The 56639-nt window shown below is 63.3% G+C and carries 49 protein-coding genes and 2 pseudogenes (1 of these 51 running past the window's edge); 25 read left to right on the top strand and 26 right to left on the bottom strand.

What is annotated here, in order from left to right; all coding sequences use genetic code 11:
• Both ACVOLZ_RS13640 and ACVOLZ_RS13635 read right to left on the bottom strand, forming a co-directional pair.
• On the bottom strand, window positions 1–1918 hold the 5' portion of the coding sequence (locus ACVOLZ_RS13640) for a TonB-dependent receptor (RefSeq protein WP_481516631.1). Its footprint begins 746 nt before the window's first position; the window shows 1918 of its 2664 coding nt (coding positions 1–1918); it begins with the start codon at window positions 1916–1918; the stop codon falls past the left edge of the window.
• A 93-nt stretch (window positions 1919–2011) separates the two neighbouring features.
• Window positions 2012–3031, bottom strand: a complete 1020-nt coding sequence (locus ACVOLZ_RS13635; protein WP_481516630.1) for a glucokinase family protein — start codon at window positions 3029–3031, stop codon at window positions 2012–2014.
• A gap of 368 nt (window positions 3032–3399) precedes the next feature.
• Here ACVOLZ_RS13635 and ACVOLZ_RS13630 point away from each other — a divergent pair, with 368 nt between their 5' ends.
• Genes ACVOLZ_RS13630 through ACVOLZ_RS13610 form a run of 5 tightly spaced genes read left to right on the top strand, consistent with a single transcriptional unit; the run spans window position 3400 to window position 9064 of the window.
• A complete protein-coding gene (locus ACVOLZ_RS13630) occupies window positions 3400–4689 on the top strand; it encodes a sugar MFS transporter (RefSeq protein WP_481516629.1) in 1290 nt (429 codons plus the stop codon).
• A gap of 43 nt (window positions 4690–4732) precedes the next feature.
• Window positions 4733–5809: a LacI family DNA-binding transcriptional regulator gene (locus ACVOLZ_RS13625; RefSeq protein ID WP_481516628.1), complete on the top strand. Its 1077-nt coding sequence runs from the start codon at window positions 4733–4735 to the stop codon at window positions 5807–5809.
• 6 nt (window positions 5810–5815) lie between these two features.
• The gene (locus ACVOLZ_RS13620) at window positions 5816–6844 is read left to right on the top strand and encodes an SIS domain-containing protein (protein WP_481516627.1); all 1029 of its coding nucleotides are present in this window, start codon (window positions 5816–5818) and stop codon (window positions 6842–6844) included.
• Complete coding sequence (gene nagA / locus ACVOLZ_RS13615; protein WP_481516626.1) at window positions 6844–7986, top strand: N-acetylglucosamine-6-phosphate deacetylase; 1143 nt, start codon at window positions 6844–6846, stop codon at window positions 7984–7986. Before ACVOLZ_RS13620 ends, nagA begins: the two co-directional genes overlap by 1 nt.
• A 10-nt stretch (window positions 7987–7996) precedes the next feature.
• Entirely contained in the window at window positions 7997–9064 is a 1068-nt protein-coding gene (locus ACVOLZ_RS13610) for an acyltransferase family protein (RefSeq protein ID WP_481516625.1), read from the top strand.
• A 165-nt stretch (window positions 9065–9229) separates the two neighbouring features.
• On the opposite strand, the gene ACVOLZ_RS13605 is transcribed toward ACVOLZ_RS13610, so the two are convergent.
• Window positions 9230–10450, bottom strand: coding sequence for a multifunctional CCA addition/repair protein (locus ACVOLZ_RS13605; RefSeq protein ID WP_481516624.1), 1221 nt, complete (start codon window positions 10448–10450; stop codon window positions 9230–9232).
• A 354-nt stretch (window positions 10451–10804) separates the two neighbouring features.
• A complete protein-coding gene (locus ACVOLZ_RS13600) occupies window positions 10805–12751 on the bottom strand; it encodes a transglycosylase SLT domain-containing protein (protein ID WP_481516623.1) in 1947 nt (648 codons plus the stop codon).
• 178 nt (window positions 12752–12929) lie between these two features.
• On the opposite strand from ACVOLZ_RS13600, the gene ACVOLZ_RS13595 reads away from it, so the two are divergent.
• Together ACVOLZ_RS13595 and ACVOLZ_RS13590 are read left to right on the top strand one after the other, a co-directional pair.
• A complete protein-coding gene (locus tag ACVOLZ_RS13595) occupies window positions 12930–13340 on the top strand; it encodes an ExbD/TolR family protein (RefSeq protein WP_481516622.1) in 411 nt (136 codons plus the stop codon).
• Window positions 13341–13501: 161 nt separating this feature from the next.
• Window positions 13502–14377: an EamA family transporter gene (locus tag ACVOLZ_RS13590; RefSeq protein WP_481516621.1), complete on the top strand. Its 876-nt coding sequence runs from the start codon at window positions 13502–13504 to the stop codon at window positions 14375–14377.
• A gap of 8 nt (window positions 14378–14385) precedes the next feature.
• On the opposite strand, the gene ACVOLZ_RS13585 is transcribed toward ACVOLZ_RS13590, so the two are convergent.
• From ACVOLZ_RS13585 to ACVOLZ_RS13570, 4 genes are all read right to left on the bottom strand, one after another.
• Window positions 14386–15123 carry an endonuclease/exonuclease/phosphatase family protein gene (locus ACVOLZ_RS13585; protein WP_481516634.1) on the bottom strand — a complete coding sequence of 246 codons (738 nt, stop codon included), beginning with the start codon at window positions 15121–15123 and terminating at the stop codon, window positions 14386–14388.
• A 71-nt stretch (window positions 15124–15194) separates the two neighbouring features.
• A complete protein-coding gene (locus tag ACVOLZ_RS13580; protein WP_481511774.1) occupies window positions 15195–16013 on the bottom strand; it encodes a thiol:disulfide interchange protein DsbA/DsbL in 819 nt (272 codons plus the stop codon).
• A 128-nt stretch (window positions 16014–16141) separates the two neighbouring features.
• Window positions 16142–16789, bottom strand: coding sequence for a thiol:disulfide interchange protein DsbA/DsbL (locus tag ACVOLZ_RS13575; protein WP_481516620.1), 648 nt, complete (start codon window positions 16787–16789; stop codon window positions 16142–16144).
• 94 nt (window positions 16790–16883) lie between these two features.
• Complete coding sequence (locus ACVOLZ_RS13570; RefSeq protein ID WP_481516619.1) at window positions 16884–17669, bottom strand: c-type cytochrome; 786 nt, start codon at window positions 17667–17669, stop codon at window positions 16884–16886.
• A 173-nt stretch (window positions 17670–17842) separates the two neighbouring features.
• Here ACVOLZ_RS13570 and yihA point away from each other — a divergent pair, with 173 nt between their 5' ends.
• On the top strand, window positions 17843–18484 hold the full coding sequence (gene yihA / locus ACVOLZ_RS13565) for a ribosome biogenesis GTP-binding protein YihA/YsxC (RefSeq protein WP_481516618.1): 642 nt from the start codon (window positions 17843–17845) through the stop codon (window positions 18482–18484).
• 348 nt (window positions 18485–18832) lie between these two features.
• On the opposite strand, the gene ACVOLZ_RS13560 is transcribed toward yihA, so the two are convergent.
• The 3 genes from ACVOLZ_RS13560 to ACVOLZ_RS13550 all read right to left on the bottom strand — a co-directional run bounded on the left by ACVOLZ_RS13560 (window position 18833) and on the right by ACVOLZ_RS13550 (window position 21437).
• The gene (locus tag ACVOLZ_RS13560) at window positions 18833–19801 is read right to left on the bottom strand and encodes an MBL fold metallo-hydrolase (RefSeq protein ID WP_481516617.1); all 969 of its coding nucleotides are present in this window, start codon (window positions 19799–19801) and stop codon (window positions 18833–18835) included.
• Window positions 19802–19901: 100 nt separating this feature from the next.
• Window positions 19902–20735: a helix-turn-helix transcriptional regulator gene (locus ACVOLZ_RS13555; protein ID WP_481516616.1), complete on the bottom strand. Its 834-nt coding sequence runs from the start codon at window positions 20733–20735 to the stop codon at window positions 19902–19904.
• 3 nt (window positions 20736–20738) lie between these two features.
• Entirely contained in the window at window positions 20739–21437 is a 699-nt protein-coding gene (locus ACVOLZ_RS13550) for a VIT1/CCC1 transporter family protein (RefSeq protein WP_481516615.1), read from the bottom strand.
• Window positions 21438–21640: 203 nt separating this feature from the next.
• On the opposite strand from ACVOLZ_RS13550, the gene ACVOLZ_RS13545 reads away from it, so the two are divergent.
• The 3 genes from ACVOLZ_RS13545 to ACVOLZ_RS13535 all read left to right on the top strand — a co-directional run bounded on the left by ACVOLZ_RS13545 (window position 21641) and on the right by ACVOLZ_RS13535 (window position 24419).
• The gene (locus ACVOLZ_RS13545) at window positions 21641–23005 is read left to right on the top strand and encodes a glutamate--cysteine ligase (RefSeq protein ID WP_481516614.1); all 1365 of its coding nucleotides are present in this window, start codon (window positions 21641–21643) and stop codon (window positions 23003–23005) included.
• Between the two features lie 246 nt (window positions 23006–23251).
• Window positions 23252–23890 carry a glutathione S-transferase family protein gene (locus ACVOLZ_RS13540; RefSeq protein WP_481516613.1) on the top strand — a complete coding sequence of 213 codons (639 nt, stop codon included), beginning with the start codon at window positions 23252–23254 and terminating at the stop codon, window positions 23888–23890.
• A 1-nt stretch (window position 23891) separates the two neighbouring features.
• A complete protein-coding gene (locus ACVOLZ_RS13535) occupies window positions 23892–24419 on the top strand; it encodes a DUF6265 family protein (protein ID WP_481516612.1) in 528 nt (175 codons plus the stop codon).
• Between the two features lie 65 nt (window positions 24420–24484).
• On the opposite strand, the gene ACVOLZ_RS13530 is transcribed toward ACVOLZ_RS13535, so the two are convergent.
• Window positions 24485–26170: a hypothetical protein gene (locus tag ACVOLZ_RS13530; RefSeq protein ID WP_481516611.1), complete on the bottom strand. Its 1686-nt coding sequence runs from the start codon at window positions 26168–26170 to the stop codon at window positions 24485–24487.
• Between the two features lie 291 nt (window positions 26171–26461).
• On the opposite strand from ACVOLZ_RS13530, the gene bla reads away from it, so the two are divergent.
• Window positions 26462–27343, top strand: coding sequence for a subclass B3 metallo-beta-lactamase (gene bla, locus ACVOLZ_RS13525; RefSeq protein WP_481516610.1), 882 nt, complete (start codon window positions 26462–26464; stop codon window positions 27341–27343).
• Between the two features lie 226 nt (window positions 27344–27569).
• On the opposite strand, the gene ACVOLZ_RS13520 is transcribed toward bla, so the two are convergent.
• Window positions 27570–28271, bottom strand: a complete 702-nt coding sequence (locus ACVOLZ_RS13520; protein ID WP_481511755.1) for a LytR/AlgR family response regulator transcription factor — start codon at window positions 28269–28271, stop codon at window positions 27570–27572.
• On the bottom strand, window positions 28259–29968 hold the full coding sequence (locus tag ACVOLZ_RS13515; RefSeq protein WP_481516609.1) for a histidine kinase: 1710 nt from the start codon (window positions 29966–29968) through the stop codon (window positions 28259–28261). Before ACVOLZ_RS13515 ends, ACVOLZ_RS13520 begins: the two co-directional genes overlap by 13 nt.
• Before the next feature lie 180 nt (window positions 29969–30148).
• Between ACVOLZ_RS13515 and ACVOLZ_RS13510 the strand changes: the two genes are divergently transcribed.
• Both ACVOLZ_RS13510 and ACVOLZ_RS13505 read left to right on the top strand, forming a co-directional pair.
• Window positions 30149–31735 (top strand): alpha/beta fold hydrolase, encoded by a 1587-nt coding sequence (locus ACVOLZ_RS13510; RefSeq protein WP_481516608.1) that lies wholly within the window; start codon window positions 30149–30151, stop codon window positions 31733–31735.
• Window positions 31736–31934: 199 nt separating this feature from the next.
• Entirely contained in the window at window positions 31935–33041 is a 1107-nt protein-coding gene (locus ACVOLZ_RS13505; RefSeq protein WP_481516607.1) for a serine hydrolase domain-containing protein, read from the top strand.
• A gap of 1267 nt (window positions 33042–34308) precedes the next feature.
• Here ACVOLZ_RS13505 and ACVOLZ_RS13500 read toward each other — a convergent pair.
• The 8 genes and pseudogenes from ACVOLZ_RS13500 to ACVOLZ_RS13465 all read right to left on the bottom strand — a co-directional run.
• A pseudogene (locus ACVOLZ_RS13500) lies at window positions 34309–34614 on the bottom strand (winged helix-turn-helix domain-containing protein); the annotation flags it as partial.
• 205 nt (window positions 34615–34819) lie between these two features.
• Entirely contained in the window at window positions 34820–35890 is a 1071-nt protein-coding gene (locus tag ACVOLZ_RS13495) for a serine hydrolase domain-containing protein (protein ID WP_481516606.1), read from the bottom strand.
• A gap of 99 nt (window positions 35891–35989) precedes the next feature.
• A complete protein-coding gene (locus tag ACVOLZ_RS13490; RefSeq protein WP_481516605.1) occupies window positions 35990–36535 on the bottom strand; it encodes a hypothetical protein in 546 nt (181 codons plus the stop codon).
• Window positions 36536–36918: 383 nt separating this feature from the next.
• On the bottom strand, window positions 36919–37305 hold the full coding sequence (locus tag ACVOLZ_RS13485; RefSeq protein ID WP_481516604.1) for a nuclear transport factor 2 family protein: 387 nt from the start codon (window positions 37303–37305) through the stop codon (window positions 36919–36921).
• 123 nt (window positions 37306–37428) lie between these two features.
• The gene (locus tag ACVOLZ_RS13480; protein WP_481516603.1) at window positions 37429–38328 is read right to left on the bottom strand and encodes a type 1 glutamine amidotransferase domain-containing protein; all 900 of its coding nucleotides are present in this window, start codon (window positions 38326–38328) and stop codon (window positions 37429–37431) included.
• A gap of 90 nt (window positions 38329–38418) precedes the next feature.
• Window positions 38419–39435 (bottom strand): AraC family transcriptional regulator, encoded by a 1017-nt coding sequence (locus ACVOLZ_RS13475; RefSeq protein WP_481516602.1) that lies wholly within the window; start codon window positions 39433–39435, stop codon window positions 38419–38421.
• 126 nt (window positions 39436–39561) lie between these two features.
• Window positions 39562–40761: an MFS transporter gene (locus ACVOLZ_RS13470; RefSeq protein WP_481516601.1), complete on the bottom strand. Its 1200-nt coding sequence runs from the start codon at window positions 40759–40761 to the stop codon at window positions 39562–39564.
• 33 nt (window positions 40762–40794) lie between these two features.
• Complete coding sequence (locus ACVOLZ_RS13465) at window positions 40795–42000, bottom strand: MFS transporter (RefSeq protein WP_481516600.1); 1206 nt, start codon at window positions 41998–42000, stop codon at window positions 40795–40797.
• A gap of 133 nt (window positions 42001–42133) precedes the next feature.
• Here ACVOLZ_RS13465 and ACVOLZ_RS13460 point away from each other — a divergent pair, with 133 nt between their 5' ends.
• From ACVOLZ_RS13460 to ACVOLZ_RS13425, 8 genes and pseudogenes are all read left to right on the top strand, one after another.
• The gene (locus ACVOLZ_RS13460) at window positions 42134–42718 is read left to right on the top strand and encodes a TetR/AcrR family transcriptional regulator (RefSeq protein WP_481516599.1); all 585 of its coding nucleotides are present in this window, start codon (window positions 42134–42136) and stop codon (window positions 42716–42718) included.
• Between the two features lie 708 nt (window positions 42719–43426).
• The gene (locus ACVOLZ_RS13455; protein WP_481516598.1) at window positions 43427–44845 is read left to right on the top strand and encodes a hypothetical protein; all 1419 of its coding nucleotides are present in this window, start codon (window positions 43427–43429) and stop codon (window positions 44843–44845) included.
• Window positions 44846–44873: 28 nt separating this feature from the next.
• Window positions 44874–45203, top strand: a complete 330-nt coding sequence (locus tag ACVOLZ_RS13450) for a hypothetical protein (protein WP_481516597.1) — start codon at window positions 44874–44876, stop codon at window positions 45201–45203.
• Between the two features lie 14 nt (window positions 45204–45217).
• A pseudogene (locus ACVOLZ_RS13445) lies at window positions 45218–45611 on the top strand (macro domain-containing protein).
• Between the two features lie 365 nt (window positions 45612–45976).
• A complete protein-coding gene (locus ACVOLZ_RS13440; protein WP_296251374.1) occupies window positions 45977–46252 on the top strand; it encodes a metal/formaldehyde-sensitive transcriptional repressor in 276 nt (91 codons plus the stop codon).
• A gap of 49 nt (window positions 46253–46301) precedes the next feature.
• Complete coding sequence (locus ACVOLZ_RS13435) at window positions 46302–47411, top strand: S-(hydroxymethyl)glutathione dehydrogenase/class III alcohol dehydrogenase (RefSeq protein ID WP_481516596.1); 1110 nt, start codon at window positions 46302–46304, stop codon at window positions 47409–47411.
• Between the two features lie 89 nt (window positions 47412–47500).
• Window positions 47501–48328 carry an S-formylglutathione hydrolase gene (gene fghA / locus ACVOLZ_RS13430; protein WP_481516595.1) on the top strand — a complete coding sequence of 276 codons (828 nt, stop codon included), beginning with the start codon at window positions 47501–47503 and terminating at the stop codon, window positions 48326–48328.
• Window positions 48329–48657: 329 nt separating this feature from the next.
• Window positions 48658–50076 (top strand): GGDEF domain-containing protein, encoded by a 1419-nt coding sequence (locus ACVOLZ_RS13425; RefSeq protein WP_481516594.1) that lies wholly within the window; start codon window positions 48658–48660, stop codon window positions 50074–50076.
• A gap of 137 nt (window positions 50077–50213) precedes the next feature.
• Here ACVOLZ_RS13425 and ACVOLZ_RS13420 read toward each other — a convergent pair whose 3' ends face one another.
• The 3 genes from ACVOLZ_RS13420 to ACVOLZ_RS13410 form a co-directional block, all read right to left on the bottom strand.
• Window positions 50214–50873 (bottom strand): Dph6-related ATP pyrophosphatase, encoded by a 660-nt coding sequence (locus ACVOLZ_RS13420; RefSeq protein WP_481516593.1) that lies wholly within the window; start codon window positions 50871–50873, stop codon window positions 50214–50216.
• Window positions 50874–50894: 21 nt separating this feature from the next.
• Complete coding sequence (locus tag ACVOLZ_RS13415; protein WP_481516592.1) at window positions 50895–51233, bottom strand: hypothetical protein; 339 nt, start codon at window positions 51231–51233, stop codon at window positions 50895–50897.
• A gap of 72 nt (window positions 51234–51305) precedes the next feature.
• The gene (locus ACVOLZ_RS13410) at window positions 51306–52250 is read right to left on the bottom strand and encodes a DegV family protein (RefSeq protein WP_481516591.1); all 945 of its coding nucleotides are present in this window, start codon (window positions 52248–52250) and stop codon (window positions 51306–51308) included.
• A 248-nt stretch (window positions 52251–52498) separates the two neighbouring features.
• Here ACVOLZ_RS13410 and ACVOLZ_RS13405 point away from each other — a divergent pair, with 248 nt between their 5' ends.
• Window positions 52499–53038 (top strand): DUF924 family protein, encoded by a 540-nt coding sequence (locus ACVOLZ_RS13405; protein ID WP_481516590.1) that lies wholly within the window; start codon window positions 52499–52501, stop codon window positions 53036–53038.
• Window positions 53039–53406: 368 nt separating this feature from the next.
• On the opposite strand, the gene grxD is transcribed toward ACVOLZ_RS13405, so the two are convergent.
• Window positions 53407–54333: a Grx4 family monothiol glutaredoxin gene (gene grxD / locus ACVOLZ_RS13400; protein WP_481516589.1), complete on the bottom strand. Its 927-nt coding sequence runs from the start codon at window positions 54331–54333 to the stop codon at window positions 53407–53409.
• A gap of 60 nt (window positions 54334–54393) precedes the next feature.
• Between grxD and ACVOLZ_RS13395 the strand changes: the two genes are divergently transcribed.
• A complete protein-coding gene (locus ACVOLZ_RS13395; RefSeq protein ID WP_481516633.1) occupies window positions 54394–55173 on the top strand; it encodes a polysaccharide deacetylase family protein in 780 nt (259 codons plus the stop codon).
• Window positions 55174–55214: 41 nt separating this feature from the next.
• A complete protein-coding gene (locus ACVOLZ_RS13390; RefSeq protein WP_481516588.1) occupies window positions 55215–56471 on the top strand; it encodes a DEAD/DEAH box helicase in 1257 nt (418 codons plus the stop codon).
• Window positions 56472–56639: the final 168 nt, after the last annotated feature.

Below are 56639 nucleotides of genomic sequence, written 5' to 3'. Positions count from 1 at the left end.
GGTTGTACGGTGCCCAGGCGATGACCTTGGCAGCCGAGGCGCGCAGCACCACATCGCCACCATTGTCATAGACCAGGTTGAGCGAGGGCAGCATGTTGCTCTTCTTGCTCTTGCTGGTCTGCCACCACTCGGCCGGCGCCGGCAGTACCGGCACGTTGTCGCCGTAGACATAGGCGCTGCTGTCGGTCTTGGTCTGAACCCAGCGTACGCCGACGTTACCGCGCAGGGCGCCGGTGGAGAAGTTCAGCTGCGTGTAGGCGGCAGTGGTCTTCTGTTCCAGTTCCCAGGTGTTGTTCAACAGGCTGGAGGCGTCGGAACGGGAGTAGTTCACCGGGCTGCCGTGAACCCAGCTGATCACGTTGCCCTGGCCGACCTGCGGGTGGTGGCTGGTGTTGCCGAACACGCCGCCCAGGCTGCCGAGCAGGTTGGTGTTGCCGATGGTGCCGACGTCAGCCAGGGTGCCGGTACGCACGCCGCCGTACACGCCAAGGCCGTAGTTCTCCGTGTGCTCGGTGCGACGCACGCCAACCAGCAACTGGTTGAAGATGCCGTCGAAGTTCTTGCTGAAATCCAGCTGCGCGTACTTGTCCTTGGCTTCGGAGCTGAACACGCCGTTGTTGCCGAAGATGTTGCCCCAGTTGGCCGGGTCGTAATACGCAGCCTGGTCGTCAGCCTGGAAGCCCTTGCGGTAGTCCCAGCTATACGCGCCGCTGTAGACCGGCTCGATCAGGTACTGGCTGATGTTCGGGTTCTCGGACTTGCTGGTGCCGATCTTGCCGCCCAGCTTCCAGCCATCACCGCGGTACTGCAGGTCCAGGTCCACGCCCTTGGTGGTCACTTCGGAGAAGCGCACCTGGTTGTCGTAGATGATGCCGGTGCCGCTGCCGGGATTGGCATTGGTGTGGCCGCCGGTGACGAAGCCGCCCGGGCCGGTCGGGTTGAAATAGTCGACGGCCTGCATGGACGAGTTGTTCTGCGTCATGAAGTTGTACATCGACTGGTTGTAGCTGTCGAAGTTCTCCTTGATGTACAGGCCGCTCAAGGTACCTTCGAACTGGTCGTTGGGCTTGAACTGCAGGTTCACCAGGGCGCTGTCGCGCTTGCGCTCCTGCTGGAAGTAGGCAACGTTGATTTCCTGCGCGACCTTGTCGGTCGGACGCAGCTCACCCTTGGCAATCTGGGCGGCAACGTTCGGATTGACCGCGGCGAAGTCGGCAACGGTGCTGTATCCGAAGATTTCGATGCCCTGGCGATCGACCTTTTCTTCGTGGCGCTGGGCGGCAACGTTGACGCCCCAGGTGGAATCGTCATTCTTCCAGCTGTAGAGCACCGAGATGTTCGGGCTGCCCTTCTTGGCCTGGTCGTTGTAGCTGTAGCCGACCGAGCCACTGACCGAATTGGCGTCCATGTCCAGCGGCTTGCGCGAATGCATCATCACCGTGCCGCCAAGGCTGCCTTCCGGCAGGCGGGCTTCGGATGACTTGATGATTTCCAGGCGACCCAGTACTTCCGGGGCCAGCATGGTGTAGTCGAAGCCACGGTTCGGCGATTCGCCATACAGCCAGATGGCCTGGGCAACCGGGTGGCCATCGATGAAGCTCAGGTTGAGGCTCGGGTCGGTGCCGTCGATGCTGACGCGCTCGCCCTGGCCGAAGCGGCGGTCGATGGTGACGCCCGGGATCAGCGCCATGGCTTCGGCGGCGTTGGTGTTCGGGAACTTGCCGATGTCTTCAGCGGTGATCGACTCGGAGACCGTGTCGTTGTTGCGCTTGCTGTCCAGCGATTTTTCAAGGCTGGCGCGGATGCCGGTGACGGTCACGGTATCCAGGTCGGTGGCGTTCTGCGGAGCTTCCTGCGCATGTGCGCTGAAGGCGAGGCAGCTGACGATGGCTGCCGAAAGAAGGGTCTTGCGATGCATGTTGTCTCTCCTCAACATCAAGATTGATTGGCACTGCGTGCCGCGTTACTGCAGGGTCCTGCTGGTGGATCTGTTGCTTATGCTGCTGAAGGCTTACGTGGCCGACTTTTCCAGATACCAACTGGCGGCGCCGATGACGCCCAGTTGCCCGTGCTCTACCAGTTTCACGGGAATGCTTTGCAGCGCCTTGCGCATCGGCCCCTTGTTGAGGAAGCGTTCGACGAAGGTGCTGTTCAAAAGAAATTGGCTGATCTTCGGCAGGATGCCGCCGGCCAGATAGACGCCGCCCTGCACGCCATAGAGCAGGGCCATGTCGCCGATGGTCGAGCCGAGGATTCCGCAGAACAGCTGCAGGGTTTCCACGGCCAGCGGGTCGCTGCCATCGCAGGCAGCGGCGCTGACGGCATCGGGCGTGGTGTGTGCCGGCGCGACGCCGCGCACAGCGCACAGTGCGTTGTACAGATTGAGCAGGCCGGGGCCGGACAGTGCCTGTTCGATGGAAACATGCGGGCGGTCCTGCAACATCTGCTGCAGCACGGCCATTTCCAGTTCGGTGGTGGCGGCCAGCGAGGCCTGGCCGGCTTCGGTAGCCAGGACCACGGAGCGGTTGCCGACCGGAATCCACACCGCGGCGCCCAAGCCGGTGCCCGGGCCGATCACCAGGGTCGGGCCACGCTCGGCTTCGGCTGGGCCGGTCAGCTGCAGCACCTGGCTGGCGCTGATGTGACCGGCGGCATGTGCGACGGCTTCAAAATCATTGACCAGATGCACGCCGGCAAAGCCGAGGTCATCGCGGATGCGATTGGAGGACAGCGGCCACGGCAGGTTGGCCGAGATCACCGTGCCGTCCGGCAACGCGTAGCCGGCGGTGGCGATCACGCAATGCTCGACCGGCGGGTTGTGGCTGGCGAAGTCGGACAGGATCGCGCTGAGGCTTGGATAGTCCGCGCAGCGGTACTTGCGATAGGACAGCACGTCGATGGCCGGGTCGTTGGCTGCGGCAGCCCGGATCAGGCCGACGCGGACGTGCGTGCCACCCACATCGGCGGCGAAGAAGGGCCGGGAGGCGGGGTCAAGGCGGGTGGTCTGCAGTGGGGGGACGACAGCTGTCACTCGGTTTCCCTATGGCGAGGCGGAGCGCCCGGAGGGGCACCATTGGGGGCGAGTCTGTAATCGTTCTGACAACGATGTCAACGAATAATTGAAACTTTCGATGTTGCGCTGCAGCGCGTCTGCGCAAACCCTGCAACGCCTGCATTTGTTGCATCCGATAGCGTGTAGTGGCTGAACTTGCAGGGTTTTACGGCGAAAGCCTGATCCTTCCGGGCTTGTAGGGCATTTCTGATGATTCATCGCAATAGCCCTGCGTTGTCGCGTTGTTGACAAACTTGTCCGCAGCAAACCATAAATGTGACAACGTTGTTCCCACGTAATCGCCGGACGGCCTCGATCCGTCTCCCGCATCCGCAGGAGCTTTGCCCATGTCTGCTGTTCCCGTCTCGACGCCGCGTACCAGCATGGCGTCGTCCATTGCCATCGTCGGCGTGTTGTTCTTCATCATCGGCTTCTGTACCTGGATCAACGGCCCGTTGATCACCTTTGTCCGCCTGGCCTTCGACGTAAACGAGGTGTCAGCGTTCCTGGTATTGATGGTGTTCTACCTGTCGTACTTCTTCCTGGCCTTGCCGGCGTCGTGGATTCTCGGCCGCACCGGCATGAAGAAGGGCCTGGCCCTGAGCCTGGCAGTGATGGCGGTTGGTGCGATGGGGTTCGGCGAGTTCGCCACCCAGCGCTGGTTCGGCGGCGCGCTGGCCGGTCTGTTCGTGATCGGCGGCGGCATGGCCTTGCTGCAGACCGCAGTCAATCCCTACATCAGCATCCTCGGCCCGATCGAAGGCGCTGCGCAGCGCATCGCGCTGATGGGTATCTGCAACAAGATTGCCGGCATCCTCGCGCCGGTGGTGATCGGCACCTTCGTGCTGCATGGCATCGGCGACCTGGAAAGCCAGGTACAAGCGGCCGACGCCGCGACCAAGGCCGACTTGCTCAATGCCTTCGCCGCCAAGATCCACACTCCCTATATGGTGATTGCCGGTGTGCTGCTGCTGGTTGCAGTGGGCGTGCTGTTCTCGCCGCTGCCGGAAGTGCAGCCGGACCAGGCCAATGCTGTTGCCAACGATGGCAAGGCCGCAAAGCGCAGCATCTTCCAGTTCCCGCACCTGTGGCTGGGCGTGATGTGTCTGTTCGTCTACGTCGGCGTGGAAGTGATGGCAGGTGATGCCATCGGTACCTACGGCAATGCCTTCGGCCTGCCGCTGGATCAGACCAAGCTGTTCACCTCCTACACCCTGTTCGCGATGCTGGTGGGCTATGTGATCGGCCTGTTGGTGATCCCGCGCTTCATCTCGCAGGAAAAGTACCTGGCGGTGTCGGCGGTGCTAGGTGTGGTGTTCACCCTGGGCGCGTACTTCACCCACGGCTATGTGTCGGTGGGCTTTGTTGCCGCGCTGGGCTTTGCCAACGCCATGATGTGGCCGGCGATCTTCCCGCTGGCGATCCGCGGCCTGGGCCGTTTCACCCAGATTGGTTCTGCCCTGCTGGTGATGGGTATTGCCGGTGGCGCGATCATTCCGCAGGCCTTTGCCCTGCTCAAGCATGCGTACCCGGAACACTTCCAGTTGGTGTTCGCCGCACTGATGATCCCCTGCTACCTGTACATCCTGTACTTCGGCACCGTAGGTCACAACGCGGGCAAGGCACGTGGCGCCTGAATCAAGCATCATGGCGGCAATCGAGCCAACGCGGGAACCGGTAATGCGTAGACCCACCATCAAGGATGTCGCCGAGCGGGCCAAGGTCTCATTGAAGACCGTATCGCGGGTGATCAATAACGAGCCTTCGGTGATGCAGGCCACCCGCGCGCGCGTACTGCGCGCGGTGGCCGAGCTGGACTATGAGCCCGATCCGTCCGCGCGCAACCTGCGCAGCAACACCACCTTCGTGATCGGGCTGGTGTACGACAACCCCAATCCGTACCACATCATCGGGGTACAGAACGGTGTGCTGTCGGCCTGCCGCGAGACCGGCTTTGGCCTGCAGATCCATCCCTGCGATTCGACCTCGCCGATGTTGGCCGAGGAATTGGCCGATTGGGTGCAGCGTTCGCGTCTGGCCGGCTTGGTGCTTACCGCGCCGATGTCCGAGCGCCCGGAACTGGTATCCGCGCTCAATGCACGCGGCATCAAGACCGTGCGCATCATCGCTGCCACAGAAGATCCGGGCGATGGCCCCTGCGTGTTCGTTGACGACCGCGATGCCGCCTACGAAATCACCGAGCACCTGATCCAGCTTGGCCACCAGCGCATCGGCTTCCTGTGGGGCGGCACCTCACATCGCTCCAGCGGCGAGCGTTATGCCGGCTACGAAGCGGCGCTGAAGGACTACGGCATTCCGCTGGACAAGCACCTGGTCATCCCGGGCGACTACACCTTTGATGATGGCTTCCGTGGAGCGCGCCGCCTGTTGGCGCTGCGTGAACCGCCTACCGCCATCTTCGGCTCCAACGACGAGATCGCCGCTGGCGTGTTGGCCGCAGCCAACTCGGCCGGTTTGAACGTGCCTTACGACCTGTCCATTGCCGGTTTCGAGGACAGCCCGTTCTCGCGCCAGTCGTGGCCGGCGCTGACCACCGCCAAGCAGGCTACCGGCGATATCGCCCGCCACGCGGCGCGTTTGCTGATCAGCCAGCTGCGTACCGATGCCTACGAAGACAGCCCGGCACAGCTGCAGAACCAGGGCTTCGTACCGCAGCTGGTGGTACGTGGTTCCACCGCACCGCTGCGCCAGCAGCCGGCGCGACCTCCTTCATCTCCCCCCGACCTCTCCGAGTAACGATCCATGGCACTGCCGAGTGAAACCGAAACCCTGATGTTCAACGAGGCCGCGGAAAGCGCCTCTGTCATCGCCGCCCAGTTCGCACGCAACCGCGACGTGGTGCAGGCCCTGGCCGCCGACCTGCGCCAGAACCCGCCACCGTTCGTTGTCACCTGCGCCCGTGGCAGTTCCGATCACGCGGCAACCTATGCCAAGTATCTGTTCGAGACCCAACTCGGGCTGGTCACCGCTTCGGCCTCGCCGTCGGTGGGCTCGGTCTATGAAGCGCCGCTGCAGCTGCGCGGCGCGCTGTATATCGTGATCTCGCAGTCCGGCAAGAGCCCGGATCTGCTGCGCAATGCCGAGGCCGCCAAGGCCGCCGGCGCGCGCGTGGTAGCGCTGGTCAATGTCGAGGATTCGCCGCTGGCATTGCTGGCCGAAACCGTCATTCCGCTGGGTGCTGGCGTCGAGCGCAGTGTCGCCGCGACCAAGAGCTACCTGGCCTCGCTGGCCGCGATCCTGCAGTTGGGCGCTTACTGGAAGAACGATCCGGCCCTGATCGCCGCACTGGATGCGTTGCCGGCGGCGATGTCCGAGGCATGGGCATGCGACTGGACGGCGGTGACCGACGGTCTGGTTGATGCGCACAATCTGTTCGTGCTCGGCCGCGGCCCCGGCCTGGCTGCAGCGCAGGAAGCCGCGCTGAAGTTCAAGGAAACCTGCGGCCTGCACGCCGAAGGCTATAGCTCGGCCGAAGTGAAGCACGGCCCGATGGCGCTGGTCGGCCGCGACTTCCCGGTACTTGCCTTTGCCCAGCCCGACGAAACCGGCGCCGGCACCCGTGCCGTGGCCGAAGAGTTCGCCGCACGCGGCGCGCAGGTGTGGCTGACCGGCGAGGGCGGCAACCTGCCGACCGCTGCTGCTCCGCATCCGTTGTGTGCACCGCTGCTCACCATCCAGAGTTTCTACCGCGCGATCAACGCGCTGGCGCTGCGCCGTGGCAACAACCCGGACCTGCCGCCGCACCTCAACAAGGTGACGGAAACGGTCTGATGAAAACCGCGCTGCGCAATGGCCGGGTACTTGCCGGCGAGAACTTCCGTGACGATGTCGCGGTATTGATCGAAGACGGCCGCATCACTGCGGTCGTCGCCAGCGATGACCCGGCGGTTGCCGCGGCTGATGCGCAGGTGGACCTGGGCGGCGGCTGGCTGCTGCCCGGTTTCATCGACGCCCAGGTCAATGGCGGCGGCGGTGCATTGTTCAACAACCAGACCGACGTCGATGCACTGCGCACGATGGTGGCCGGGCATCGCCGCTACGGCACCACCGGCATGTTGCCGACCTTGATCAGCGACGACGCCGAAGTGATGGCGCGCGCGGTGCAGGCGACCCGCGAGGCGATCGCCAGCAAGGTGCCGGGCGTGCTCGGCATCCATCTGGAAGGCCCGTATATCGCACCGGCGCGCAAGGGTACTCACGATGCCGGCAAGTTCCGCGTGCCGGATGCAGATGAAGTACGCATGGCGACGGCGCTGGATAACGGTGTCACCCTGATCACCTTGGCACCCGAGCGCGTGCCGGCGGCGACGATCCAGCAGATGGTTGCCAATGGCGCCATCGTTGCTGCCGGTCATACCGCTGGCACTTACGACGAGATCCGTGCGGGTCTGGATGCCGGCATCACCGGGTTCACCCATCTGTACAACGCGATGTCGCCGTTGCAGGGACGTGATCCCGGCGCGGTCGGCGCGGCGCTGGAAGATGCCGACAGCTGGTGCGGCGTGATCGTTGATGGCGTGCACGTACATCCGGCCAGCCTGCGCGTGGCGTTGGCGGCCAAGCCGCGCGGCAAGGTGTTCCTGGTTACCGATGCGATGCCGATGGTGGGCTCGGACAACCCGGCGTTCGAGCTGTATGGCGAAACCATCACCGCCGTGGATGGCGTGGTCCGCAATGCCGCTGGTGCTTTGGCTGGTTCGGCCTTGGACATGATCACCGCCGTGCGCAATACGGTTGGACTGCTTGGTTTGTCGTTGGCCGAGGCCTCTCGTATGGCATCGACGTATCCGGCGCGGTTCCTGGGCCTGGATGATCGCTACGGGCAGATTGCGGCCGGCTACCAGGCCGACTTCGTGCTGCTGGATACCGATCTGCAGGTACAGGGCACCTGGATTGCCGGTCAACGCGACTGAGTTTCGGCCAATGAACAACGCCATCCGTTATGCCTCGGTGGATGCCCTGCGCGGCATCACCGTGGCGGCCATGCTGCTGGTCAACAACCCCGGCAGCTGGAGTTACGTCTACGCGCCGCTGCGGCATTCGGAATGGAATGGCTGCACACCGACCGATCTGGTGTTTCCGTTCTTCCTGGTGATCGTCGGCGTGTCCATCGCGCTGGGCGTGGTGCCGCGAGTGGAGCAGGGCGCTGATCGTGGTGCGCTGACAAAGACGGTGCTGATCCGTGCCGCACGTATTCTGGGTTTGGGCCTGATGCTGCACTTTCTTGCCTGGTGGTGGCTGGATCTGCCGCACTACCGGCCATGGGGTGTGCTGCAACGCATTGGCCTGTGCTTTGCGCTTGCTGGCATGGCGGCGATCTGGTTGAAGCCGCGGCTGCAGTGGTTGTGCATCGGCGTGCTGTTGACCGGCTACGCCGCACTGCTGGTGGCCGGCGGTTCGCTGGAGCCCTGGCTCAACCTGAGCAGTCGCGTGGATACCGCATTGTTCGGAACGCTGCTGTATCAATACGACCCGGCCGCGGGTCATGGTCACGATCCGGAAGGCATGGTGTCCACGCTGGGCGCACTGGCCTCGACTTTGCTAGGTCTGCGCGCTGGTGCGTTGCTGCGGCAGCGCCCGTGGCGATTGCTGCCAGGGGCTGTGTTGTTGTTGCTGGCTGGCGGCCTGTGGGCGCAGTGGCTGCCCTTGAACAAGAACCTGTGGACATCGTCGTATGTGTTGTGGACCGGCGGGTTGGCGTTCGCGGGACTGTGGCTGGCGCACATCCTGATCGATTGCCGGCAATGGCCTGCCCTAGGCCGCCGCTTCGGCGTCAACGCAATCACCGCCTATGCCGGTTCGTCGGCAATGGTGTTGGCGATGATGGCCACCGGCAGCTGGAACTGGCTGTGGGAGCAGCTGTTCAACCGCTGGCTGACCCCTATGGGCGGCGCACAGTTCGCCTCGCTGGCGATGGCGTTGAGCTTTGTTGCTATCTGGTGGCTGCCGATGGCGTGGATGGATCGCCGCAAGATCTATCTGAAAATATGAGACTGCGGGTTGTAGGAGCCGCGTAAGCAGCGAGGCTGGTGATACATCGCCAACCGCAGCAAATGCAATTGCACAATCCAGCGGCGCCTTTCGCATCGTCAGCTTCGCGGCTTACGCCGCTCCTACAAACAGTCCCGCTCCCGGTTTTTTCGCGGTCTTAGGCAATCACCGCACCGCGCTGATCGCTCTGATGCGTGCCTTCTTCAATGCTTCGCCAATGGCTGGGCCTTGCAGGCCTTCAGTGGCGATATCACGCGCATTGATCGCCAGCGCCGCCGCGTGCATACGCTGCAGGGTTGCACGTTGCGGGTAGTCGCTGTCTTTGAAGCCAAGCCGGCCGCGTTTGTCGCATTCGCAGACCAGGGCCATCTGCGCGATGCGCTCGGGACGGCGGAAGCCATCGCAGCGTTGGATCAGTTCCAGCACGGTGGCATCGCGCAGTTCGTCGATGCGGTGCACGTTGAGGTGCTCGCGGCAGACCGCTTCTGCCAGTTGGCGATGATCGAGCGGAATCTTCAGGCGCTCGCAGAGCTGGGCCAGCGGCTTCAGTCCGCGCTGCTCATGCATGATGTGGCGCGGCAGTTCGTCGGTTGGGGTCAATGCCTTGCCCAGATCATGGGTGAGGGCGGCGAAACCGATCAGGTCATCACCCGGTGCCAGCAGTGCGGCCATGTCGCTGACCATCTCCTGGTGCACGCCAGTATCCACTTCCGGGTGGAATTCGGCGCGTTGCGGTACGCCGTACAGCGCGTCCACCTCTGGCAGGATCACTGCCAGCGCACCGGTATCGTGCAGGCAGCGCAGGAAGGCGGAAGGTTGTTTCATGGTGAGGCTGCGCCGTAGTTCCTGCCAGATACGTTCCGGTACCAAGGCATCGAGTTCACCGCTGGCTGCCATCTCGCGCATCAGCGCGGCGGTTTCAGGTGCCAGGGTGAAGCCTAACGGTGCGAAGCGGGCCATGAAGCGAGCCGCACGCAGAACCCGCAGCGGGTCCTCGACGAAGGCTGGGCCGACATGGCGCAGCACGCGTTGTTCGATGTCGCGAACGCCGCCCCAGGGATCGACCAGCTCACCGGTTTCCTCATCGCGGGCGATGGCATTGATGGTGAAGTCGCGGCGCTGCAGATCCTCTTCCAGCGACACCGACGGATCGGCATCGACCACAAAGCCGCGATAGCCACGCCCGGATTTGCGTTCAGTGCGTGCCAGTGCGTATTCCTCACCGGTCAGCGGATGCAGGAATACCGGGAAATCCTTGCCTACGGCCTTGAAACCGTCTGCTTCCATCTGCGCTTGAGTGGCACCGACCACCACCCAGTCACGGTCACCGGCCTGCAGGCCGAGCAGGGAATCGCGGACAGCGCCGCCGACGAGATAAGTCTTCATGCAGCCATGATAAGTCGGATGGCCGGTTGCGCATGTAGTGCCGAGCCATGCTCGGCAGGGGCCTTACTAGCGAAAAGCTGCCCTCACCCCAACCCCTCTCCCGCTTCGCAGGAGAGGGGCTAAAGCCGTAGTGCCGAGCCATGCTCGGCAGGGGCACTACCAGCAATGCATGCTGTTGTGGGAGCGGCGTAAGCCGCGAAGCTGACAATGCTGGAAGGCCTCAAAAGCCAACCCCTCCCCAACCCTCCCCTTCGCTGCGCGAAAGGGAGGGGGCAGAAACGGTAGTGCCGAGCCATGCTCGGCAGGGGCTGTACAGGGAAGGCCTCAGCCGAGCATGGCTCGGCACTACAGGTGTTACGGGGCTTGTTGGCAGCTGAAGGCTTTGCGCGCGCCCTGGGTCTTGCCGACCATGCGGTCGCTCAGGGTCAGAGCGTTGTTGTTGAGGCGCCAGTCGTAGATCACGCTGAAGGCCAGCACGCGCGCAACATACTCACGGGTTTCCTTGTAGCTGATGGTCTCGATCCAGAAATCCGGGTCGTAGTTCGGGCGTTGGCTCTGCCAACGTGCGGTCGGCGTGGGGCCGGCGTTGTAGGCGGCGATGGTGACGTAGGGCAGGCCGTTGTACTTGTCCATCAACTGGCGCAGGTAAGCGGTGCCGATGGCGATGTTGGTGTCCGAGTCGTACAGGCTGTCCGCACCGCCATAACCGCTCAGGCCGATGCTCTTGGCTACGCTGGCGCCGGTGGCGGGCAACACCTGCATCAGGCCCATGGCGTTGGCCGGTGAGCGTGCGTTCGGATTGAAGATGCTTTCGGCGCGGATCTCCGCAGCAATCCACGCCGGGTCCAATGCGTTGCGTGCAGCTTCGCGGCGGATCGTGTCGTCGTGGTGCAGCGGGAAGCGCAGGTTGTACAGGCGCATTTCCTGCGGGCCCTTCAACGCGAACACCGCGCGATCAAACCAGCCGTTGTTACTGGCTACTTCCACGGCGAGACGGCGCTGGCTGTCGTCGAAGCGCGACAGAGCTTCGGCCCATTCGCGCGCGGCCCAGCTCGGGCGTTCGATCTTGAACAACTCAATGGCGCGCACCAGTGCCGGGTCGCGGGCGACGGTGGTCTTCGCCGCTGCGCTGTCGCCAGGATTCCATGGGCACAGGTTGTAGGGCTGCTTGAGTTTGTCGGCAGCCAGGAAACCATGGAAGGTCGGTTCGCTGGCGGCTGCGCGGTACAGCGCGGTCGCGTCGGTGGGCTTACCGGTTTTTTCCAGCAGGCGGCCTTCGAACCAGCGCCAGCGCGAATCGTTGCGCTGGCTGGCCGGCATCTTGCGGATGGCGGTCAGTGCTGACGGCCAATCGCCGCGCGCCATCGCCTCGCGGGTGCGCCATTCGTGCAGGCGTTCGTCATAGGCCGATTCGGGCACGGCGGCCAGACGACGCGCCGAATCCGGCAGATAGGAAGCCACCGTCCACAACGCGATTTCGTACAGCACCTGGCCTTGCTGTGCGGGGCTCAAAGCAAGCGCCTGCGCGTATTGCGGCAGCTGCAGCTCGGCGGCACCCGGATCGGCCTTGGCCAGCTTCTGCAGACCGTCGACGGCGATGCGGCGACTGCGCTCGTTCTTCGGCCAGTTCAGGGCGCGCGCGTCGGGCTTGTCGACGAAGGCCGCGTAGTCATTGGCTTGGGCCAGCTCGGCGGCTGGCAGGCCACGTGCGGCGGCACGCATCACTGCCGGTTGCTGTGCATCGGCGGCAGCGTCAATGCGTTCCCAGCGCAGCGCTGGGGTCAGGCCGCCGCGGCTGGCGAGCACGGCAAACACCGGGTCGCAGCCGTCGGGCAGCGACTTGCCGGCGCTGCGCCAGACGCTCTGTGCGTCGGCGGTCCATTGCGCATCGGCCTTGCCGGTGGCTTGCCGTGCGTTGAGTTCAGCGCAACGCAGGCCGGGGTCGGTGCTGGTTTTCCAGTTGGCCAGCAGGGTCGGCCAGTCCTGGCGGCGGGCCAGCGCCGGCAGCCATGCCGAGCGGAAGCTCTCGGCCACGGCTTGGCCCTGGTAGCGCTTCAAAAAGTCCTGTGCCTGCGTACTCGGCAGCGTGTCGATGTTGCGACGCAGGGCGCTGAACTCCAGCCAGCCGTACAGCGGATGATTCCGCAGCGGCGCGGCGGCGTTGGCATCGAACTGCCCGCGCTCGGCATTGTCGATGGCGGTGCGCATCGCGGTGCGTTGTGCGTCCAGGTTCTGGGCCTGGACGCAGGCGCTGAGCAGCGCGGCGAGGGTAGCCAGAGGCAGCAGGAGGATTTTATTCATGGTGGAAGGATAACGGCCGCAGCGTCAACGGCAGAGCAGCAGCCCGACCCGCACATGAACAAGCGCGTCGCTGTCACGCAAATGGAAGCTGAACAGAAACCGCCACCTTGCCGGAAACCCTTGGAAGCAGGCGTAGCTTCGGTAATGAGGCAGCCGGCCTCGCCCTGGGGGAACTGGAATGGCATTCAGTGCAGCAGGCAATAGCGGGCGTCCATTGGCCGATATCAACGTGACCCCGCTGGTCGACGTGATGTTGGTGTTGTTGATCATTTTCATCGTGACCGCGCCGATGGTGTCGGTGCCGATCCCGGTCGATCTGCCACAACACAGCAACAAGATCGTGCAACGAGTCGAGCCTCCACCGCCAATCGAGCTGCGGGTGGACGCGGCCGATCAGCTGTACTGGAATGGCGAAGTGCTGGCGATAGCTGACTTGCAGGCGCGGCTGCAGGCGCAGGCCGATCTGCATGTCGGCAACTTGCCGGAGCTGCGCATCGATGCCTCACCGGATGCGCAGTACCAGGTGATGGCCAAGGTGCTGGCGGCTGCCAACAACGCCAAGATGCAGCGCATCGCTTTCATTCAATAGGGGGCTTGTGACAGGCATCAGCTGCCCAAAGCGGTAGCTGATGCCTTGCTTTGGCTGTCGTTGCAATGGTGCTGCTGCATCAGCGTTGCAGCGTCTGCTGATCAGTCACTGTTCTGCCGTCGCTGCTGCCGGTTGTAGTGCAGGCCGAATACACTAGGCGCATGCAAAATTCCCGATTCGCATCGCTGTTGCCGGTGCTGGCGGTACTCGGCTCGGTGACCTCGTTGTCGATCGGTACGTCCTACGCCAAAAACCTGTTTCCCATCATTGGCGCGCAAGGCACCAGCGCGCTGCGCGTGGGCTTTTCGGCGCTGTTCCTGTTGCTGCTGTGGCGGCCGTGGCGCTGGCATACCAGCCGCGCTGACGGCGCGGCGATCCTGCGCTACGGCTTGACGCTGGGGTTGATGAACCTGTTGTTCTACATGGCGCTGCGCACGATCCCGTTCGGGATTGCAGTGGCCATCGAGTTCACCGGCCCGCTGGCGGTGGCGATGTTCTCCTCGCGGCGGCCGATCGATTTTGTCTGGGTCGGCTGTGCGTTGGTCGGGCTGGTGCTGCTGTTGCCGCTGGATGGTGGCCAGGCGCTGGATCCGGTCGGGGTCATGTATGCGTTGGGTGCTGCGTTCTGCTGGGCGCTGTACATCATCTACGGCAAGCGCACCGGTCATCTGCATGCCGGCCACAGCGTGTCACTGGGCTTGCTGGCGGCGTCGCTGGTGGTGGTGCCGGTAGGCGTTGCACACGCAGGCATGGCGCTGTTGGAGCCCAAGATCCTGCTGGCCGGTTTTGTGGTGGCGGTGGTGTCCAGTGCCATCCCGATGTCGCTGGAAATGATGGCGCTCAAGCGCTTGCCCAAGGAAACCTTCGGCATCCTGATCAGCATGGAGCCGGCAGTGGCGGCGTTGTGGGCGCTGCTGTTGCTGCACGAACACCTCACCGGCCTGCAGTGGCTGGCGATCGGCTGCACGGTGTTGGCGTCGGTGGGCAGTACCTTGACCGCGCGACGGCGGCCACCACCCGCAGCGGCTGCAAGCTGAGCCTGCGCTCAGCGCAGGCTGTCGGCGGGTACTTCGACTTCCATTTCAACGGCCAGATGGTCCGAGTGCGCGGCGGGGACGGCGCGGGTGTCGAGCATCTTCAGGTTGTCGGAAATCAGGATGTGGTCGATGGCGCGGTCCGGTCCCCAGCTGGGGAAGGTCGGTACCAGGCAGCTCGGTGGCTGCAGCCGGGTCTTGTGGTAGAGCACGCGCATTTCCGGGCGGTCGGCCATGCAGTTGAAGTCGCCCATCAGCACCGCGTTGGGATGGTCGGCCAGCAGGTCGGAAATGAAGTCCAGCTGCGCCAGGCGCGAGCCGGTGCCCAATGACAGATGCGCCACTGCCACGGTCAGGCCTTCCTTGCCATCGCCGTAGCGGGCCAGCAGCACGCCGCGGCCACCGATGCGGCCGGGCAGGGCGTGGTCCTGTACTTCTACCGGTTCCAGCCGGCTCAGCAGGCCATTGGCGCTGGAGGCCACGCCGCCCATCCGGCGGTTGGGCTGGTGTGCCCAATAGTTGAAACCTGCGCGTTCGGCCAGGTAATGGGTCTGGTTGGTGAAGCCCGAGCGCAGGCTACCCGGATCGGCTTCCTGCAGGCCGACGATGTCGCGGCCGCTGGCCAGTTTGGCAATCGCGTCCAGGCTGGAGCGCTTCTGCCCTGCGGGCAAGGCGTGCGACCAGCTACGGGTTACGTAGTCACTGTAGCGGCGGGTGCTGGAGCCGGCCTGGATATTGGCGGTCAGCAATCGCAATGTCTGGGTAGGGGATTTCACGACGGGTCGAACTCAAGGGCCTCGTTGCCGAGGCCCTTGATACCTCACTTGGCGTTGGCGGCGCGTTCGCGCGCGATCAGGTGGTCGGCAATGCGGAGCATGTCTTCATAGCCCTTGCCCTTGACCAGGTACTTGCCGTTGATGATCAGCGACGGGGTACCGGCGATCTTGCTGCGCTGGGCGAACTGCTTGCCGCGGTTGACCTTGGCGGCGACGCCGAAGCTGCCCATGGTGTCGGCGAAGGTCTTGGGGTCAACGCCGTACTTGCCGTAGAAGTTGGCGATGTCCTGGACCGAATCGCTGCCGCGCTCGCCCTTCAGGGTCTGCTCGATGTGGATGGCCGAGTACAGCGCGTCGTGGGTCTTTTCCTGCACACCCAGGGTTTCAGCGGCGTAGAAGGCGCGCGCGTAGTTGTCCCAGGTACCGCCGAAGGCGGCCGGTACGTAGACGAAGCTCACGTCCGAAGGCAGGCCGGCCTTCCACGAGCTGATCAGCGGCTGGAAGCGGGCGCAGGCCGGGCAGACATAGCCGAAGATCTCAGCCACTTCGACCTTGCCGGTAGCCGGCTGGAACGGCTGGCCACCTTCGATGGCGACATAGTCGGTGCCGGCAACCGGCTCCGGGCCAACCAGGCGTGCCTGTGCCGGGACCGGAGTTGCCGGAGCGGCATCGGTGGCAGCCGGCGCAGCAGTAGCGCCTTCAGCGGCGGCACCTTCAGCGGCCGGGGCCGGGGTGGCAGCCGGAGCGGCTTCGGTTGCGGCCGGGGCTGCAGGAGCGGTGGTATCAGCGGTGCCGTCCTGGGCCTTGCAGGCAACCATCAGCGGCAACAGGGCAGTCAGGGCCAGGGCGAAGCGGATCTTCATCGGGAGGGATCTCCAGCAGGGTGTATTGGGGGCGCCGGGCAGTGAGACTGCAACCGGCGCGCAGGGACGCATTATGTGCGTATTCGGCTGAACAGGTGACCCGGCTCAGCCGGGCTTCAGCCGAGGTTTCAGCGGCGGCTGGCGCCGCTGCGTTCGCGTGCTACCAGGGCACCGGCAATGCGCAGGGTGTCATCAAAGGTCTTGCCCTTGACCAGGTATTTGCCGTTGACGATCAGCATCGGCGTGCCGGTGACCTTGACCCGCATGGCGAAGGCGCGGGCGTTCTTGACCTTGTCATCCACCTGCTGGCTGCGCAGGGCTTCGACAAAGCGCTGCGGCTGCACGCCGTACTGGGCATAGAAGGTTGCCAGTTCGTCGGGCGTGACATTCTGCGCCGGCAGGCTGCCCTGCACATGCAGCGCCTTGAACACGTCGGCATGGCTGCGCTGGCGTACGCCGACCTGCTCGGCGGCGTAGAAGGCACGCGCGTAGGAATCCCAGTAGCCGCCAAACGCCGCCGGCACCGGGGTGAAGCGCACGTCGGCGGGCTGCTTGGCTACCCATGCCTCCAGCTGCGGCTCGAAGTGGGCGCAATGCGGGCAGGTGTAACCAAATACCTCGACCACCTCGATCTTGCCGGCCAGTGGCGCAAACGGACCCGGCTCAGCGATCAATTCATAGTCATCGCCTTCGACCAGCGCGGTAGGGGAGGCGGCACAGGCCGAGAGCGGGGCTATTGCCAGCAGCATCAGCAACAGTCGGGGGAACAACTTCATCGTGGTGAGTCTCCGTTGGAAAAACAGACGCCGACCTCGCGGCCGGCGTGTCTGCATGAGAGGGTTGCCGGGTCGCCGGAGCGACCGGCGGGTGTCAGGGTTGTGCGGCGGCGGTGGCCACCGCAGTATCGTTGGCTCGATCATGCAGGCCCTGGACGTAACTGGCCAGCGCCTGGATCTCCTGTCCAGTCAGTGCGTGACTGATCTGGGCCATGATCTTGAACTGTGCGGCATCCGCCTCGCCGGTCTGACCCGATTGGTAGCGCTGCAGACGTTGCGCGACGTAGCCGGCATGTTGGCCGCCGATATGCGGATAGGCCGGGCCCGGGTTGCCGGCGCCGGTCGGGCCGTGGCAGGCAATGCAGGCGGGGATGTTGCGGCTGGCATCGCCACCGCGGTAAAGCTTCTGGCCGACTTCGAAGAACTTCATATCCTTGTACGGACCTTCGCTGACCACGGCGTCATCGGCCACACCTGCACCGGACTTCTGGGTGGCGAAGAAGGCGCCGATATCGCGCATGTCCTGCGGGGTAAGCCCTTCCATGAACGGCAGCATCGCGGCGACTGCGCCTTCGGTGCGCTGGCCGCTGGCGATCAGGGCCATTTCCTTGGCGATATAGCGCTCGCTCTGTCCGGCAAGGCGCGGGTAGATTTCCACGGCCGAGTTGCCGTCGGCACCGTGGCAGGCCGCACAGGTAGACGCTTTGGCCTCGCCGGCCTTGGCATCACCGGGTTTGGTCTTGCTGAAGTCGATCTCCAGCGAAGCGGTTTGTACAGGCGCATTGTCCGGCACGGGGGTAACCGAGCTCTGGGCAAAGGCGACGGCGGCGATTACGGGGACTACCAGTGCTGCAACGGCAAGAACACGAGCATGGCGCATGCTGAAGCTCCGTGTGGACCGGGCCGGGCGGGGCTTTCCGCCGGCATCGCCCGGATTATCAACGGCGTTTTGCGGCACGGTCAACGCAGCAGTGCAGCAAAATCGGCCGGGCCGGTGGTCCCGGGACAGCGGCCAAGCCGACGCGCGGCGTCGCAACATGCGATCCTATGCACATGTCATTGCTCATCGAACGTGCCCGTTACCACCTTTCCGCCCACAATTCCCGGCAATTGCCACCGGATCTGGGGGCCGAAGTGGCATTTGCCGGTCGCTCCAACGCCGGCAAGTCCAGCGCGCTCAACGCGCTGACCCGCCAAAATTCCCTGGCCCGCGTCTCCAAGACCCCCGGCCGCACCCAGCAGCTGGTGTTCTTCGAGGTAACCCCCGAGGCGCACCTGGTCGATCTGCCCGGTTACGGCTATGCCAAGGTTCCGCTCGACCTGCAGGCCCACTGGCAGGCCTTCATCGACCAGTATTTCCGTACCCGCAATGCGCTCAAGGGCCTGGTGGTAGTGATGGACATCCGTCATCCACTGAAGGACTACGACCGGCAGATGCTGGGCTATGCGGTACAGCGCGGCCTGCCGGCGCACGCGCTGCTGACCAAGGCCGACAAGCTGGGTCGTGGCCAGCAGATGCAGACCCTGCAGAAGGTGCGCAAGGACCTGCATTCGATCTTTGGTGACACGGTCAGCGTGCAGATCTTCTCCGGCGAATCGCGCCAGGGCGTGGACGAAGCCCGCGGCATCATCGGCGGCTGGCTGGGTTTGAACCCGCCGGCAGCGGAAGGCGCAGGCCCTGTAGGAGCGGTGTAAGCCTTGTAGGAGCGGCGTGAGCCGCGAAGCTGATGGTCTATCAGACTTGAGTGCATGGAAAACGCCGCCTTGATCAGGGCGGCGTTTTTGTTTTTGTGGTTTTTGCTTGTTGCTGGATCCGAAGCCAAAGCCAAAGCCAAAGCCAAAGCCAAAGCTCCCCTCACCCCTACCCCTCTCCCGTAAACGGGAGAGGGGACAGCAACGGCAACGGCAACACCCACGCCCAAAGCCAAAAGTCCAAGCCAAGCCAAGCCAAGCCCTCCCCTTCGTTGCGCGAAAGAGAGGGCTGTAAGCCCCTCTCCCTCCGGGAGAGGGGTTGGGGTGAGGGTAGGGGCGTACCCCTCCTTGTTACTTCAGCGGCGAAAACTCGCCCGGCACCCAAGCAAACGCCTCACCCTCGCGACGCACGTGGCCCAGGCCCGGGAACGGCAGGTGCGCGCCTGCCACCCACCAGCGCTTGTCGGAGGCTTCCGCCATCAACCGGCGACGGCTGGCAATAGCGGCGCTACGGTCGCTGTCGGCTTCAAATGCGGCATTCGGGCGGGCGAACTGCACCGCATGGAAATGCACGATGTCGCCCCACACCAACAGCTGTTGGCCGTTGCCACCATCAAGCAAATAGGAGACATGACCGGGGGTATGGCCGTGACTGTCCAGCGCAGTGATGCCTGCTGGCAGGCGCTCACCTGGAGCGAACTCGTGCAAGGTGCCGGCGGCCACATAAGGTGCCACCGCGTTGCGGGCCAAGCCAAACGCAAACCGCAGCTGCTGCGGGGCGGTGGCCTCGCTGGCCGGGTCCAGCCAGTAAGCCGCGTCGGCATTTGACAGCCACACCGTCGCCTTCGGGAAGGCCGCTTTGCCCTGCGCATCCAGCAGGCCACACATATGATCCGGGTGGGCGTGGGTCAGCAGCACGTCATCCACTTCGGCCGGGTCGTAGCCGACGGCACGCAGGTTGCCCAGCACCTGGCCCAGTCCGGGGCCGAAGCACTGCGCGGTGCCGGTATCGATCAAGCTCAGATGATCACCGCGTTGCACCAGATAGGCATTGACCGCGGTCTGCAGGCCTTTGCCATCTTCCGGCACATAGCCATGCTCAAGCAGGCGGGTGACGGCGCCGGGATCTACGCCCACCAGTGCCTGTCGGCCCAAAGCAACTGTGCCGTCAAACAATGCGGTGACCTGCAGATCGCCAATCTGCTGGTGATAGATACCTGCAACCTGCTGCTGCACGACATGCGTGCTGCGCGCCTGGGCCGTGCAACTGACGGCAAGGATCAACAAGGCGGCAAGACGGTATTGGGGGCGGATACGCATGGGAGTTCCTGCAAGGACGGCAGTGCCGCGGGACCTTCATGCTGCGCCGGGGCGATGTTGCGTTTCGCTCACAATGGCGCGCGAAACGCTCGCACCGCGATCAGCTGTTGCCGATTGCCGCAGGCTCCAAGCCATAGCGCGTAGTGAAGCGTTTGTTGAAGCTACCGAGTGAGCGATAGCCGGCGCGCGCTGCTACGGTCTTCAACGGCAGCCGTGTGGTGTAGAGCAGCTGCATGGCATGCGCCAGCCGTGCATCGGTCACCAGCTCGCGCACGCTGAGTTGTTCGCTGGCTAGTCGCCGCCGCAGGGTGGCACCGCTGATGCCCAGGTGCGATTCAAAATCACGGGACTGCCAATCGCGTTCTGGCTGCGCCGCAACCAGCTCGCGGATGCGGTCGCCAAGGCCGGGCTCGGGCGCGACCAGCAGGCTGCCATGGCCACGGCGGCAGAACGCCACCACCAGCGCGGCAAGGGCCAGTCGCGCTTCGGTGTACTGGCCGTTCTGCAGTGCTTCCCGCCACTGCAGTAGCGCGTTGCCGTGATCGGCCAAGGACAGGCGCGCCAGCGCGTGGCCGGCATCGGGCAGGTCGTCAGTCCACAAGGCGCGGGCGGCTGCCAGCACTTCCGGGCATAGCGGCACGATGGCACTCAGATACAGGCCACTGTGCGGATCGGGAATATTGACCACATCGATGCGGCTGCGGCGGCTGATCAGGAACAGATCGCCAGGGCCGAATTCCAGCGACTGCTGCGCGGTGCGGGCCTGCTTGCGCCCCTGCAGCAGGATGGCGAACTGTGGCTGTGGGATGTCCACTGAACTGGCACCGTGTTCGCGGCGCGCGGTGATGCAGGCATAACCTTCGGCGCGTTGGCAGTCGACCAGCGAGGCCAGCTGGGCCAACAAGTTGCTGGTTGTGTCGGCTTGGGCGTTCATCGCTTACACCGTGATCTGGAACAGGTGGCCGATGGCGGCGGCTGCGGCCATCGCCAATGCGCCCCAGAACACCACCCGCAGCGCGCCGCGCAAGGCTGGCGCGCCGCCAGCCTGTGCCGCCAATGCGCCGGTGATGCCCAGCCCAATCAAGGTGGCGGCAGTGGTTACCTCCGCCACCAACGCGTGTGGAGCCAGCAGTGCGGTCAGCACCGGCAGGGCCGCACCGGCGATGAAAGCACTGGCCGAGGCTGCCGCCGCCTGCAGCGGCCGGGCCCGCAGTTCCTCGGTGATGCCCAGCTCATCGCGCGCATGGGCGGCGAGGGCGTCGTGGGCGCTCAGCTGCTCGGCAACCTGCTGGGCAAGCTCGGGACTGAGCCCGCGGCGGCGATAGATGCCGGCCAGTTCCTGCAGCTCGCTGTGCGGGTCTTCGTGCAGCTCGCGCCGCTCCATGCTCAGGTCTGCATGTTCGGCATCGGCCTGTGACATCACCGAGACATATTCGCCGGCCGCCATCGACATGGCACCGGCTACGGTGCCCGCAATGCCGGTGGCCAGGATGGTCGAGGCGCTGGCGCCACCAGCTGCCACGCCAACCACCAGGCCGGCGACCGAGACGATGCCGTCGTTCGCACCCAGCACGGCGGCGCGCAGCCAGCCGACGCGGTTTGAGCGATGGGTTTCACTATGGTGGGTGCGACTCATGCCTACAGTGTAGGACCAGCGCCCAGTCAGCCGCGGAATGACTCGCAAGTGCAGCTGCGGCAGCGGTCAAGTCTGCTTTTTTAGGACGCTGAAAACCGCTGCCGTGACACGATGGCAATGTACGCCACGATATAGTGCGCCCTTGCGATGGCGGGGGCTGGCCCCCACCTTCCCGCCCTGACCAGAATTCTGCGAGCCTGCCCTTGTCGAGCCCGAGCCACGTCGCTGATACACCCATCACCCACCGCGACCAGTTGGTCCAGAGCATCGCGTCGGGTGAAAAGCCCAAGTCGCAATGGCGGATCGGCACCGAGCACGAGAAGTTCGGGTTCCGTCTGGATGACCTGCGCCCGCCCACGTTTGAAGGCGAGCGCGGCATCAATGCGGTGCTCGATGGGCTGACCCGCTTCGGCTGGGAGCCGGTGCAGGAGAACGGCAATACCATCGCGCTGCTGCGTGATGGTGCCTCGGTGAGCTTGGAGCCGGCTGGGCAGCTGGAGCTTTCCGGCGCGGCGTTGGAAACCCTGCACGAAACCTGCGTGGAGACCGGCAGCCATCTCAATGAAGTGGCGCAGGTGGCCGGTGAGCTGCAGCTGGGATTCCTTGGCATGGGCTTCCAGCCCAAGTGGGCGCGGGCGGACATGCCGTGGATGCCCAAGGGCCGCTACCAGATCATGAAAAGCTACATGCCCAAGGTCGGCTCGCTCGGCCTGGACATGATGACCCGCACCTGCACCACCCAGGTCAACCTGGATTACGCCAGCGAAGCGGACATGGTGAAGAAGTTCCGCGTGTCCTTGGCTTTGCAGCCGATCGCCACCGCGCTGTTCGCCGATTCGCCGTTCACCGAAGGCAAGCCCAACGGCTACCTGAGCTACCGCTCGCATATCTGGACCGATACCGATCCGGACCGCACTGGCATGCTCGACTTCGTGTTCGAGGATGGCTTCGGCTACGAACGCTACGTCGATTATCTGTTGGACGTGCCGATGTACTTCTCTTACCGCGACGGCATCTACCACGATGCCAGCGGGCAGAGCTTCCGCGATTTCCTGCAGGGCAAGCTGCCGGTATTGCCGGGCGCCTTGCCGACCCTGCGCGATTGGTCGGACCACACCACGACGGCGTTCCCGGAAGTGCGACTGAAGAAGTATCTGGAAATGCGCGGCGCCGACAGTGGCCCGTGGAGCCGCATCTGCGCGCTGCCCGCATTCTGGGTTGGCCTGCTGTATGACGAGACCGCGTTGAATGCAGCATGGGACCTGGTCAAGGATTTCAGCCTGGCCGAACGCAACGTGCTGCGCGATGGCGTGCCCAAGCACGCGATGAACCTGCCGTTCCGCAATGGCACGGTGCGTGATCTGGCCCGTGAAGCCTTGGCGATTTCGTACGATGGCCTGCGCCGTCGTGCCGCGCTCAACGCCGATGGTCAGGATGAAACGCGCTTCCTGGATGTGCTGCAGGAGATCGTGGATTCGGGCAAGACCGCGGCCGAGCGCAAGCTGGATCTGTTCCATGGCCGTTGGAATGGCAGCGTGGATCCATTGTTCGGCGAGTTTGCGTACTGATTGAGTGTGATCGAGACGGGGTGAGGGCTTAGTCTTTCGCCTTGGTTGTCGCTTTTGTCTTTGCTCCTTTGCCGTCATTCCCGCCTTCGTGGGAATGACGAGCCTGAAGAGCGATTCCCGCCTACGCGGGAATGACGAGCCCCAAGAGCGATGACCCGACATCCGTCGGTTGAAAAACCCGCCTACGCGGGAATGATAGCGCTGGCGTATTGCTAGACTGCGGCCTCATCCTCCGGAGGCAGGCACATGAGCAGCTCGGCAGAAGAAATCGTCTTCTATACCAATCCGATGTCGCGCGGGCGCATAGTGCGCTGGATGCTGGAGGAGTTGGGCCAGCCGTACCGCACTGAAGTGCTGGAGTACGGCCAGAGCATGAAGGGCCCGGCTTTCCTGGCCATCAACCCGATGGGCAAGGTGCCGACCATCGTCCATCGTGGTGTTGTGGTGAGCGAGGCTGCGGCGATCTGCGCCTATCTGGCCGATGCATTCCCGTCAGCTGGGCTGGCCCCGGCGCTGGATGATCCATTGCGTGGCAGCTACCTGCGCTGGCTGTTCTTTGCCGCAGGACCGGTGGAAGCCGCTGTCAGCGCCAAGGCTCTGGGCTTGCTGGCGCCGCTGGAGAAGGCCGGCACCGTGGGCTACGGCAGCTTCGAGCAGACCATTGACACCTTGGAGCAGGTCGCCGCATCCGCTTCGCCGTGGTTGCTTGGTGAGCGTTTCAGCGCTGCCGATGTCTATGTCGGCAGCCAGATTGTCTGGGGGCAGATGTTCAAGAGCATGCCTGCACGTGATGCATTCGCCGCCTACGCGGAACGCCTGCGTGGCCGCGAAGCCTGGCAGCGTGCCTCGGCGCTGGACGATGCCTTGATTCCACCGCGCGGCTGACATGCGCTGGATGCGGCTCCCGCTGAGTAGGAAGCGCGGGCCGGTCAGCGGAGTCGCGCGTTCGTTTTTCCTGTTGATGCTGCTGTTGGCCGCGATGCCAACTGCAGCGGCTGCGGAGCAGGTTGCGGACACACCGATTGTTGCTTTTCATTGGTTGCTGGGGCATTGGACGCGGGTTGATCTGTCGGCCGGCCGAAGCGGCGACGAACAGTGGCGTGCGCAGGACGCAGCGCTGATCGGCGTAGGCAGCAGTTATCGTGAGGGAGTCCTGCGCTTTCGCGAACAGCTGCGGATCGTCGCCGAGGGCGCCGATGTGTTTTACGTGGCCGATGTCCCCGGCAATCCCGCCCCGGTGAAATTCAGGCTGATCACGCGCGACGGTCAGTCTGCCGTGTTCGAGAACCTGCAGCATGACTACCCGCAGCGGATCGCCTATCACCGTGATGGCTCACGCCTGATCGCAACGATCTCCGGCAACGGGCGTGAAGAAAGGTTTTTGTTCGAGCGCGCGGACGCGCATGCCAGATAGGGCGGCATCCAAGCAGTCCGCACTTGGGCCGGTGGCCAGCCAAGCCCGAGACCAGTGTGATGTGTTCAATAGCGTGCAGCAGTCAACGGGGCATCGGCCCACTGCCATGCATCGGCTTGCTGGCGCTTGGTTTCGGCGGCGGCTTCGGTCTGGCCCAAAGCCTGTTGCGCCTGTGCTAATCCATACAGCGACCAGCCATTGGCCGGATAGGTATTCAGGTCCTGATTGAAGGATTGTGCGGCGGCCTTGGCATCACCTGTTTCCAGCAGTGCAGCGCCAAGATAGGTGCGCACCGGTAGCGGCCAGTCGGCGGGTTCGTTGTAGGCCAGGGCATCTTCGGCGGCCGCAGCTTCTCGCAGGGCGGTGATCGCTTCGCTGTGTTTTCCTTGCGTGCGCAGCAGTTCGCCACGCAACAAGGCATCGGCCACACGCAATACGCTGTCGGCGTGATTGATGTCGAAGAAGCTGACCTGTGCCATCGCCGTATCAGTCGCGATTGCATGCAGTGCCTCGGCTTCGCGTGCTGCTTCGTCCAATGCGCCCTTGCGCGCATGTGCCATGCCGCGGGCGAAGTGGCGGATCGCCGACGGATAGGGCAGCTCAGGAGTGGCGTCGCCATCGGCGAGGATGCCATCCCAATCGCCGAAGCGGACCTGGGTAAGCAACGGTGCGACCACGAACTGCTGCATGAACTGCATCGGGGCCTCGCCCATGGCCGCGCGGTCGGCCCGATCGGCCGTCTGCTTGGCGGCCTGCAGGGACAGCGTGCGCGAGCCGGTCAGTCCCGTGGTCATCGTGGCGAAGTGCCAGTTATGCGGCACATAGCCCAATGGATACACGCCATTGCTGCCACGGCAGACCGCGAGGAAGTCCTTGTCGGCGGTGGTCGCAGCCAGATTGGTCAGGGTTGCGTCGTGGTAGCGGCCAACGCGGATGTAGATATGCGCGGGCATGTGCACCAGATGACCGGACCCGGGCGCCAGTGCAGCCAAGGCGTCGGCGTAGGGCTCGGCACGCTTGGGCTCGGGCGAGGATTCCATGGCGTGGATGTAGTAGTGCATCGCGCCGATGTGGCGCGGGTTGCGCGCCAGCACACGCTCCAGTTCGCCGACCAGTGTCTGCGTGAATTCAGCGGGCTTAGCATCCTGCCAGTAGGCCCACGGCGAGAGATCCATCAAGGCTTCTGCGTACATCGTGGCGGCATCATCGTCTTCAGGGAACTTCGCGACCACCCCAGCCATCGCATCGGCGTAGTTGCGGTCCAGTTGCTTGCGGTCCTCCGGTGCGGGGTCGGCGTAGCGCTTCTGTAGTGCCTGGATCAAGGCTTGGTCGACAGGTCGCTCGCCAGTGGCAAGGGTGGCGGCACGTGCCGCCAATGCGGTGGCTTCCTTGGCAGCTGCCGGGTCCATCGGCAGATTGATGTTCGGCCCAAGCACCAAGGCCTGGCCCCAGATGCACATTGCACATGCCGGGTCCAAGCGCGCGGCTTCGGCGAATGCACGTCCGGCAGCCTCATGGTTGAAGCCATAGGCCAGACGCAGACCCTGGTCGAAGTAGCGCTGCGCCAAGGGCACCTTGCTGCCGATGTCGCGGTGCAGGTCGCCGAAGGTGTCGAACAGCGGGAGTTCGCTGGCATCTGCTGCGGGTGCTTTCTCGACGATGGAGGTTGGCTTGTTGGAAGTGTCGCAGCCCGACAGCGCTGCAGCCGCAAACAAGGACGGAAGCAGCAGGGACAAGGATCGACGGATCATTGTGGCTTCTCGGGGCGGATGGACGCGAAGATACTGCTGGGGCGGCTGGGTGGTGATACGCCGCGATGAAAACACCGTAAAAATTGCAGACCGGAGAATCGCAATTACGGTGCGCTGTGAACGCCGGCCGTTCATTACCGGATGGCGAGGTGCTTGGCACGTATCGTGCCGACCTGCGCGCAGATGGGCGAAGGCCAAGAAAAACTCATGCCTCGGCCCAGTTCTACGCATTTGTCGCAATTTCCTCTACGGCGCACAGTTCCTGCACTTATTGGACAAGGCGCAGAGATGATGCAGAAGCAGGGAATTCGCAGGAGATTGCAGGCGGCGGCGATGGTGCTTGCCGGAGCGGCGTCGTCGGCTGCGTGGGCTGGACCGCCCGCGGACTGGACGACACCGATCAAACCATTTCATATCGTCGACAACATCTATTACGTAGGCAGCGAGGGACTGGCGGCATACCTGATCGTGTCGGAGCAGGGTGCGATCCTGCTGGATGCACCGCTTGCTGCCAATGCGGATCAGATCGAACGCAACATCGAAAGCCTGGGGGTGCCGCTGCATGATGTGCGGCTGTTGCTCAGCAGCCATGCACATGCTGATCATGTCGGCGCGATGGCGGCACTCAAGCGCGACACCGGTGCACGTTATGCCGCCAGCGCTGGCGACCGTTGGGCGCTTGAGAACGGCAGGAACCAGGGCGACAACAACTACGGCATCCAGCCCTTCGATCCGATCAAACTGGATGAGATCGTCAGCGATGGGCAGAAGCTGCGGCTTGGTGATGTCGAGCTGACTGCGCATCTCACGCCGGGACACACGGCCGGTTGCACCAGCTGGAGCATGACCGTGAATGACCGTGGCACGCCGCGCGAGGTGTTGTTCTTGTGCAGCATTACCGTCGCCGGCAATACGCTGGTTGGGAATCGCAGCTATCCGACTATCGCCGAGGATTTCCGCGCGACGTTTGCAAAGCTTGGCGCGATGCAGGCGGACATCGTCTTGAGCGGCCATCCCGATACCACTGGCATCCTTGAGCGGCAGGCGCGACGTGCGGCTGGCGATGAGGATGCATTTGTGGACCCTGGCCTGCTTGCCCGGCTGGTGGACAAGCACAAGGAGAGTTTTGAGGGTGCGCTGGGCAAAGCGCGTTCTACGACCCAGCGCCCTTGAGCAGGCGCCGCAGATTTCATCGGCAGACGGACGGCGTGAGATCTTCGGCGTAGCCACGTAGCCCGGGTAAGCGCAGCGCACCCGGGGATCGTTGAATCGGATATGGCGCTGATGTGCTTGTTGCTGGGATTGCCTGGGCACGCGGCTTGATGACGTTCTGCAAGCTCCCGGGAGCGTTACGCTTGCCCGGGCTACGGAATGCGCTTGCTTCCATGCGTCGGTTGGTTCACTCCAGCGCGAGCGCCTGCCGCAAACCAGCCACATGGGCACGCCCGACCGGCAGCTCCGCACCGCCGTTGAGTACCAGCCAGTAGCGACTGCCACTTCCCGAATGCAGGGTGCTGATGTGGCGCAGGTTGACCAGATAGGAACGGTGGCAGCGGATGAAGTCCGGCGGCAATACGGCGCTCAGGCCCGCCAATGATTTGTCGTGCAGCTCACTTCGGCCATCACGCATGCGCAACTCGCTGTAGTCGCCGTCAGCGCGGATCCACTGCACATCGGCCAGTTCGACCAGGGCCGTGCCCTGCGCGCGCCAGATGCCGAGGTAGCGTGCGCGGCCCGAGCTGTAGCGGCCTACATCCAGCAGGCGTTCCAGTGCCTGGCCCAGCCGTTCGCGCGAGAAGGGCTTGGGTACGAAATCCAGCACGCCGTGCTCGAAGGCCTGCAGGGCGCGCTCGCGGTGCGCCGATACGACCACGCAGTGATAACGGCCAGCGACCGCGCGGCGCAGCAGGTCAAAGCCATCTTCGCCGCCGAGGTTGAGGTCGAGCAGCAGACCGTCGTAGACGCTGCGCTGCAACCGGTCACCGGCTGCATCCAGATCGGCGACGGCATCGAAGCGCGCACGCGTGCCCGCGATTTCCGCGCACAGGCGCAACAGGCGCTGGCGGACCAGCGGTTCATCTTCGACGATCAATATGCGCATGTGAGCTCGATCCGGCTGCACCAGTCGGCGCCATCGGCGCCTTGGCTGTAGTGCCAGCGGTTGGGATGGGAAGCGGCCAGACTGGCCTCGATGTAGCGGGTGCCGGTGCCCTGGCCGCGATGTGGCGCGGAGCCGCGTGCGCTGCGCAGCTCAAGGACCCAATGTTGGTCCTCGCGTTGCACGCGCAGGCGGAACGGGCGTTGCGCGCAGGCCACCGCGCCGGCATGGGTCAAGGCGTTCTCGACCTGTGCATGCAGTACACCGGGTGGCAGCGACAGCTGCAGGTCGTTGGCATCGACTTCCAGTGTCATCGGCTGATCCAGAGCCTGCCCGACGATATCCAGATGGTTGCGACACAGGGCCAGTTCTTCGCTGAGCGGGACGCTCTGGCGGCTGCTGCTTTCGCGCAACCGGTCGAACTGCTCGGCCAGCGATTCGACCAAGCGGCTGGCCTTTGTCGGGGCTTGTTCGATCAGTTCCTGCAGGCAGGTGAGAGTATTCATCAGCCAATGCGGCTGGATGCCCCGCTGCAGCAGCTGCAGCGACAGGTTTGCCCGCTCTTCGCGCAGGCGGGCATTGTGCAGGTCCAGTGCCCGCACCTGCGCCGCATGGCAGAGCAGCAGGAAGCCCATCAGTACCGCGAGCAGCAGGAAGTAGGGGCCATCCAGAAAAGCGCCCGGCGCAAACAGCAAAGCCAGTACCCCAGCCAGCAGCAGGGCGAGGATCGGCCAGCGTTCTTCGCGCTCGCCATTGGCACGCAGCAGCAGCGCGGCCGAGGCCAGCAGGCTCAGCAGCAGTGCTACCGCCGAGCGGATGTCGAAGCTGGGCAGCAGCACGGCAGTCATCAGCAGTGCAGCCGCGAAAGCGATGCTCAGGCCTTGGGGCACCGTAACGCCGTAACGCCGCGCAAGATAGGCGGGGAGCAGCATGGCCGCTGCCACATGCAAGGCCAGCAGCGCATACAGACGCAGGCCGTGCCATGGATAGGGGTAGCCGAGCAACGGTCGCCAGCCTTCGATCACCGGCAGTGCAATGCCGACTGCGCACAGGGCGAGCAGCAGTCGCCCACCCGCCATCTGCGGCCGGCCGCGCTGCAACGCGAGGAAGTACAGGCAGGCTGCGGCGAGTGCACCGGTAGCGAGGGCTGCGATCAGCCAGGGCAGGACGATGCGCTGGTACAACACCACGGCCGGCGCCACCGCAACCAGGGCATCAGCGCTGTACAGGCCGAACTGCTGATGGTGGCTGGAGGCGAGCACCAGCAATTCGTCGCTGCCCGTGGGCGAGGAGGGCGGCAGTACGCGGGTGATGTCGACCTGGCCGGGCTGCTCCTGCTCGGCGCTGGTGCCGACGACGCCATTGCCAAGCATCGGCTGGCCGTTCCAGTAGAGCTGGCTGGCCCCACGCAAGGACAGCCGCAGGGCGCGGCCACCATCGTCCGGCTGGGTGGACGCGGGCGATTGCCAACGCAACCAGTACGGGCCGCGCCAGCTGGCCAGCGTTTGTTGATCGATTGGCTGCCAGTGGGTGTCAGCGGGTGGCGAGGCCGGCAGCCTGCCCGTCGCAGTAACGCTAGCGGGCGCCATCTCTCCGCTCAGCACTTGCACGCTGTTGACGTCACGCAGCATCACGGCCAGCCACGCGGCGACCGCGAAGATCAGCACGGCCAGTACGCTCAGGATTCGTAGGATCGGCATGGGCCTATCGTATCGGCTGCGTGGAGACGCTGGGCGGTGAGTTGGAGCTGTTCGGCGGACGCGCGCCCCGCAAGCGCCGTTGGGGGAGGGATGCTGGTTCCGTGGCGAGGGCAACGGGAGGTTTCTCCGGGTTGCAGAGGCCACGGCAACACCCACCTTCCCATCTAGTCGGAGCCCGCCATGTCCAACAACTCTCTGTCTGTTTCCAGTGCTTGCCGTCCTTGCCTGCAGTCGTTGGCGGCACCTTCAAACGCATCGCTTGTCGGCGCGCATCAACATGACGCTGGCGTAGTGTTTGCGGTACGCAAGGGGAAGCTGGGACGTGCCGGCCGCTTGTTGGTGCTGTGTCTTGCGCTGGCCTGCGCCTCGCCGGTGCTGGCCAAGGACTCGGTTGCACCGCTGGTATTTGCACCCTATGCAATGCAGACCAAGAACAACGGCACCATCGCCACCGAAGAGGCCTTCCTGGAAGTCCCGCGTCGCCACAGCGAGCCCAACGGACCGCGTATCCGCCTGCGTGTGGTGCGTCTGCCGGCGACCGGCGGCAATGGCAGCGCTGCCCCGGTGGTCTATCTGGCCGGTGGCCCGGGTGGCTCTGGTTTCGGCACCGCGCTGGGCCCGCGCTGGCCGGTGTTCGACCGGGTCCGCCGCGAGACCGATGTGCTGCTGCTCGACCAACGCGGCACAGACTTCTCCGAGATGCCGCCCGAGTGCCCGCACGAGCAGAAGTTTGACGATGCCAAGCCGCTGCAGCGCGACGCGGCCCTGGTGGGAATCAAGGCCGCACTGGCCAGCTGCCTCGCTTTCTGGAAGGACGCCGGGGTTGATATGGGTGCCTACACCACGGCTGAGAGTGCCGACGATATCGAGTACCTGCGCAAGGCGATGGCGCTGCCCAAGCTGAGCCTGTGGGGCATGAGTTACGGCACGCATCTGGCATTGGCCACCGTGCGCCGCCACCCGGACAGCCTGGAGCGCGTGGTGCTGATGGGCAGCGAAGGTCCGGACGACACGCTCAAGCTGCCGCTGGCCGGTGATGCCTTGTTGGCTGATCTGGCAGTCATCGCCAAAAAGGACGGCTTCGAGGATCTGCAGGGTTCGGCGCAGCGCGTGCTGGCCAAGCTGCGGCAGCAGCCGGGGCAGGGCAGCAGCCCGATGCATAAGGGCAGGAAGGTGACCATAGGCGAGTTCGACGCGCAGATGGCGATAGCGATCGCACTCGGCCGCCGCTCCACCCAGCGCATGCTGCCGCTGGCGCTGCGCGAGGCCGAGGCCGGCAACTACGACCTGCTCGGCGCCATCGCCTTGATGGTGCGTGAAGGCCTGGGCGGCTGGCGCGCCATGCCGACGGCGATGGATGTGGCCTCCGGTCAGAGCCCGCAACGGCGCGCGCTGGTCGCAGCACAAGCACGCCAAAGCCTGCTTGGAGATGCTTTGAACTTCCCGTTCCCGGAAGTTGCTGATGGCCTGGGCATGCTGGATCTGGGTGAAGGTTTCCGTGCGCCACTGCGTAGCGACGTGCCGGTGCTGTTCATCAGTGGCACGCTGGACGGTCGCACCCCGCATGCCAATGCCCAGGCGCTGTTGCCCGGTTTCAGCAAGGGTAAGGAGCTGCTGGTGCGTAGTGCCAGCCATGACAACGAAATGTGGGTGGGCAATCCGGCCATCGCCGACAACATCGCCGGGTTCCTGGCCGGGCGCGGGCTGAGTGCGGAAGTGCTGGATGTGCCGCTGCCGGTGTTCATCACTGACCGGTCCGCGCTGTAGTTGAAGGGCAAAACCGGGGTCAGGGTTGGGTTTCAAGGAAACCTGACGCAGGCCCCGGCTTTCGCAAAATCAGCGACCTGCTGCATCTTTGGTTTCGCCAAGTTATTGATCGCGAAAGACTTCATAAATCTTCATCCAGGCATCAGGTGCTTCATCCGGGGGAATGTTCGGCTGGGCGCTCCACCCATGGAGCATCCCGATGTCACTGCTGATCCGCCTTCCCCTGTTCGCCGCGCTGCTACTGGGCACGGCCTCCGTCACCGCCGCGCCGCTGCCCTCCAACGATGACTGGACGCTCGCTCCTCCCGCCACGCATGGCTTGGATGCCGCCCGCTTCAGCGCGCTGGACGCTGCCATCAACAGCGGCCAGGCGCCGGATACCACCAGCGTGCTGGTGGTGCACCGAGGCGCGCTGGTGCATGAGAGCTACTTCAACGGCGCCGAGCGCAGCACCCTGCACAACACCCGCTCGCTGACCAAGAGCGTGACCGCGATGCTGGTCGGCGCGGCCATCGACCGCGGCTTGATCAGCGGCGTCAGCGCACCGGTCCTGGGTTTCTTCCCGGAGCGGACGCCTGCCCATCCGGGTGCGTTCAAGAACGCGATCACGGTCGAAGACTTGCTGACGATGAGCGCGCAGTGGGAGTGCGACGACAACAACGAGTACTCCGCCGGGCATGAGGAGCGCATGTATGTCAGCGCCGACTGGACCGGCTTCGCCCTGGACCTGCCGGAGCGCGGCTATGCGTCGTGGAACAAGCGGCCGGCAGACAGCCCGCACGGGCGCGCCTTCGCCTACTGCACGGCCAACTCCTTCATGCTCGGTGCCATCGTCGAGCGGGCCAGCGGCATGCCCTTGCAGCGCTTCGCCGCTGAGGTGCTGGAGCGGCCGTTGGGAATCGAGAAATCGGTCTGGAACCGCTCGTCCGAAGGCGTGGGCATGGGCGGTGGTGGCACCGAGTACCGCAGTCGCGACCTGGCCAAGCTGGGTCAGTTGATCATCGACGGCGGGCGCTGGAAGGGCCAACAGGTGCTGCCCGCCGCTTGGACCCGGGCGATGACCGAGGTGCACGCGCAGACCCCGTTCGATGCCGACTACGGTTACCAGATCTGGCGTTTCCCGTTCACTACCGGTGGCAAGCAGGTGCATGCCTGGGCGATGTCCGGCAATGGTGGCAATGCCGTGTTCGTGGTGCCGGAGAAGCAACTGGTGGTTGTGGTGACGCGTACCCGCTTCAACCAGCGCGGCATGCACCAGGAGACCCAGAAGCTGCTGCAGGACTACATTCTCAGCGCGCTACCGTAACCGCCTGCGCATCGGCTGGCAGCTGACCGGAAGCGATGACCCGAGTCCGGTCGGCGGCTACGGCTGCTTCGATCGTCTGCAGCAGCGGGGCGAAACCGGAATCCTTGCGGAGCTCGGCAAACAGCGGTGACACCTGCAGGTAGTTGGCGTTGCGGTAACCGGCGGCTACGGCCGCCTGCAATGCCGCCAACGCGGCTTGGCGGTTGCCTGCCAGATCCGCCAGCAAACCGGCCTCGATCCCATCGAACGGGTCGCTGCCTTGTGCAAGCCCGGCCTGCAATGCGGCAGAACGCGCGAGCAGTTCCTCTGCAGCCGGCTCGGACCCGGCGCCGACGATCCAGGCGAGCGTGGTTGGCAGACTGGCCTGTGGCCGCAGTGCCCGCGCACCTTGCACCGCAGTCTGCGCGGCAGTGACATCGCCGCGCTGCAGTGCCAGCTCTGTGGCCAGCAGATGCAGTGAGGCGTGTTCGGTACCGCGGGCGAAGGCCTCATCCAGCGCTGCCTGCGCTTCGCCGAAGCGGCCGTGCTCGTAGAGGAAGCTTGGCCAGGCGATGTTGGAGAACACGTTGTCTGGATACAGCTGGAAGCTGCGTCGGTACCGTGCCTCCGCCGAGGCGGAATAGCCCAGCAGGTCAAGATTGGAAGCAACCTGCAGTTCCCAGAAGCGCACGCGCTCGGGCGCACGTACAGCCAGATTTGCAGCCAACGCATCACTCAAGCGGCCTTGGCGCGCATACAGATAAGCTGCCGAAGCGCGGCTGGCGTCAGCGCCCGGGTCCAGTTGCACTGCACGCTCATAGGCGGCCAACGCAGCATCAATCTCGCCACGGCAATCGTGGGCATAGCCCAGCGCTGCATGCGCAGCCGCCAGCTTCGGCTGGCGCGCGATCACTGCCCGTGCAAGCTGCAATGCCTGCTCGGCATCCTCGCTGCTGCCGTTGTACAGGCAGGCACGCGCGGCCTGCGCACGGGCAATGCCGAGTTGTGCCTGCACATCGTCAGGCGCTTCCTGCAGACGTTGGCGATAGAGGGCGATGGCGCGCTCGTTGTTGTCGCGCTGGCCGATACCGGCGTAGTAGTCCGCGCGCTGCAGCAGCGGCGAGGAGGCTACTGGATTCCGGGTCGGCCATTGCCAGTAAAGAACGCCGGCCGCGATCAGCAACAGCAACGTAGCCGGGATGACGATCCCGTGGCGCTTGGAGCCCGGTACCGAAGTCACGCCCACTGCAGGCTCCTCGACAACAGGCTCGCTGCACAACTGGTAGCCCTGCCCACGTACCGAACGCAGGTAACGCGCCTGCTTGCCGTCATCACCCAAGGCTTGACGCAACAGGCGAACCCGCTGGGTGACGGTTTCTTCGTTGACGACTGCCGGCGCCCAGATGTTGGTGATCAATGCATCAAAGCCGACCACCCGGGTGCCCTGGGTCAGCAGGTAGTGCAGCAAGCGGAAGCTGAGCCCGGAGACGTCCAGTTCCTGACCGTCGTCACGTATCACGCGCTGCCGCGCTACATCGATGCGCAGGTCATCCAGGCGGTAATGCAGGGGTGTGTTGTCGGGTGAATCAGACATTGGAGACGGGCAGCCTGGTTCCACGCATACCTGACCGGCATCGCCCGGCAGCAGGGTGGGTGATCAGTGGGGCCGAAAACTGGTTTGGGGAGGCATCCATTGCCGTCGAGATTAGCAGGCGTAGCCGGGCCGGGCTGGTTCGATGGTTCCGCTGAGCATCCGGAAGACGGACTTGCGTGCGTTGTTGAAGGGAATCGGTCGGAGGCTATTTTATCGTCGGCAACGCGACGTCACGGCCATAGACGGCATCCACGACGGCTTCCAGAAAAGCATTGGTGGGGATGCGCTCGCCATTGGTTGAGTATGCGATGGATACCCCATCTTCCGGGTTGTAGATGACCCGCGAATGGGAGCCAAGCACGTCTCCGCCGTGGCCAAGAAATCGGTCCTCCCCGTACGTGAATTCCGCAAGACCCATGCCCCAGCCCTTGCCCACGATCGGCTGCATCTGCTCTACGGTATCCCTGCGCAGAATCCTGTACTGAAACAGGCTGGTAATCAATGTGTTCAGATCCCGCGTGGTACTTGCGATATCACCAACGCCGATCACATTGGAGTAGTCGACATCCTTGATCTCCCCCCACTGTCCAGCGAAGGCATAGGACTTGAAGGTATTGGTGGGATGGGACTCTATTGATGCGAAATTCTTTAGACCCAGCGGCGCTGCAATCTCCTGAGCGACGATCTCGTGATAATCGCGCCCATGGACTTTCTCAAGGATCATCCTCAGCAGGAAGTACGCGGAGTTGGAGTACGCAACGCGTTCACCGGGCTCGAACGTTACCCCCTGCCTCTTGATCTCCTCCAGGATCTCGTTCTGGCCAAGCTGATCGACCACCCAAAGCGAGCCGTCCTTTATCCCGAAATTCCCAAGCCCGCTTGAATGCTCAAGCAGGTTCCTGATGGTGATTTCCTGCGCAGACGGCATATCAGGATAGAAGTCGGACAAGCTGTCATCCAGACTCAGGCGCCCGTCCTCTATCAGCTTGAGCGCCAGAATCGCCGTCACCATCTTGGTTACGGATGCGACCTGGTATTTGCTGTTCTCATCATGAGCAACACCAGCCAGATTCTGCTGACCGAAGCTTCTGGAATAGACCTCGTGGCCACCCTTGAAAATCGACACACTGCCGGCGCCACCATTGTTGTCTTCGACATAGCTGAGGAAGTCATCGAGCTTTTCCTCATGCACTGCTTGTGACGACACCGGTTCCGAATGCACCACCTGCGCAAGCGCGAAAACCGGAAGAAACAACAAGGCAGCCAATCTCTTCATATCGCTCGCTCTAGCTCGATGATTCAGTTGCGTATGTGCTGGTTGACGAGAGACATCCACTGGCCTGAGGTGGAGAAGGTACGTCCTCCGGTTGCTACATCATGCTGCCGTAGCAGGGCGCGCGCGGCGCAACACCCACCTCAAGGCCGTCCATACAACTAGTCGGCTGATTGCGGCGATCAGCATCGGCACGCAAGCCACCAGCGCCGGTAGTACTGGACCGAAGACGAAGGTCATCCCCATGACGAAGCCGAACAGGTACTCTGCCCGGTAGGCCGGGAACAACACAGCAGCCACCAGTAGCGTCATCATCACCTGAGTTGCCGCCGCTTCGCCGTTGGTTACAAAGGCGACCGATAGCGCGGCTCCTCCCAGCAGTGCTCCGAGGAAGCCGGCGATGGCTGGAAGGAGCGCACCCGACCGTTTGCGCGTTCGTCGAGTAACTACCCAGCCCGCCAATGCGCCAAACAATGGCATTACCAGCAATGCCCACACATTGGAGATTGCCGGCAGGCTCGCATCATTGAGCAGGTGGTGGCGCAGAATGCCACCGTGGGTGTGTTCCCAGACCAACTGCACGAGAGCGGTGGTCATGCCAAGCATGACGGCGCAGAGCAGCAGCCAACGGAACTTCTGAGCCGTCATGATCAAATCCCTATGAAGGGAGTCCGGATTGTCCTGACGACAGGATAGGAAGGGCGTATGCAGCACGCAATGTGACTGGCGGCACCATGACCAACGGCGGTAGTGATTGTAGAGGGACCAGCCGTTCACTCCTCTGGACTGCCATGGAGGCTGCATGGTTCTGCCGTCTTCTTCCGGCTAGAACAAACGGGTAGTTGAGGCCAGCGCACCGACCCGTGTTCGGCACTTGAATGATGCATTCGTCAGCATGGCCACCATGCATGAGGGAAGGGTTGTCTCACGCGATAGTTCATGCAGCCATATCTGCCAACACCACACAGGCAATGCGCCCGGCTTTCACCAGACGCATCACCACGTAACTCAAGCAAGCAGCAACGCGCCGCTCAGGTTGCCGGCGTCTTGCGCTTGCCGCTCCATGACTTGCTGACAATCATCCAGTTGCCGTCGATCTTCGCCAACGCCAGGTAGTCCGAGCCGTCCCATGTCGGATAGTCGAGGGTGAGCTTGACCACGGCCGCGCTGTCCGTCACATCCAGGATCTGGTATTGGCGATGACGTTGCGCTTCATCCGGCGCTGGCTTGCCGGGAAATCCATTGGCCCATTCTTCCGTGGTCTCCATGACAACGGCGCCGCGATTGGTCGAATAGCCGATAACCACGCCGTCTTTTCGCAGTACGCCGCTGAGCAGCTTGGCGTCGCCCGCTTCGAAGCCGCGCAGCAGGGTCTGCATGGCGCGGTCAACCTCGGCACGCTCGTTGCTTTGTGCCATCAGCGATGTTGGGAGCAGGAGCAGGGCTGCGGCGAGAACTGCGGATCGGATTGAAGTGTTCATGTGTGTCCTGGGTGTTGTTGAGTGGTTGATGTGAGGGGCGGTGGACGAAGTTCTGGCTGCTCAATCCCTCCTGGCCTGGCTGATTTGCGGAGTGGGAAGCTTGCGCAGCGCTTCGACCACGGCTGCGGCAAGCGGCGCTGCGGATGCGTAGTTCTGGCCTGTCATCACCCGGCCGTCGACTTCGATATAGGGTTCAGCGCTATCCACGGCGTTGAACAGGCCGCCGCGCGCCTGCACCGTTTGCCGCATCTGGAACGGGAATTCCTTGAAGTAGGCGGCACTGCGGTCTTCGTGTTCTTCGGGGTAGCCGGTGATGCGCTTGCCGGCGAGCAGGCTTTGGCCGCCGGCGAGCTTGAGGTTCACGATTCCGGCCGTGCCATGGCACACCGCCGAGACCACCCCGCCATTGCGTTCGTAGACATGCATGGCGATGTCCTGCAGGGCGCGGTTTTCCGCCACGCCGTACATGGCGTTGCTGCCACCCACGTAATAGACGGCGCGGTACAGGTTGGGGTCGATCTGCGCTGGCGTGGCGGTGTTGCGCAAGCCGCGCATGACGCGGTCATCGCGCAGGCGCGGTTCCACTTCCTTGCTCACGTAAGGGGCGAGGATGGGCACGTCACCGCCGTCAGGGGTGACGAAGTCCACCGCATAGCCGGCGGCCTGGAACGTATCCCAGGCATGGACCACCTCGCCGAAGCTGATGCTGGCCGGGATGTTGGAGCTGCCGTGAACCTTGCTGCTGGCAAGGATGAACAGAATGCGCTGCTGACCGGTCTTGCTGGAGTCGCTGAGGCCGGTGCTGGCGACAAGTTGCTTGCTGCCGGCCTGTTGCGCGGAGGTGTCAGTCGAGGGCCGTTCCATGGCGGGCCCGGTGCTGGCAGCGGCGTTGGAGATGCCGCCCTGCCATACGCAGAACAGCAGGGCCAGTAGCGGTTTCAGTAGTCGATGTAAGGGCATGGCGCCGGCTCGTCGGGGTGAGCCCGCAGCCTATATCGCCCCTTTTAAATCAATGTCTTGCTGTGTAATCGCGGAGTGCTGGAATCAATTTCAGGAGTTGCCGGCAGCTGCGCGGAACGCCCCCGGCGGCAGGCCCTCCAGCTTTTTGAAGGCGGCATGGAAGGTGGACATCGATTGGAAGCCAGATTCCTCGGCGACCAGCTCCAGCGGCTTTGGCGGCAGTTGCAGCAACAGTGCTTTTGCTTCGATGACACGCAGTTGCGCCAGGTATTGCTTGAACGAGGTCTGCTTGTTGTCGTTCAGCAACTGCGACAGCCGGGTCTGCGGAATGCCCAGCCGACGAGCAAGACGGGGCAGGGTCAGACCCGGGTCCAGATGCAGGCGCTCGCGCGCCATCAGCTCGGCCAAGGCCTGCAGTTGTGGTGCTGCCTCGTCTTCGGAAATCCGTCGGTCCTGGTAGGGCTCGATCGGTGCCTGGCCGGAACGCAGGCGCAGGTAGACCAGCACGCTCGCGGCCAGGAGGAAGGTGAAGGACAGCGCGCCGACGATGTAAGAGGTGTAGCCGGCAGTGAAATAGGCGGCCCAGATCAGCCACACGCCGAGCAGCGCTCCCAGTAACAACACGGCAGAGGGCGTGCCGCTGAGTTGGGTGCAGTGCCGATACAGCAGTCCACTGGCCAATAGCAGGTAGCCCAGCCAGACATATTGAATGGCCGGGGTGATGGTATGCCGCCACAGCTCGGGATGGCCGGTGTAGGGCAGGAATACATTCACCCCGATGACAATGGCCAGCAACGCGCTGAGGTGCCAGCGGTCTGCCAACCGTGGACCGGGAGTGCCGGCCAGGCTCGAACGCAGTAGAAAGAACAGACACGGCCCGATCATGAAGCAGGCGGTCAAACCCAGTTGCAGGAACACCCGGGGAATGTCCGGCCAGAAGTAATAGGCGACCGATTTGCCGGTGCGCATGCCTACGACCAGAATCAGCAGCGCCAGCCAGCGCTGGCTGGGCTCGCCCTTGGCCCGCCACCACAGGAACGATGCCAGGACGGTGCCAATGAAGGCGCCGAGCATGGCAAAGAAGAACAGGAAGTGTTGGCTCAGCATTGGCGAAGTATTGAGAAAACCAATCTTTCGTCAAGTTGCGGAGGTCATGCGAGAGCCGGCGAGTGCCGGCGGATGCGGCCTGTCATGGGTGGCGGGTCGAGATGGCCGGGTCCCCGTGTTGGGAGTTCAATTGCCGTCAACCACGTCGGGGCGTCCACCACGATCAACGCCAGCGATGCACAGCAGCAACGCGCCGGTGGCGAGCACAGCCGTCGCCCATAGGTTGCCGCTCAGGCCAAGCTGGTCCAGCAGCAGGCCGCCTGCCCACGCGCCAAGTGCGATGCCTATATTGAATACACCCACGTACAGGGCACTGGTCACCTCAACCGCGCGCGGAGCCGCCTGCATCATCCATGTCATCAGCCCAACCGACACGCCGCCGTAGGCAAGCCCCCAGAGCAACAGCAGCATGCTTCCCTGCAGTGGCGCAGCGCCGATGGAGAGAAACAGGATTGAGGTAGCCAGCAAGCCAGCTGCGATGGCCATCACCGTGCTGGACACCTGCCGCGAGGCGATCAGCCCCACCAGGAAATTGCCGCCGATCCCGGCCACGCCGTAGGCGAGCAGCAGCCCGCCGATCCATGAGGCGTCCACGCCAGATACCAGCTCCAGCAGTGGCCGGACAAACGTGAATGCCACGAAGTGGCCGGCCACCAACAGCAGCGTCACCCCCAGCCCGAGCCGCACGCGTGGATTGCGCAGTTGTTCTGCGAAGTGACGCAGTTGCATCGACGCTACGACTGGCAGCGAGGGAATCACGGCAAGCTGAAGCAGCAGCACGGTGGCACTAAGTAGCGCCATGCCCGCGAACGCCTTGCGCCATCCAAGCAGCTCACCGATCCATGCGCCCAGCGGAACGCCAAGCACGGAGGCGGCGGCGACGCCACCGAAGATGATCGAGGTGGCCAGCCCCACGCGCTGCGCGGATACCAATCGCATCGCCAGCCCGCCCGCAATTGCCCAGATCCCACCCATGCACACGCCCACCAGCAATCTGGCAGCCAGCATCCATTGCATGCTCGGTGCGATCGCAGACGCTGCATTGGCCGCCACCAGCAAGGCCAGCAGCGCACAGAGAATGTAGCGGCGGTTGATACCACCAGCGGCAATCACCACCAACGGCGCGAACAATGCGGCCAGCAATGCGGGTGCCGATATCAGCAATCCAGCGTTGCCGGTGGAGATGCCAAGGTCGGCGCCGATGGGGGTAAGCAAGCCGACTGGCAGCATCTCGGTGGTGACTACCGAAAAGGTTGCCAGGGCTATGGCAAGAACTGCCAGCCACGGGTGGGCCACGGCGGCTGCCGTGGAGGATTGGGTTTGCATGGTTTGTTCCTGAAGGAAGATGTGTCGGCAGCGTCAACAAGCGTTGGCGGAATGCTGCAGGCAGGGACGTAGGCGTCGGCTGATCCAGATCGACAGCAGCAACACCGCAGCACCAGCACCAACGCTGATGGCGAAGCCAGTCTGGGCGCCGGCCAGATCCACAAGTTGCCCGGTTGCTGCGGCGCCTGATGCGACGCCGATATTCAGTCCGGCCAGCAGCCAGGTCATGCCTTCGGTCAGCTGTTGCTCCGGCACGCTGCGCTCGACCAACGACATCACCACGATCATCGTTGGTGCGAAGAACATGCCCGCCAGCAGCACGCTTGCTGCAAACGCTGGCAGGTTTGCTACCAGCAGCAAGGGTAGTGTGGTCAGCGCTGTCGCGGCGCCGCCCCACAGCAGCAATTGGTGCAAAGGGGTTTTGAGTTTCAACGCACCAAACATCAGGCCCGCCGCGCAGGAGCCGAGAGCATAGGCAGACAACACGATGCTGGCAGCCATGGGTTGGCCGTGCTGTTCGGCGAAGGCCACGCTGGTTATGTCGATGGTTCCAACGATAACGCCCATCGCTACCATCAGCAGGGTGAGTAATCGCACATCTGCAATTGCCAGCACCGATTGACCGGCCTTGCCTGCGGCATTCGGATCGAGCTGTGGCTGGGTTGCCCGCTGCAGTACAAGTGCAGCGGTGCCTATGGCCAGCAGCAGTGCCGCCAGCAGTACGCCTGCCTGCGGAAACAGGGCAACACAGAGGCCAACCGACAGCGGTGGCCCGGCGATGAAACTCATTTCATCGAACACCGTCTCCAGCGAGTAGGCCGTCTGCAGTTGCGGCTGCCCACGGCAGAGCGCTGTCCAACGGGCCCGGACCATCGCCGACATGCTGGGCATGCATCCGGCCAAGGCAGCGCAGGGAAACAACAGCCAATCCGGCGCCTGCCAATAGCTGACAAGGATGAGCAGCAACATGCCAACGACGCTGGCGCCCGACGCCAACGGCAAGATCTTGGCCTGGCCGTGTCTATCCACCCACCGCGAAATCTGCGGGGACGCCAGTGCATAGGCCAGAACGAAGGTGGCCGACACCGCGCCGGCCAGTGCGTAACTGCCACGTAGCTGCGCCAGCAAGGTGATGATGCCGATGCCGGTCATGGGCAGTGGCAGCCGGGCCAACAGGCCGGCCAGAGCGAAGCCGGAAGTACCGGGTGCAGCGAAGAGGGCACGATAAGCGTTGGCCATTGGGGTCTCCGGAGCGCTGCGACTTGCCAAGGCAATGGCTGGTCGCAACAATACATACGAGGTGTATGTAAAAGGCTACATACATACGCCATGAATGTAAATAAACATACGCCTCGTATGAAAGGAGATTGCCGTGGTCCGCCGCACCCGCGTTGAAATGGAGGCAACCCGTGCCTTGCTATTGGCCACCGCCCGTCGCGTTTTCGCCGAAAGCGGCTATGCGGACGCGTCGATGGATGAGCTGACCGCACAGGCGGGGCTCACCCGGGGCGCGCTGTATCACCATTTCGGCGACAAGAAAGGCTTGCTGGCCGCGGTGGTCGAGCAGATCGATGCAGAAACCGATGCACGGCTGCAGGCCATCAGCAACGCCGCAAGCGATCCCTGGCTGGGCTTCCAGCAGCGCTGCCGGGCATACCTGGACATGGCGCTGGAGCCGGAGATCCAGCGCATCGTCCTGCGTGACGCGCGCGCGGTACTTGGCGGAGCATCGCTGGATTCACAGCGGCATTGTGTGGACTCGATGCAGCAGCTGATTGACGAGCTTATCCGGCAGGGCGTGATTGACGACGTGGACGCGCAGGCCTTGGCATCGCTGATCTACGGCAGCCTGGCCGAGGCAGCTTTCTGGATAGCGGAGGGCGCTGATGGAGACGTACGTCTGCGCAAGTGTGCGATTGCATTGGAATTACTGCTGCGTGGATTGGCGCGCGGCTAGGTGCGGTCCTGCTTGTTCTTGGTTGGTCAGGAGCTGCGGGCTGTTTTGGCGTGTGGGTGATTGGGTAACCACGCCAGGCAACGATTCCCCGCACAGTCGCTGCGGGGGGAGAAAAGCGCTCTATGAATTGAGCCAGCATGGCGGGGAGGCGAGGTGAGTGCGCGTGTCGGGGCAGGCAGCACCTAGCGCACGGCCGGGCACTCGATTCCGGGGCCCGTCCATCGGAGTAGTAGCGCCGCAGCAGACGCATCGTTGCAGCGCGTCCTCAGGGGTAGTCGCTGGTTTGTTAGATCACGCACGCCGATCGCGCGGTAGTCTGGTCCGTCATGATCTGCAGGTCCGTCATGGTCTGATCGCCAGCATAAGCCGCGAGGACAGTTGTTGGGACAGTACGGTGATGGGACGCTTTTTCTTGAATCTAAAGATGAGGCGAGTCTGACGGCGAAACTGCGCTAGTCCCGCCGAGGTCGTCGTCGACATCATTCGTTACATTTTCGGTTTCTAAAGCACTCACTGAGTGCATTCCACACTCGATTATCAGTCCCCGGCCGAATACGAGCGCGCGACTGCCTGAAATCATTATTACGGCGTCCATCGGGGCTTGACAGTGAATGGGGCTTGGGAGTAAAGAGGGGCATCCCTTTGGTGCAAAGGGATCTCAGCTGAAACTGCATCCTATTTGGTTGTTGAGCCTTCGGAGGGCGATTCATGTCTGACATCTTTGAGCGGGCTTGGGGAAACTACTGTGCATTCTTGGAGTTTTTGGTCAATGGGAAGCCGGCGGATGAGGAGGGCTGGTTCGACGAAAACAAAGGACTTGTCCAAATGTACGCTTTTGCCAGCTTATTGCCCTACACGCTGGAGAGAGACAACTACGATAACTTCCTCCTAATGAATGCGATCAACTATGTCTCCCCGGGTAAAGTCGATCATGACAATGGCGATCAGGTTGAAAAGCACTCGCAGCTTGAGCATCGCACACCGCTAGTCCCGCAATATAGCTACTTTCTCGATCGGCTTGACTCGCTGATTGCAGAGGCGCTTGATCCGCGCGACGAGCCAAAATACGACGAGTTGCAAGAGAAAATCGCCAAGTCGCAGCAGGATTTGCTCAATTATCAACGTTTCGTCGCCGGCGGTTGGGCTGACTACGTTCTGAACAATCCGGGTATTCCGACCGAGGAACTGCGCGCGCGGCGCGTGATATGGGAGCGAGACAGTGGGCACTCTATTCAGATTAAGCGATTGAAGAACCTCGTCTCACTGGACAACTCCCGCCTCAACTCTTGGCTGCGCAGTAAGATGCAGCCCGAGCTGCATGCTTTGCTTAAGGCTCGACAATTCTTTGATGATCCAGGCTATCAGATCAAACTACCTATCGCTGCTGATCACGACGATAGTTCAAAGGTCGAATACTGGCGGGATTTTTGTATGCAGCTGCCGCTTATTCAAATCGATGAGTTTCTGGAAAATGATGCCGCCGTCACGCATACATTCTCAACTAAGGAAGAGCATTACGAACGAGTGGAAGAAAAGTGGAAGGCGTCTGCCAAGGGAAGGTGGGGGATTTTCAAGGGTGGTGGATCCGTTGAGCGCCGAAAGCTTGAAGAACTGTCGACGAAATCCGAATTTTCTGTCGAGGTGTCGTTCAAGCGTTTCGACGAGGTAAATATCTTCCGCGACGAATGGTTTCAGGAGGTCCTGTTCTCGACGATTGGAAAGCAATTTGCGGAATTCTGGGGGCCTGGTGGCTTGCTTGGCACCTATCCAAAATCGTTGATAGTTGCGCGCGGGATGACGGTGAAGGTCAGCATCTCAGACGAGTACAAACGTACTCTTGAGAAGTTCTTTGCTGCGAACGGAAGGGTTAGTTTTGGTCCGTTCTTCTCGGGCGGTGGCAACTACTCGAAGGACGAGAAATACATGGAATATAAGTTCACCGAACAAGGGTTCGAGCTCAGCGATGGAGACAGGGCGATCCGGTTGCTCGGCGCTCGGGTGGCCCGGCCGAACTGGTCGAAGATCTTGGTGGACAATTACTATTTACCGCTTACCAAGGATGGCTTGGTAGCCGCAACGAAGGCCATGGATAAGGTCCTCCAAGACAAGGGCGGAAGTCTGGCGTGAAGTGATAGCAAGACTGAGGAGAGGGCCGGTGAGTCTGAAGCATCTTGCAGTGACGTTTTTTTGCGCTATCGTGCTCACCAGCTGCGCACACGTCGAGATATGGGAAGGACCCGATTATGTTCATCCTGGCAGCATCGAGTACACGCGATTGGCCGAGCGCCTCGATATCTTGTACTCGATGGGTTGCCGGGTGGGCAGTTCGGCGGACGGCAAGCGGTACATCATTAACGGGACACGGGTTGCGCTGAAGGTCTCAAACGCGCGCGACTGCAGGAAGGCAATTCCCTACGCGATTTGTTATTCGCCTGCGCATCAAGATCCTGCCATTGTGTGCCGCCGGATCGATAGAGAAGGCTAGTGGTAGGTCATCAGATGATGTCACTAAATGGTGGGTTTTTCGAGAAGCATGTTGGCTCTGACCTGGCGGCCCTGGATGCCCATATTGATAGCTACCGGTTCGATCCCGATGCAGTTGAAGATCGTGACGTGGAGAGGCAGTTCGGGCGACGTACGCGGTATAAACTAGGAGCCATCTGCGTCTATAAAGGTTTTTTAATTGCGGCCTTCTCAAAGTTCGACGAGCATGACAATGCCTCAGTGCCTTGAGTTCCTGATCGCTTTTTGGGACCGCGTCAATCGCGTGTACGCCCAGAAAAATGTGTCAACGCCGATCTTCGGCTCTGGCATTACGCGTATTCAGGGTCATAGCGATATTTGCGATGAAGATCTGTTGAAGATCACGCTTTTGGACATTCCGTATCAGTGAGATGCGATTCAAGTATCCCGCAAGACTGACCATTGTCATCCACTGAGACAAAATCGACAGGATCAACCTCTTGGACATCAAGTCCGCTAGGAATGGAGTGTAGGCCGAACCTGCTTCACAGGGCAGTTAGCTCCACGATCGAATTTCTGCTCCCGGCGGTGGCTCCAACCGGTCGGTGATGCCGATGTGCGTTGGACGTCGCAAGTGCACCAGGAGAGGCGCTTGCCATAGTCTGTACAACCACGATTAGCCATAGTCCGTACGTGGGGCACAGTCTATGCCTATCCGTACAGTGTGCCTTCGCAGATGGCAATTGCGCGAGCTCATAAATATACTATCCCCCAGTACAGGATATGGGCGCCGCCATGCCGCACTCCCCCGAAGAGAAAAAGAAGGTCCTGGCCCGGGTCAAACGCATCCGTGGCCAGTGCGATGCGTTGGAGCGTGCGCTGGAGGCCGGCGCTGACTGCAATCCGGTGCTGCAGCAGATCGCGGCCATCCGCGGTGCAGTCAACGGACTGATGTCCGAGGTGATGGAGGCGCACCTGCGCGAGGAGTTTGGTCAGCCTGCGCGCTCCGAGGCGCAGCGCGCTGCACGCGTTGCCGAGATGTCCAGCCTGATCCGTTCCTATCTCAAGTAATTCCGGCGGCGCCTGGCGCCGCCCTCATCATTCCCGCAGGAGAAAATCCATGAAATCACGTGCCGCCGTTGCCTTTGGTCCGGGCCAGCCTTTGCAGATCGTTGAGATCGATGTCGCACCGCCGAAGGCGGGCGAAGTACTGGTCAAGATCACCCATACCGGCGTCTGCCATACCGATGCCTTCACCCTGTCCGGTGACGATCCGGAAGGCCTTTTCCCGTGCGTGCTGGGCCACGAAGGCGCCGGCATCGTGGTTGAAGTGGGCGAGGGCGTCACCTCGGTGAAGGCCGGCGATCACGTCATTCCGCTGTACACCGCCGAGTGCGGCGAGTGCCTGTTCTGCAAGAGTGGCAAGACCAATCTGTGTACCTCCGTGCGCGCCACCCAGGGCAAGGGCGTGATGCCGGACGGCACCAGCCGCTTCTCGTACAACGGCGAGCCGATCTATCACTACATGGGCTGCTCAACCTTCTCCGAGTACACCGTGGTGGCCGAAGTGTCGCTGGCCAAGGTCAACCCGGAAGCAAACCCGGAACACGTCTGCCTGCTGGGCTGCGGCGTCACCACCGGCATCGGTGCTGTGCACAACACCGCCAAGGTCGCCGAGGGTGACAGCGTCGCGGTGTTCGGCCTGGGTGGTATCGGCCTGGCGGTGATCCAGGGTGCGCGTCAGGCCAAGGCCGGCCGCATCATCGCCATTGACACCAACCCCTCCAAGTTCGAGTTGGCCAAGCAGTTTGGTGCCACCGATTGCGTCAACCCGAAGGATCACGACAAGCCGACCCAGCAGGTAGTGGTGGAGATGACCGGTTGGGGCGTGGACCACAGCTTCGAGTGCATCGGCAACACCAACGTAATGCGTGCGGCGCTGGAATGCGCGCACCGTGGTTGGGGTCAGAGCGTGATCATCGGCGTGGCCGGTGCCGGGCAGGAAATCTCCACCCGTCCGTTCCAGCTGGTGACCGGTCGCAAGTGGATGGGCACGGCGTTCGGTGGTGTGAAGGGGCGCAGCCAGCTGCCGGGGATGGTCGAGGACGCGATGAAGGGTGATATCGAACTCGCACCGTTCGTGACCCACACGATGGAACTGGACAAGATCAACGAAGCCTTCGATCTGATGCACGAAGGCAAGTCGATCCGCTCGGTCATCCATTACTGAGGCTGGTTTGTGGGAGCGGCGTAAGCCGCGAAGCTAGCACTCCACCAGTCGCAGACAACCAGCAAATCAACATCAGGAATTCAAAAACCATGCAACGACTCGAACACCGCGCCAGCTTCGGCGGCTGGCAGGACGTTTACCGGCACGAATGCAAGGTGTTGGGTTGCGAGATGACGGTTGGTGTGTACCTGCCGCCGCAGGCCGAGCACGGCCCGTGCCCGGTGCTGTATTGGCTGAGCGGTTTGACCTGCACCGAGCAGAACTTCATCACCAAGTCCGGCGCACAGCGTTATGCGGCCGAGCACGGCATCATCCTGGTGTCACCGGATACCAGTCCGCGCGGTGAAGCGATCGCTGATGCAGAAGGTTACGACCTGGGCAAGGGTGCAGGCTTTTACCTCAATGCCACGCGCGAGCCCTGGGCACGGCATTACCGCATGTACGACTACATCGTCGATGAGCTGCCGGCATGGGTGGAAGCCAACGTGGCCGCCAGCGATGTGCGTGCGATCAGCGGGCATTCGATGGGCGGGCATGGTGCATTGACGATTGCGTTGAGAAACCCCGGCCGCTATCGCAGCGCGTCGGCGTTCTCGCCGATCGTGGCGCCGTCGCAAGTGCCGTGGGGGCAGAAAGCATTTGCTGCCTATCTGGGTGAAGACCGCGAGGTGTGGAATGCGTATGACGCTACTGAACTGGTGGCGCATGCGCAGGAAAGACTGCCGCTGTTGATCGATCAGGGTGGCGCTGATGAGTTTCTTGAGAATCAGCTGCGCCCACAGTTGTTGCAGGCGGCGTGCGAAGCGGCTGGGCATCCGCTGGAACTGCGTATGCAGCCGGGTTACGACCACAGCTACTATTTCATCAGCAGCTTCATCGGTGAGCACATCGCGCATCACGCCAAGGCGATGCGCTGAGGAGGTTTTGGTAGAGCCGAGCCATGCTCGGCTGGGGCTGTACCGGTACGTCTCTGCCGAGCATGGCTCGGCACTACAGGAAGCCTCTGCCGAGCATGGCTCGGCACTACAGGAAGCCTCTGCCGAGCATGGCTCGGCTCTACGCTCTGCTCCCTCCCTTTCGCGTAGCGAAGGGGAGGGCTGGGGAGGGGTTTGTTTTTCGCTTGTGAGGCACTTGCCGAGCATGGCTCGGCACTACGGGTTGGGTTTCGATGGCGAGGTCTGGGTCACGTTGTCGCAGCAGCCGTCGCGCTATCGTGCGGCCATAGCGCCTGTCCGATGGGGAATGCATGCCGGTAGTGCTGATCCTGCTGTTCATCGTCTGCCATGGCCTGGTCCTTGCCATTGGGTCGGGTCCTGCTGGCATTGGTTCCTTCGTCTTCCTGGTCGCAGCGCCGCTGCTTGCTGCCGGGTGCTGCGCTTTGCGCGCACGGCACGACCGCGCGGCATTGGGGTGGTATGCGATCGCGCTGGCGATGCTGCTGTGGGCCGGCGGCATGGCACTCAATCTGATCGATGCACTGGGAGCGGGCCGTGCCGATGTCACGCCGCGTGCCAGCATGTTGTTGTACGTGCTTTACGCCGTGCCGCTGGTGTTCATCCTTGCCCGCGCACGGCGCGAGCGCACCAGCATCAGCCTGATTGATGCAGCTATGGCAGTGCTGTTGGGTGTGCTGTTCTTCGTGCATACCGGCTTCTTTGCCGACCGCGTCGATGCGGACGAACAAGCGATGCGCAACATGCGCTACATGTTTGATATCCAGAACTTGTGCATTGCCAGCTTCGCAACCGTGCGCTGGCTGGCCGGTGATGTGCCGGAGTGGCGCGGGTTTTTCCGTGCGCTGGCTCTGTATGCCTTGGCGTATCTACTGGTGGCTGGCTATATCAACCACTTTGCGTCGGAAGATTCCTTCGGCGCGTACAGCGATCTGCTGATCGATCTGCCATTCCTTTTGTTGATTTTGCTGGCTGTGCGTAGGGTATCGGCTCCAGTCTTCGTGCCGGACCCGCGGCTGTCGCGGTTGGTGCAGGCTGGTGGCCCGATGATCCTGCCTCTGTTGCTGCTGGTGGTGGGTACCTTGGTGGTGGACCATGCGCGGACACTGGCTGTGGCCGGCTTCGTGGTTGCCACCATTGGCTTCAGCCTGCGCAGCACGCTGCTGCAGATCGATCTGTTGGAGGGACAGGCCGCACTGGATCAGCTGGCAAGACGGGATGGCCTGACCAGCGTGGCCAATCGCCGTCAATTCGACGCGGTCCTGCAGACTGAGGCCAGCCGCGTACATCGCAGTGGCGCCGGGTTGGGTCTGCTACTGGTCGATATCGATCACTTCAAGGCATTCAATGATGCACACGGCCACCCGGCTGGTGATCGTTGCCTGCAAGCTGTTGCCGCGCGGCTGCAGGCTAATGTCCGGCGTGCGGGCGATTGTCTGGCGCGTTATGGCGGAGAAGAGTTCGCGGTGATCGTGCCGGACTGTGGGCGGGAAGATGCGATCGCACTTGCTGAGAAGCTGCGGCTGGCCGTTGAAACACTTGTGTTGCCGGAGGGAGCGGTCAGCATCAGCGTTGGCGTGGCGTTTCTGCAGTCTTCAGCCAAGGTGTCTACGACGCAGCTTCTGGACGATGCCGATAGGGCGTTGTATGCGGCAAAGCGTGGCGGCAGGAACCGTGTGTCGGTACGGGATGATGCGGTGGCGGGCTTCTGATGATCGTTCGATGCGGGGGCCAGCCTTGTAGGAGCGGCGTAAGCCGCGAAGCAGCCTAAGCTGGCGTTGTGAGCAGTGCTGCAATTGCATGAAGCGCTGTTGTTCTTGCTGTTGTGGCTTCGCGGCTTACGCCGCTCCTACAAAGCCAGGGTGAAATCCGTATAGACGTAGCGGCCTTCGCGTAGCACGGTGTCGCCTTGGTCAAGGTTCAACTGCGCGCGGAACATTGGTCCCGCGCTTACGCAGGTATGGAATTCGCCGTTCTCGCCGCAGGCATCGATGCTTGCCGGCAACTCGGCCAACAGCGCTTGATCAAACACCCGTCCAGCAAAGCCGGCATCCAGTCGCTCGCTATCCACACAGCACAGCTGCGCGCGCAGGCCGTTCGCGATCATCTGCCGCGCCAGCACCGCAGTGTCGCGGCCAAACAACGGGAACAGTGTCTGCCAGCTTTGCGCCGCATACTGCTGTTCGCGCCATAGCCGGATGTCCTCCAGCAAAAGGTCGCCGAAGGCGATGGTCGCAAGGCCGGGCCAGCGCTGCTGTGCTTCGTCCAGCGCCGCTGTCATGCGCTGCAGATACACAGTGTTGTCGCAGACCTGCGGTATCCAGCTTTCCAGCAGCGGCAACCCGGCAGCGTCTGCCTGGGCCAGCAATACTTCGCGGCGTACGCCCTGCATCGAGGAGCGTTCATAGCCTTCGGTCAGCGTGCTCAACAGCGCGACAACCTCGATGTCATCGCGTTGCTGGAGTTCGTGCAGTGCCCAGGCGGCGTCTTTGCCACCGCTCCATGACACCAATACCGGTGTTCTCAACACTCAGCGCACATCGCGCAGTTCCCAATGGCTGCCGGCCAGCATGCGCATGCGTTGCTTGAACAGTTCGCCGGCCAGGCTGGTGGTGGCGACCAGGTCGATGCGCAGGTCGGACTGCTTGCCGGTAACCGTGGCGTTCGGGTCAACAGCGCCCAAGCCGGGGTCCACGTCATCGGGTTCGTCCTGGATGGCCTTCCAGCGCTCAAACAGCTCCGGTGTGCGCAGGGCGGCCTGTAGTTGCTCGGCGAAGGCATCCGCGCCGCTGGCGGTGAATGACAGGCGCGGGTCGTTGCCACGGGCTTTGGCCGGATCGGGCAGCGATATGGAATAGAGCACGGACATGGGGTGCCTCCTTGGTAGAGCGTCAGACTAGCGCGTCAAATGTAGTGGTTTTGTCCAGATGATGCGGGTTGATCAGCTACCGAAGGTATGCGGTTCATCGGCAAAACCAATAGTCACTGCGCCTTTGCCCACGTTGACCATGCCGGTCAGGCTCATCACTGCCTCCAGCAGCGCTACGCCGTGCTGATCGCAGGTATCGCGCAACTGCCGGTAGCCGGGCAGGGCGCGCAGTTCATCCAGCGGGCCACCGTAGCTGACGCAGACCGTCGGGGTGATCAGGCCGTGGACCACACGCTTGCCAACGAAGTCGAACAAGGCCTGCACGGCAGGGTCGAAGCCCTTGATCTTGGCCACCGGCTCGGTATTGCCGCGGTAGCCGTGCAGGACGGGTTTGATGTCCAGTGCACTGCCGAGTGCGACGCTGAGCAGGCCAACGCTGCGGTCGCCTTTGTGACGGGCGCGGGCGCGCAGGTAGTAGAGGTCACGGGTAACCATGTAGCCGTGCACATTGCTTGCCACCAGTTCCAGCCGTTCGCGCATCTGCGGCACGCTGGCACCGCTGTCACGCAGGCGCACGGCTTCCACCGCGCTCACTGCTTGTGCGGCAAACAGGTTCTGGGTATCGATGACGCGCAGACTGAACGGTGAGTTGTAACCGGCCGCCTGCCGGATCGGCTTGTACTCGTTGAGGATGCTGTAGCCGGCCTGCACCGCGTTGTCGTGGATGGGGCTGCGGGTGCGGGTGATGGTCATGCAGAACACCTGGTCGAAATCGGTGACCAGTTGGCTCAGGAACAGATCGCGGATCTGCTCGGCGCTATAAGGGATGGTTTCGGCCTCGGCGCTGCGCTCGCTCAGCGGACCCTGCAGGAAGGCCAGGGTGGATTCCTCGTCGCGGTGGTCGGGAAGTACGGTGTCGCCGATCCGTACGCTGATCGGGAGCAGCACGATATTGTTCTGTTGCAGATAGCCTTTGGGCAGGTCGCAGGCCGAGTCGACCACTATTCCTATGCGCACGCTTTGTATCCCCCAAGGGTCGTAACAGTCACGAAAGATAGGAACCCTATCTCAAAACCTGGGATGGAGTTGGTGGTTTGTGCGGACGCCGTCGCAATCCCGGGTAGGTTTTTTCACCTTTTCCTCATTTCATCGGCAGGGGTAGCCTATTAAGCTACTGCCAAGCAACTGAGGCCCTGTCCCCGGATGCGACGACATCGGTGGGAAGTGTCACCGCCTGAGGGTAGGCGGTGAACCAGGGATCAGTAATGGAAACTGCAAGTTCGGTAGTTGAGTTCTGGCGCGCGGCTGGTCCGCAGCGTTGGTTTGTGCGTGATGAGGCCTTTGATGTCGAGTTCCGGCAGCGCTTCCTGGACCTGCACTACCAGGCTGCCCGGCGCGGCTGTGAGGACTGGCTGGAGAACGCCGAGGGCGCGCTGGCGCTGCAGATCCTGCTGGACCAGTTCCCGCGCAACTGCTTCCGTGGCACTGCGCACTCTTACGCTACCGACGGGCTGGCGCGGCATTACGCTACCCGCACCATCGAGGAAGGCTGGGACCGCGAACTGCCGCTGAAGCTGCGGGCTTTCATCTACCTGCCGTTCGAGCACTCCGAGGACCCGCAGGACCAGGAACGCGCGGTGGCGATGTTCGAGGTACTCGGTGACCTGGAGTACCTGAAGTACGCCGAAGTACATCGCGATGTCATTCGCCGTTTCGGCCGTTTCCCCCACCGCAACGCGGTGCTTGGCCGGATTCCGACTGCGGAAGAACTGCACTTCCTTGCTGAAGGTGGCTTTGCTGGTTGAGTGCTGGGCGCGCTTGCTGCTTGATCAGGGTGAAGGACTCCCCCGGTCGAGCGCCAAATCATGGATAAGCAAACTTCGCTGATGTCGTAGTGCTACTCATTTGAACGATACAGCGCTGCCCCGGGGAGCGAAGCCGGTGATGCGCACGCTTGATGTTTGTTTGTGGGAGCGGCGTAAGCCGCGAAGCTGGTGTTGCTTGAAGCCCAGACAATGGTGGCATCTGATGATCGGCATGCTTCGCGGCTTACGCCGCTCCCACAAAAAAATCCGATGCAAGAGGTCCCTGGCATCGGATTCCGCGTGGCTCAAATGCTCAAGTGAAAAACGCCGGCAATGCCGGCGTTTTTCATTGCTGCAATGCGCTTGGATCAGTACTTCGGAACGCTGTTGTCCACGTTCTCCGACCAGGCATCGATGCCGCCGGTGATGTTGAACACATTGGTGAAGCCCAGTGCCAGGAACTGCGCGGCAGCCTGGGCGCTGCGGCCGCCACGGTGGCACAGGAACGCCAGTGCGGTGTCCTTGGGCAGGGCTTCGAGCTTGGCGCGGTTGTCACCGTCGAAGGTTTCGAAGCTGCCGTTGATCGCGGCGATGGCGCGTTCGTCCGCTGGACGCACGTCCACCACGGTGATGGCACCGGCGCGCAGCTGGTCGTCGGCGCTGCGCACGTCCAGGTCCTGCACCGGCTTGGGCGCGTTCGGGTTGTTGATCGCCAGGCCCTGGCCGCGGATGTCGTCCACCCAGTCGATGGTGATGCCGTTGGCGCGGCGCGCGCTGGAGGAATCGAACTGCACGCGCAGGCCGTTGGATTCAGCGGCGATGGCGTTGTCGTCGAACGGGGCCAGCTGGAAGTTCGGCTGGAAGCTGGCATCGATGCTCAGCTGCAGGGCCGCGCCGGGCGAGTCGGCCAGGGCGCCTTTGAGCATTTCAACTGCGGCCGGGGTGACGGTGATCGACGGCGGGGTGCGGTCCGGTGCAGCCAGGCCGAGCAGGCTGCTCAGTTCGCCGCTGCTGGCCATCTGCAGGATGATGTCGCTGCCGCCGATCAGCTCGCCGTCCACGTACAGCTGCGGAATGGTCGGCCAGTCGCCGTAGGCCTTGATGCCTTCACGGATTTCCTGGTCGGCCAGCACGTTGACGTGGCCGAACTGCACGCCCAGGTCCTGCAGCGCGCCAACAGCCTTGGCCGAGAAGCCGCACTGCGGCATGGTCGGCTGGCCCTTCATGAACAGGACGACGCGGTCGGCGCCGAGGATGGATTCAATGCGCGAACGCAGGGCGGGGTCCAGGGACATCGTGAACTCGTATAAGTGGTCGTAGACCAGCTGATTCTACGCTGCATGGCATCATGGGGAATGACTGCCCCGGAAACCCTGCATCGCATTCCCGTACACCCTTGGCGTTGGCTGCCCTGGCTGCTTGTCTCGCAATTGCTGGTTGCACTGCTGTGGTGGCGGTTCGGCTGGATGTGGGGGTTGCCCCTGATGCTGCTCAGTCACGCCCTGTTTGTCGTACCGGTATTCCTCCCCAACAGCCGTTTTTATGCGCCGGTAACCAGTCGCGCGCCCGGCCGGGACGTGTGGCTGACAATTGATGATGGCCCGTCCGCGGAGACCCTGGCAGTGCTGGATCTGCTCGATCGGCATGAGGCCAGGGCCACCTTCTTCATGGTTGGCGAGCGTGCGCAGGCCCACCCGGAGCTGGTGCGCGAGGTGCTGCGGCGTGGCCATGACCTTGGCAATCACAGCCATTCACACCCGCAGGCGCGCTTCTGGGCGCTGGGTCCGGTGCAGATGGCGCGTGAAATCGGCCACTGCCAGCAGGCGCTGACCGCCATCGCCGGGGCGCCGCCGCGCTGGTATCGCTCGGTGGTGGGCATGACCAACCCGTTCGTGGCGGTGGCGCTCAAGCGCCATGGGCTGGCGCGGATTGGCTGGAGTGCCCGCGGCTACGACGGCGTGAACTGCACGCCGGAGGGCGTGGTCGCACGGATTGCACCGGATCTGGCACCTGGCGCCATCGTCCTGCTGCATGAAGGTGCCGCCCACGGCCACAACCTGGCCATCATCGAAGCCGTGCTGCAGCAGTTGCATGCCCGTGGCCTGCGCGCCCGCCTGCCGCAGACAACAGCGTAGACTCGCCTCCCCGCCATTGCGCGGCGTTCTGGAACCCCACCATGCCTTTCTCCCAACTCGGCCTGTCTCCCTACGTGCTGCCTGCGTTGCAGCAGGCCTTGCAGCAGGCCGGCTATCTGGAGCCAACGCCGATCCAGCAGCAGGCCGTGCCCCTGCTGTTGAAAGGCCGGGATGTGGTCGCGCTTGCGCCTACCGGTTCAGGCAAGACTGCCGCTTACGTGCTGCCGGCGCTGCAACGCTTCTTCATGGCCACACCACGCAAGCCGCGCGTGCTGGCCCAGCTGATCCTGGTGCCGACCCGCGAACTCGCGCTGCAGGTGAGCGATGTGTTCACCACCTTGGGCCGCGAGTTGCCGCGTCGCCCGCATCTGGTCTGTGCGGTCGGCGGTGTGTCGATCAATCCGCAGATGATGTCGCTGCGTGGTGGTGCCGATATCGTCGTGGCCACCCCCGGGCGTTTGTTGGATCTGCTTGCGCATAACGCCCTGTCCTTGAAACAGGTGCAGCTGCTGGTGCTGGATGAGGCCGACCGTCTGTTGGAGCTGGGCTTCGGCGATGAGCTGCGGCAGATCCTGGCCGAGTTGCCGGTAAAGCGGCAGACCGCCTTGTTCTCGGCCACGTTTGCGGCCGATATCCAAGCCTTGGCTGCAGCGGGCCTGCATGAGCCGCAGCGGCTGGAAATCGGCGAGCAGTCGGCGCCGGATATCGAGCAGCGTGCCATCCATGTCGATAGCGCCCGGCGTACTGAGTTGCTGCTGTCCTTGCTTGAAGATCCGCAGTGGCAGCAGGTATTGGTGTTTGTCGGCAGCATCCGTGACGGTGACCGTTTGGCGTCGCAGCTGCGCAAAGCCGACATCAACGCGCAGGCGTTGCATGGCGAACTGTTGCAGGGGCGCCGCTTCCGCATGTTGCAGGATTTCAAGGATGGCGAAACGCGGGTGCTGGTGGCGACCGACCTGGCGGCGCGTGGCATCGACATCACCCGTTTGCCGGTGGTGGTGAACTACGACCTGCCGCGCGCGCCCGCGGATTACCTGCATCGCATCGGTCGCACCGGACGGGCAGGGGAGAAGGGGCTGGCGCTGAGTTTTGTCGATTCGGCGGCGATGGCGCATTGGCGTTTGATCTGCAAACGCCATGGGCTGCAGAGCACGACTGAAGTGATTGAAGGCTTTGAGCCCACGCAGGCAGCACCGGCGGCAAGCGTGGTTGCCGACGACAACGGCGGCATCAAGGGCCGCAGGCCGAGCAAGAAAGACCGCGCGCGGGCGGCTGCGGCGGAAAAAGCCGGGTCCTGAGAGAGCCACAGTCGGCAGGGTGTTATCTGTAGTGGGGGGGGGGGGGGGGGGGGGGGGGGGGGGGGGGGGGCGCGGGGCGGGGGGGGGCGGGGGGGCGGCGGGGGGGGGGGGGGGGGGGGGGGGGGGGGGGGGGGGGGGGGGGGGGGGGGGGGGGGGGGGGGGGGGGGG

Source organism: Stenotrophomonas sp. STEN020 (assembly GCF_056760195.1).
Note: the sequence above shows the minus strand (reverse complement) of the source record. Positions and strands in the feature narration are given on the sequence as shown.

Excerpts from the sequence above, each read along its gene's own strand:
- ACVOLZ_RS13395 (WP_481516633.1), top strand. The coding sequence starts at position 54,394 with ATGACTGCCCCGGAAACCCTGCATCGCATTCCCGTACACCCTTGGCGT.
- yihA (WP_481516618.1), top strand. The coding sequence starts at position 17,843 with ATGTCATTGCTCATCGAACGTGCCCGTTACCACCTTTCCGCCCACAAT.
- ACVOLZ_RS13405 (WP_481516590.1), top strand. The coding sequence starts at position 52,499 with ATGGAAACTGCAAGTTCGGTAGTTGAGTTCTGGCGCGCGGCTGGTCCG.
- ACVOLZ_RS13510 (WP_481516608.1), top strand. The coding sequence starts at position 30,149 with ATGTCCAACAACTCTCTGTCTGTTTCCAGTGCTTGCCGTCCTTGCCTG.
- ACVOLZ_RS13575 (WP_481516620.1), bottom strand. The coding sequence starts at position 16,789 with ATGAAGTTGTTCCCCCGACTGTTGCTGATGCTGCTGGCAATAGCCCCG.
- ACVOLZ_RS13440 (WP_296251374.1), top strand. The coding sequence starts at position 45,977 with ATGCCGCACTCCCCCGAAGAGAAAAAGAAGGTCCTGGCCCGGGTCAAA.
- ACVOLZ_RS13475 (WP_481516602.1), bottom strand. The coding sequence starts at position 39,435 with ATGCTGAGCCAACACTTCCTGTTCTTCTTTGCCATGCTCGGCGCCTTC.
- ACVOLZ_RS13535 (WP_481516612.1), top strand. The coding sequence starts at position 23,892 with ATGCGCTGGATGCGGCTCCCGCTGAGTAGGAAGCGCGGGCCGGTCAGC.
- fghA (WP_481516595.1), top strand. The coding sequence starts at position 47,501 with ATGCAACGACTCGAACACCGCGCCAGCTTCGGCGGCTGGCAGGACGTT.
- ACVOLZ_RS13540 (WP_481516613.1), top strand. The coding sequence starts at position 23,252 with ATGAGCAGCTCGGCAGAAGAAATCGTCTTCTATACCAATCCGATGTCG.
- ACVOLZ_RS13560 (WP_481516617.1), bottom strand. The coding sequence starts at position 19,801 with ATGCGTATCCGCCCCCAATACCGTCTTGCCGCCTTGTTGATCCTTGCC.
- ACVOLZ_RS13465 (WP_481516600.1), bottom strand. The coding sequence starts at position 42,000 with ATGGCCAACGCTTATCGTGCCCTCTTCGCTGCACCCGGTACTTCCGGC.
- ACVOLZ_RS13495 (WP_481516606.1), bottom strand. The coding sequence starts at position 35,890 with ATGAAGAGATTGGCTGCCTTGTTGTTTCTTCCGGTTTTCGCGCTTGCG.
- ACVOLZ_RS13530 (WP_481516611.1), bottom strand. The coding sequence starts at position 26,170 with ATGATCCGTCGATCCTTGTCCCTGCTGCTTCCGTCCTTGTTTGCGGCT.
- ACVOLZ_RS13550 (WP_481516615.1), bottom strand. The coding sequence starts at position 21,437 with ATGAGTCGCACCCACCATAGTGAAACCCATCGCTCAAACCGCGTCGGC.
- ACVOLZ_RS13485 (WP_481516604.1), bottom strand. The coding sequence starts at position 37,305 with ATGGCACAAAGCAACGAGCGTGCCGAGGTTGACCGCGCCATGCAGACC.
- ACVOLZ_RS13520 (WP_481511755.1), bottom strand. The coding sequence starts at position 28,271 with ATGCGCATATTGATCGTCGAAGATGAACCGCTGGTCCGCCAGCGCCTG.
- ACVOLZ_RS13605 (WP_481516624.1), bottom strand. The coding sequence starts at position 10,450 with ATGAAGACTTATCTCGTCGGCGGCGCTGTCCGCGATTCCCTGCTCGGC.
- nagA (WP_481516626.1), top strand. The coding sequence starts at position 6,844 with ATGAAAACCGCGCTGCGCAATGGCCGGGTACTTGCCGGCGAGAACTTC.
- ACVOLZ_RS13425 (WP_481516594.1), top strand. The coding sequence starts at position 48,658 with ATGCCGGTAGTGCTGATCCTGCTGTTCATCGTCTGCCATGGCCTGGTC.
- bla (WP_481516610.1), top strand. The coding sequence starts at position 26,462 with ATGCAGAAGCAGGGAATTCGCAGGAGATTGCAGGCGGCGGCGATGGTG.
- ACVOLZ_RS13470 (WP_481516601.1), bottom strand. The coding sequence starts at position 40,761 with ATGCAAACCCAATCCTCCACGGCAGCCGCCGTGGCCCACCCGTGGCTG.
- ACVOLZ_RS13570 (WP_481516619.1), bottom strand. The coding sequence starts at position 17,669 with ATGCGCCATGCTCGTGTTCTTGCCGTTGCAGCACTGGTAGTCCCCGTA.
- grxD (WP_481516589.1), bottom strand. The coding sequence starts at position 54,333 with ATGTCCCTGGACCCCGCCCTGCGTTCGCGCATTGAATCCATCCTCGGC.
- ACVOLZ_RS13620 (WP_481516627.1), top strand. The coding sequence starts at position 5,816 with ATGGCACTGCCGAGTGAAACCGAAACCCTGATGTTCAACGAGGCCGCG.
- ACVOLZ_RS13610 (WP_481516625.1), top strand. The coding sequence starts at position 7,997 with ATGAACAACGCCATCCGTTATGCCTCGGTGGATGCCCTGCGCGGCATC.
- ACVOLZ_RS13480 (WP_481516603.1), bottom strand. The coding sequence starts at position 38,328 with ATGCCCTTACATCGACTACTGAAACCGCTACTGGCCCTGCTGTTCTGC.
- ACVOLZ_RS13595 (WP_481516622.1), top strand. The coding sequence starts at position 12,930 with ATGGCATTCAGTGCAGCAGGCAATAGCGGGCGTCCATTGGCCGATATC.
- ACVOLZ_RS13625 (WP_481516628.1), top strand. The coding sequence starts at position 4,733 with ATGCGTAGACCCACCATCAAGGATGTCGCCGAGCGGGCCAAGGTCTCA.
- ACVOLZ_RS13630 (WP_481516629.1), top strand. The coding sequence starts at position 3,400 with ATGTCTGCTGTTCCCGTCTCGACGCCGCGTACCAGCATGGCGTCGTCC.
- ACVOLZ_RS13555 (WP_481516616.1), bottom strand. The coding sequence starts at position 20,735 with ATGAACGCCCAAGCCGACACAACCAGCAACTTGTTGGCCCAGCTGGCC.
- ACVOLZ_RS13455 (WP_481516598.1), top strand. The coding sequence starts at position 43,427 with ATGTCTGACATCTTTGAGCGGGCTTGGGGAAACTACTGTGCATTCTTG.
- ACVOLZ_RS13590 (WP_481516621.1), top strand. The coding sequence starts at position 13,502 with ATGCAAAATTCCCGATTCGCATCGCTGTTGCCGGTGCTGGCGGTACTC.
- ACVOLZ_RS13415 (WP_481516592.1), bottom strand. The coding sequence starts at position 51,233 with ATGTCCGTGCTCTATTCCATATCGCTGCCCGATCCGGCCAAAGCCCGT.
- ACVOLZ_RS13490 (WP_481516605.1), bottom strand. The coding sequence starts at position 36,535 with ATGACGGCTCAGAAGTTCCGTTGGCTGCTGCTCTGCGCCGTCATGCTT.
- ACVOLZ_RS13600 (WP_481516623.1), bottom strand. The coding sequence starts at position 12,751 with ATGAATAAAATCCTCCTGCTGCCTCTGGCTACCCTCGCCGCGCTGCTC.
- ACVOLZ_RS13390 (WP_481516588.1), top strand. The coding sequence starts at position 55,215 with ATGCCTTTCTCCCAACTCGGCCTGTCTCCCTACGTGCTGCCTGCGTTG.
- ACVOLZ_RS13505 (WP_481516607.1), top strand. The coding sequence starts at position 31,935 with ATGTCACTGCTGATCCGCCTTCCCCTGTTCGCCGCGCTGCTACTGGGC.
- ACVOLZ_RS13435 (WP_481516596.1), top strand. The coding sequence starts at position 46,302 with ATGAAATCACGTGCCGCCGTTGCCTTTGGTCCGGGCCAGCCTTTGCAG.
- ACVOLZ_RS13580 (WP_481511774.1), bottom strand. The coding sequence starts at position 16,013 with ATGAAGATCCGCTTCGCCCTGGCCCTGACTGCCCTGTTGCCGCTGATG.
- ACVOLZ_RS13515 (WP_481516609.1), bottom strand. The coding sequence starts at position 29,968 with ATGCCGATCCTACGAATCCTGAGCGTACTGGCCGTGCTGATCTTCGCG.